A 57,671-nucleotide genomic window follows, 5' to 3' on the forward strand; every position below is an offset into this window, starting at 1 on the left:
CCGAGCTGAACCATGCTTTGGACGTAGGGATTCTGTAAATATCGCCCGCAAATACCCGCTCAAAATGCGCGAAAATAACACATACTGTTAAGATACTGGATGATTTACAAGATCTTAACCAGGCATATTGGTTGGATCTTCCTTTTGCCCAGGACGGTACGTGTCAAGGTACCTGTCGCCTTAGTACTGCTGTGGCTAACCCATTGCGTCCTTAACTTCAGGGCGTTCTGGGTTCAAATACACCGCATCTGCCAGCTTCCAGTTGCGTGTCCTGGTACTCCAGCGGCTCGGATTCGCTTCCTTGGCCTTTTCATAAAGCGCTGCTCTAGCTTGTAATAAAGCCGTCGCTTTGCCTTCGTGTCGCTCGTTTGGTGTCACGTATTTCAAGGCACTGTGGCGGTGATCTTCGTTGTACCACTCGATGAATTTCTGCACCCAGAGCCTTGCATCAGTGACCGTATCAAAAGGTTGATCCGGCCAGAGTGGGCAGTACTTGGCGGTGCGGAAAAGTGCCTCGGCATAGGCGTTATCGTTGCTCACCCTTGGCCGGCTCCCCCGGTGTCAGGATAGTTGTCGCCTCTCCGATTTTTCCTTAAAAAGCATATCGGGGGCGGAAAGAGACTGGTCGTGCCGTACTATTCACCTGAACGCAGAGCCGCATTACTCAAGATGCTGCTTCCCCCGCAGAACCTGTCGATGGCCGAGGTTTCCCGGCGCGAAGGGGTCAGCGAAATGTCTTTGTCCAACTGGCGCAAGCAGCTCAGTTCTGAAGGAAGTGCAGTGTCCGAAAACAAGTCGTTGGCCGAAAACTGGTCAGCCGAAACCAAGTTTGCTGTCGTGCTCGAAGCCGCCGGTTTATCCGAGATCGACCTGGGTGAATACTGCCGCCGCAAAGGCCTTTACCCTGAGCAAATTACGGCCTGGCGGCAGGCCTGCATCAACGGTCAGAAGGCAGATAAAGCCCAGCAAAAAGAAGATCGCGAGCAAGCTCGCAAAGACAAGAAACGCATCCAGGAACTTGAGCGCGAACTGCGCCGCAAAGACAAGGCGCTCGCTGAAACAGCCGCGTTGTTGGTGCTGCGAAAAAAGCTCAACGACTACTGGGGGACGAACGACAACGAGGACAACTAACGTCTTTGCCAGAGCGCCAGTTGCTCGTTGCCTGGCTGGGTAGCGCGGTCGCGGCAGGCGCCAGAAAAATCAGGGCCTGCCGGGAAGTCGGTCTATCGCTGCGAACCTTGCAGCGGTGGACTGAAACAGACGTTATCCCGGCAGATGCCCGAACGACTGTCACACGGCCAACACCGCGAAATGCACTGAGCGAAGTCGAGCGTCAGACCATCGTGACGCTGTGTAACAGCCCGGAGTACGTCCACTTGCCGCCGAGCCAGATCGTGCCACGACTGGCCGATCAAGCGTGTTATCTGGCGTCGGAGTCGACGTTTTATCGCGTTCTACGTGCGGCAGGCCAACAGCAACATCGAGGCCGCAGCCAGCGACCCAGAAGGCACGCAGCACCGACGACGCATGCGGCCAAAGCGCCCAATCAGGTGTGGTCATGGGACATCACGTATCTGCCCTCGCCGATACGCGGCAAGTATTACTACCTCTATCTGATCGAGGATATTTACAGCCGCAAGGCCGTGGGCTGGGAGGTCTACGACGCAGAAAGCGGGGAGAAAGCCGCCGCACTGCTGCAACGCAGCGTGATCGCAGAGCAGTGTTTGCACGAACCGCTGGTGCTGCACTCGGACAACGGCGCGCCGATGAAGTCGGTGACGCTGCTGAGCAAGATGTACGAACTGGGCATCACGCCCTCGCGGGGCCGGCCGCGTGTGAGCAACGACAATCCCTACTCGGAGTCGCTGTTTAGAACGCTGAAATACTGCCCGCAATGGCCGCAGGATGGCTTTGTCAGTTTGGACGCTTCACGCGCTTGGGTGAGGGACTTTATGCGCTGGTACAACAACGAGCACCGGCATAGTCGTATCCGGTTCGTCACACCGGCTGAGCGGCATCGGGGGCTGGATCATCAGGTCTTGGCCCGGCGACATGAGCTGTACGAACGAGCCAAGGAGAAAAAACCGGAACGATGGTCAGGCCAGACGCGTAACTGGGAGCCGATCGGCACCGTGCTGCTGAACCCGGATCGAGAGCAACAGATCGAGAAAATAGCGGCATAGTTAGACGGTTGACGCGACAACTACCTTGAAAAACGCCGCAGGCGCCATGTGCTGTATCAGCAAGCTCGTAATCAACACCCTCATCGCTGGTCAGGCGCGACGCGTAATTGGCAGCCCATTGGGGTTGTCACGCTTAACCCGGAAAGGGAGCTGCCGGTACTGAAAATAGCTGCATAAAAACACGGTTGACGCGACAACTACCTTGCAAAACGCCGTTACCTCGACCTTATTGAATAGACTCTATTGCGCTGACGATCTGGCGCTGTAGGAGAAACTCCTGATCCGTCCCGTTGACCAGATCAACTTGCAAGCCGTGATGAACTAGAAAGCCAACATCGACCAAACTGCCGCCATGCTGGACCTGAAAGAGATGACCCAGGGTGCGCTGATCGGCAAGCTATGCGCCTACACCACGTCAAACCCGACACAACGTGCGATCTTGGGGGGAGCAGGGCTGCCAATCTGACAGCCTGGTCAATTGCAGTTAATGTCACCGCCGCCAGGCTTGCCGATCCGCCCGACATCAGCTTGAGCCTTCGCCGAAGTCATAGGTCATAGGTCATAGGTCATAGGTCATAGGTCATAGGTCATCGCATGACTTAAAATATAGCCGTCAGCTGTATTTCATCGCCGTCGTCAGAAAGCGCGTAGGAAAATATGACTCCTTGACGTAGGAACATTCTCGACTTACTTTGTCTTAGCTGTATATATATACAGTTTATTAGGAGTCAACCTACGACATCTCAAGGAGCTAGGAATGTCAGGTCTACACAAGCAACTCAGGAACAACCGAAACAGGTCATTGCACGTTTCGATGATCTTTTTACTGAGCACGGTATCGCTATTACCGGGGACAACGATCATCTGGTGCTGCACATTGCTGAGCATCACAGTCATCCGCAGCCACCAACGTATCTCAAAACATTGAAAGGCAAGCCAGTGCTCAAGTTCGAAGCCGGCGAACACACTGCCATTGGCGACAACATCCTGCTGCGCTTTGTCGAAAACGCTGAGCCGATCCTCGCCCATAATGTTCAATTGCACCTGCCCAACGGGCTCGCACCAACCTACGGCCAGGTGATGGCATTGGGCGGTGATTACTATGGCATCCCGGATCGCCCGATCAGCGACGGCACCACCCCGGCGGATCGCTTGCAGCGCTTTATCGACGCTTTCAACACCTTGGCCGTGTTGTCCGCTTCCAAAGTCGAGGCGGTAGCAATCCTAGGGGGCGTTCTCATTTGAGCTAATTAGTGCCATTCGATACCCTTGAGCTATTTGGGGGTAACTGGTGAGCCGCTATAGGTTGCGTGACGATCAATGGGTGCGCATCAAGGAACTGCTGCCGGGCAAAGCCAGCGACCGTGGCGTGACCGCCCGCGATAACCGTCTATTTGTAGAGGCGGTACTCTGGATTGCCCGAACTGGCGCGCCCTGGCGGGATCTACCTGAAACCTACGGTCACTGGCATCGGGTCTATGTGCGTTATAACCGCTGGTCACGCAAAGGCGTCTGGTTACAGATCATGGCATCGCTTGCGACTGACGCTGACCTAGAACACCTGATGGTGGATGGCAGCATAGTGCGCGTTCGTCAGCATGGTGCGGCAAAAAAACATGGCAGGACGCCGAAGCCATGGGCAAGTCCAGAGGCGGACTGAGCACCAAGATTCATGCGGCCGTCGATGCCCTGGGGAACCCGGTACGCCTGCTGCTGACGCCCGGACAAAGCTCTGAATATGGCCAAGCCGAAGCGCTGATCGAAGGTTTTACGCCCGATGCGGTATTGGCAGACAAAGATTATGACTCAGATGCCTTCGTGGAGTTGATACAGCGCAATGGGGCTGAAGCCGTCATCCCCTCAAGAGGGAATCGTCTGACGCCCCGAAAGCTGGATCGACATACCTACAAGGCACGTAATCTGGTGGAGCGTTTTTTCCAGAAACTGAAGCAGTACCGCCGTATTGCAACCAGATATGAGCGACTGGCAAGAAACTACCAGTCGATGCTGAGTCTTGTATCAGTCGTCATATGGCTGGCCTGATTGAGAACACCCCCTAGTCAAGTTGGCCACCAAGCTGCGCACGCCACTGCAAATTCAACTGCACCTCAGCCTGGCCCTCGAAGCCGGTTACCTGACCGGCGAAAACCCGTCTCGGCGGAACTGATGGAAATCCGTACTGTCGCGACAACTGGATGACCTGGAGCCGACCCTGACGCGTCATGGCTACCGCATCAAGGATCTGGTCGAGCATTCGACGCTAGGCCTACCGAGATCAAGGCGCTGTTCAGCAACGCGCTCGATCCGGCCCGCGCTTCCGAGCTGCGCGACAAAATGCTCGCGGCGGGCTTGCCGATCTGACCCCAGTCATTTCATTCGCAGCTAATGTGAGTCGGAAGCGATGGAATGGAGGCCGACGCGGCTGAATGCAAGCTCGATCGCAATTAATGTGAGCCCGTGGCCTCCGTCAGTCGCAGATAATCTAAGCCGAAAGTGCGCTGATTGCGAGCCCGGCTGTTTTCGATTGCAAGCCGCTACACCTAACTGGTGCGAAAGCAGTTGTTGAGTGCAGGAGAGGGGCGCCTGTGATGCGGGTTAATCGCCCTGAAACAGCGCGATTAGAGAAAAAGCCATAAGTTAATAACAGAAAAGCTCTGGTTTTCGACCGAGTAAGCGTTTTTAACCTCAAGCAGAGAAGGCATAAAAAATCGGATGGTACTTCAGTACCCTCCCTAAGTAATTTCGAAAAAATTCCGTAAGAAAATGATTCTGCGGGCTTTGTCCAGAATCAGACTATATATTGACTAGAAGTTAATTTCAAAGAGAATGGGTTGCCAACGATGAGAGAGTTGTTACGCTGTTACGCTGTTACGCTGTTACGCTGTTACGCTGTTACGCTGTTACGCTGTTACGCTGTTACGCTGTTACGCTGTGTCATATTACTGTTGAAAACGAAGCGGTCAATACTTGCAAAGCAAAATAAACGTAACAAACGTTGGATTATATATTGGCTTTTTACGCATAATGGTATGAGCAAAAAAAGGCAAAAAAAGGCAAAAAAATGAATAGTTTTCATATGTCTGGGTTGAACTCTGGGAACGATGAAGTTGGCAATTCCAACATTCGATATCTGCATAATTGGATCAAGATGAATGGCGCTACAAAGATTGCCGAACCAGGTAGTGCACCTACAAGGAGTAGTGATAATTCAATACTTGCAATTGAAAGTGGCGTGTGGCGTTTGTTTGTAGGCGACCAAAAGGTCATAAGCATCGTAGGGCCAGGAGGTGTGCTTTGGATAAATAAACTAACGAAGACCTATGACGGCTTTCCAAATAAATGTGAAGTTGTGTCGCGTTCAGTTTATTACGAATTACCTGAGGAGCGCATTCACTTGGCCGTCACCGACAAGTTGTTGCTGAAAGGTATGTTTGATTTTATGAAATGGAGCACATACAATATTTCGAATAAATGGCTTAGTCAATTAGTAAACGATGGATACGCCGAGGTCAAGTGCGCATTAGAGTGGATTGATGTGCTGCCTGACGCAGTGAAAACCAAACTGACGGCTATATCATTTGTTACCGATACAACAGGTGTCTCTAGGTCTCACGCGCTTTCCATCATGAACTCGTTGAAAAAAGGAGGTTATATCGAGGTGGAAAGTGGGTATCTGATGAGTATCACTAGAAAGTTGCCGGATGGCTACTAGAAGCGAAGATTCGCTTGGTGCGTTCTATTTAACGCAGGATTAGTTAGCTGATGAAATAACATCTTGTCAAGTCCCATGCTGCATTTAAATAACAATTGCCTTGCGGCGAATAGCGAAACGCCTTTTGTGATCTGAATATGTTTTGCTGACTTCGCCATCGATTCCAATTTAAATAGAATGCATCGTGGAAGGTTCACCAGTTCAATCGTCAGGGGGCAGTCTGCTCTAAATATGACGCTCTCAAGAGTTAAAGATGGCTTGTTAAAATCTGCCGTGCTTACTGTAAATTTTTAAGACCATCTTGCGAGTTTTTCGCATCTATCGCTAATGGGTTGACAGTATTAGGTTTGTGGCTTTAAACGTTATATAACTTTAAACTTTGAATGGTTTTTAAGAATTAAATAAAGCTGCGAGAGTTGAGGTTGTGTGAAATACTACGTTTTTTAATGGGCTGATAATTATGAATGATTATGATCTGCTCTCCGATTTTTTTGAATCTTGGACATATGTTGCGATTTCTGCAATTGGTGGTGTGCTCGGTCACATGATGCGCAAAGTAGGAGCGAGGCAAACAATTTACATAGGCGAGACGACTTTACAAGGTGTTGGTGCAGCATTTGCTGGATATCTGGTTTTATTGGGTTGTCGCTCTGCTGGTATACCTCCAGAAGTTTCAGGAGTGGTAATTGGGCTATGTGGCTGGCTTGGTGCCGATGCTACATTAGTGCTGTTACAATCGTATATTTACAAAAAGCTTAAAATCAAGGTCCCTGGCAGGAAGTAACAGTGCCTTGTTTCATAACTGGCGTGTTGCCGCAGACCGAAAACTGCCCCCCAGGTGTTCTCCTGCTCAATTTTTGAGCAGGAGAACACAGGGTGATCAGCATGGACCGTTTGGCGCGTAACCTTGACGACTTACGCGGTATTGTCCAAGAGCTGGTTAAACGCGGTATTCGCCGAACACACTCGACCATTCCGAGAAGCTGAGGTTGGGGGCGGTTCCGGCTGCGGGCGAAATGACACCCTAAGCGGTTTTCGGCTCAGGCCACAGATATTCGCCTGTCAGTAATATATGAGCCCAGCCCAGCGGAGATGTGTGCGCGAGCAACTCTGGCGGCACATCAAGCCCTTCGTTCCTTCGCTCAATGACTGCACGACCGAGATGGACCGTATTCCAGTAGATGATGATCGCCGTCAGGAGGTTTAATCCTGCGATTCGGTAATGCTGACCCTCAGTGGTACGGTCACGGATTTCTCCCTGCCTACCGATGCGTAACGCATTCTTGAGCGCGTGGTGGGCCTCCCCCTTGTTGAGGCCAATCTGGGTACGGCGTTGCATGTCCGTATCGAGGATCCACTCGATAATAAAAAGCGTCCGCTCGACGCGACCAACCTCGCGTAGCGCAACCGCGAGATCATTTTGGCGCGGGTAGGAGGCAAGCTTGCGCAGTAACTGGCTGGGTTTGATCTTGCCGGCAGCCATGGTGGCGGCACAACGAAACAGGTCAGGCCAGTTCGCAACAATCAGTTCCTCGCGAATTTTTCCGCCGACCAGCTTGCGCAAATCTTTGGGCGTCTCGGCGGGGTTGAACACGTAAAAACGCTTCGAGGGCAAGTCTCGGATGCGCAGGACAAGCCGATAGCCAAGCATGGAACTGGTGCCAAATAGGTGATCGGTGAACCCGGCGGTATCGGCGTACTGTTCTCCCACCTTGCGGCCCGCCTCATTCATCAGCAAGCCATCCAGGATGTACGGGGCCTCGCTGACCGTCGAAGGAATGGTCTGTGAGGCAAACGGTGCGAACTGGTCGTTAACGTGGGTGTACGCCTTAAGGCCTGGTTCCGTGCCATATTTGGCGTTGATCAGATTCATGGCTTCGCCTTGGCGAGCAGAAGGAAAAAACTGGCCATCGCTTGAGGCGGTTGTGCCCATGCCCCAGACCTGGGACATCGGCAACTTTGCCTGCGCAGCTACCACTATCGCCAGTGCCTAGTTTATGGCTTCGCTCTCGACATGCCAGCGGGCAAGACGCGAGAGCTGCCAGTAATCATGTGTGTTGGTGGCCTCCGCCATCTTGCGTAGTCCCATGTTCAGCCCTTCAGCGAGTAGAACATTGAGCAGGCCGATCTGGTCGCCGCATGGCACACCCGTTCGTAAATGGGTGAAAGAGTCGGTGAGTCCGAGAGCCGCATCGACTTCAAGCAAGATATCGGTGATCCGAACAGGCGGCATCCGACGATAGAGATCAAGTATCAGTTCCTGTGCCGTGTCTGGTACGTCAGCGGTCAACCGATCAATTCGTAACGTTCCATCCTCGACGCTGCCGTGCGGGATGGTTCCGTTGCGGGCTGCACGTGCAAGTCGCTTCAGACCATCGGCAAGGCGCGCCTTTCGATCAGTCAGCCAGATCTGTGCATCAAGTGGGACGGCCAACCTTGCATCAGTCTGAGCGGTACTCATTGGCACCAGGACCTGCTTGAGATCGCCGTAGCGGCGCGAATGGTCGAGCCAGATGTCCCCGGACCGGAAAGCATCACGCAGGTGAAACAGGACCGCCACCTCCAAAAAATTGTTGTCACCCTGCTCTTGTGCTCGCAGATGGCGATGCCATTTCGAATTCGGTCGCAAGAAACTGTCGTCTGTCGAGGGTGACGCTAGCTTTTCTCCAATCGCTTTTGCCGCCGTAATCAAGGGCTGGGCTACGGAGGCGGCCTTGAGTTTCAGGCATCGCAACATACGGGGCGCATAGCGCCGGAAGCGATGATAGCCTTTCCCAACATAAGCCAATGGCTCGCCGGACAGTGTATTGCTGAGCTGGGGGAGCTAGCAGAATTCGGAAAAGATCGTACGCTAAGCATTCGCGCAGATTTGTGATAATATGAATACATTTATCACATAGGAGCCTTAGACATGGCCACTTCCATTCGCTTGGCACCCGAAACCGAGCAGCGCCTAGATTTTTTGGCGACAAGCACCGGGCGTACCAAGGCGTATTATCTGCGCGAAATCATCGATCATGGCCTGACTGACCTTGAGGATTACTACCTCGCGGCTGAAGTCCTGGAGCGTGTCCGTAAAAATACAGAGGTCGTTCACTCTGCTGCGGACGTGAGGAAAGACCTTGGCCTGGACGATTGATTACACCGACACGGCCAAAACACAGTTGCGGAAGCTCGACAAGCAGTCAGCGAAGCGCATTCTTGACTATATGGATGAGCGGGTGTCCAGCAGGGATGATCCGAGAACTGCTGGCAAGGCGCTTACAGGCCCATTGGGTGGCTTGTGGCTGTATCGCGTAGGAGACTTCCGGGTAATCTGCGAGATTCAGGACGGCGCCTTACGGATACTGGTTGTACAGCTTGGCAACCGTCGAGAAGTTTACCGCTGAAACCAACGTAACCCGCTGTCGCGTCCAGTTGAAGTACACCTCAACTGGGCGTCAGTCGGCTCACTGACATCACGTCAGACTAGGGCCGCCTTCTGCATTATCTGACGCCTAAACGTCAAACTCTATGGCCTCAACCTGACAGGCCGCATGCTTAGCGTACGATTTTGTCCGTTTCCTCTACCGTCCCCTATCTGACATGATGGTCAATGTCTGAGGAAATCCGCAATATACACCAGCCCGCACCACGCGGGACTTGGGTTCAGACAGAGCGCTCTGGCCATGAAGCTTGGGCACAACTGATAGCGCACGCTCCACGTGCAGCCCAGCTGCTGCACTTGCTCGTTGCCAACATGGACAAGAGCGGTGCCCTGATTGCCAGCCAGGCCACTTTGGCCAAGCTGATGCAAACCTCTACAGCGACGACAAAGCGAGCTTTGTCAGTCCTGATAGAATAGGCTTGGATTCAGGCAATCCGGCTGGGTAGTGATCGAGGCGGTGCGCTGGCCTACGTCGTGAACAGCAGGATCGCTTGGGCTGATAGCCGTGACAATATTCGTTTCGCACGCTTCAATGCGCGGGTGCTCGTATCGTCGGAAGATCAAGACGACCTAGGCACCGGCAAACTCTTGAAAGCGCCGGTCATGGCACCAGGTGATTTGCAATTACCAGCTGGTGATGGCATGGCCCCACCAGTACAAGAAACATTTGATAACATGCTGCCAGACTTGCCGTCGTTCACCGACGACTCAGAAGCCTAAAACGACGAAACCCGCAGCACGGCAATGCTTGCGGGTTTCTAGGTTTCTGCGAAGGAGCAAAAGACCATCCCGACATTCTACTCTGCCCCTCGCAATTTTCCCATCACTCGCACCACAGCTTTATATCGTACGATACATGGGAACCGCTGGTGGCCCGGCCCCGTCCGGGCGATGCAATGCCCCGCGTCCTGGATCTGGGGTTTGGGGGGCAGCGGAACAGTGCGACCTGAGGTCGTCTGAATTTCTGTTTTACTGGAGAGTTTTTCTCTTGATGAAACCGGTTGTTCCATCAACCGTTTCCTACCTGGACATGCGGGGCCGGTAACAGCCCGGTGTGAAGCTCCGGGGACAATGTACCCGCCGATTTTCGGTACGCCTATCCGTGAGGGGAAGCGGAATCTACCAGCACAACGGTGGTGAGGGGCTAGGAACGAGCGGCTACGACCAACACATGTGAACCTCTGTTAAACGTCGTCATGCTCAACAAGCCAAATGTGCTGACAGGCTTGAACCAAAACGGTACGCGGCCAGGTATGACCCCTTTATTCCTGGGGCATCATGGACAGTAGGCCGCCGGCGAACAGGAGGGGTCCGCCCCGCTCAGAAATTCAGGCGGAACAGGGTAAGCCCGTAGTGCCGCCGGAAACGGCAGGCGAACCGCAAGGAACGCTGTGGGTGCTGCGGGTAAAGGAATGCGGAAAAAGCGAAGGCCCGCCTGTAATGGGCGGGATACGGGCTGAAACATTGCTCGACTCGAAAGTGGGCAGACTTCCGTAGGGTCATTCATGGCGAGAGAACTTGATTAATCGTTACTCGAAGGAAAGCAGATGACGGTTATTGGTAGCGCTGGGAAAACAGATGCGATCGGTACTGGTGCGCCTTCGCACGCTGAAAGGATGTGGCTTCAGGCTAACTGGGGCCTCATCAAAGAAGACGTGAAACGACTCCAGGCGCGTATCGCTAAGGCAACAATGGAAGGCCGGTGGGGCAAGGTGAAAGCCCTGCAACACCTGCTGACCCGCTCGCACAGCGGCAAGATGTTAGCTGTCAAACGAGTGACAGAAAATCGTGGCAAGAGAACGCCGGGCGTCGATGGCAAAATCTGGGCGATCCCGGCGGCCAAGTGGAGCGGGATGGAGTCAATGCGGCATCGCAGCTACCGTGCGTTGCCGCTGCGACGTATCTACATCCCCAAGAGCAATGGCCAGAAGCGTCCGCTGGGAATTCCCCGCATGCTCTGCAGATCAATGCAGGCACTGTGGAAGCTGGCTCTGGAACCTGTTTCAGAAAGCTTGGCGGATCCAAACTCGTATGGGTTTCGGCCCAACCGCTCGACCGCCGACGCCATCGAATATTGTTTCATCACGCTGGCCAAACGTAGGTCGCCAGTGTGGGTACTTGAGGGTGATATCCGTGGCTGTTTCGATAACTTTAGCCACGAATGGATGCTCAAGAATATACCGATGGATAAGACGATCCTGCGGCGATGGCTTCAGGCTGGGTTTATCGATGAAGGAACTCTGTTTGCGACACAGGCCGGTACCCCGCAGGGGGGAATCATTTCGCCGGTGATCGCAAACATGGCGTTAGACGGACTGGAAGCGGCAGTGCATGCCAGCGTGGGACCGACGAAACGCGCGCGCGAAAGGTCCAAGATTAACGTCGTCAGATATGCGGATGATTTTGTTGTGACTGGAATCTCGAAAGAAATTCTAGAGCACAGCGTCCTCCCGGCGGTCAGGCAGTTCATGGCCATCCGGGGACTGGAACTCTCGGAAGAGAAAACCAAGATCACCCACATTGCTGAGGGTTTTGATTTCCTTGGGCAGAACGTACGCAAGTACCAAGGTAAGCTGCTCATCAAACCGGCCAACAAGAGCGTGAAGGCGCTGCTGGGCAAGGTTAGGGAAATCGTAAAGAACAACAAGAGTGCCACACAGGCGAATCTGATCCTACAGCTCAACCCGATCATTCGCGGTTGGGCGATGTATCACCGCCATGTGGTATCCAAGTCTCTATTCTCATCGATAGATGCTCAAATTTGGCGTCTCTTATGGACATGGGCCCTGCGCCGGCATCCCAATAAAGGCGCAGGCTGGGTAAGACAGAGATACTTCCACACAGTGAGGTACCAAAACTGGGTATTTGCTGCGCAAACCAAAGTCGGAGGTATTGTCCAACGATGGTGGCTTTTTCGCGCGTCGACGATTCCAATCGTTCGGCATGTCAAAATACGTGGCTTGGCTAATCCCTTTGACCCTGCGTGGTCGTCTTACTTTGCCCGACGTCGAGCCGCGATGGACGTTGATTAATTGCCCGGTACCAGACGACGGTGCTGTTGAACGGCTTGAGCCGGATGAGGGGCGACTCTCATGTCCGGTTCTTAGGGGACGGCGGCGCAGTAATGCGCTGCTGTTACCCGACGCAAACCGACTTAAGGCCGATGGTCGCCGGCTTCGCGCTGAACCCTATGCCGAGAACTTGGGGGGGCCACGAGCGGCAGCGGGGCCTTCCCCCTCATCGCCTGCTGGAGCGTTTCCGGTCGATGGCCGAGCATTCAGGAATCGGGTTTTTCCTACATTTAGGCGATGCATCCAATTGGTGGGGGACGCCAGAATCCCAGAAAACTCCGTCGGAAAACGCCTGTCGCTATGTTTTCGGCTGATTGGCCTATTCCTTAGGGCGACCGTAGTGCTGCTCACCATGGTGAGTAACGACCCTGCCCCGGCATTCGATCAAGGAAGTGTCCATAATCGTTTTACACACTCTGGACCATTAGCTGCCACACCGATTTATCGAGGCCAGAAAAACTCAGGTGGGGCGCTGAGCAGTGCCCCACTCGGGTTATGCCGAATGACCAGCAAATTTCTGGATCAGATGGGTCGGGCCGGACACGATTAGCAGATCACCCGGCAGGATGAGGGTGCTAGGGGTTGCATGCTGGAAGTCTTGATTGGTGCGCTTCAACCCTAGGACCGTCACACCAAATTTTTCACGGACATTGCCGTCGGCCAGCGTGATGTTGTGGGTAGTCAGGGGGGAGTGAATCTTGGCGATAGCGAAGCCGTCGTCGAACTCTATGAAATCAATTATCCGCCCGCTAATGAGCTGGGCGACACGCTCCCCCATATCCTTCTCCGGGTAGATGACGTGATGGGCGCCAATCCGCTGGGCTATCGTTCCATGTTCGGTATTCAGGGCTTTGACCCAGATATCCTGGATACCCAATTCGGTCAGCACCATGATGGTCATCAGGCTCGCAGCCAGGTCGGTGCCTATCCCCACAATGGCGTGGGAGAAGTCGGCAACGCCCAGTTGACGCAAGACCGCCAGGTTGGTGGAGTCGGCCTGGACCGCATGAGTCAAGAGATCGGCCCAGTTATGGACAGGTTCCGCATCCCGGTCGATGCCCATCACATCGTGACCGAGTCGCATCAGCGATTGGGCCACGGAGCCGCCGAAGCGGCCGAGTCCGATCACCACCACGCTATCGCCCTTGGAAAATGAAAACGTCTGGGTAAACAGTAACTTAGCCAACAATTGGATGTTCCTCTGGGTAGCGGTAGGGCATGCGGTGCTCGCCCAAGGCCAGAGACGCCGCAAGCGTGATAGTGCCGACCCGCCCGATATACATCAGCAGCGTCAACATCAGTTGCCCCGACTCGGGGAGTGCGGCGGTGATGCCGGTGGACAACCCGACTGTGCCGAACGCCGAGACAACCTCGAATATGATCTGGTCGGTGGGGAAATCTGTTTCACGCAAGATAAAGAGCGTCCCAAACACGATAATGGTGCTGCCCAGCACAAGCACCGTGATGGCTTGACGTTGGGCCGGGGCGCCGATTCGCCGGCCAAATGCCTCGCTGTCACTGTGTCCACGAATTTCGGCGATGATCAGCAAGGCCAGGATGGCGACAGTACCGACTTTGACGCCACCTGCTGTTCCTGCGCTGCCACCCCCGACGAACATCAGGAAGTAGTGCATTGCCCAGCTTTCTTGGGTCAACGCGCCAATATCGATGGAGTTGAACCCGGCGGTACGCGCAGAAACGGAAGCAAATGCCGCCGAGAGCATTGTATCAGTCACTGGCATGGGGCCGAGGGTTGCCGAGTTGGACCACTCGAACAGCAGCAGCGTGAAAAAACCGCCGAGCAGCAGGATTGCCGTTCCAGACAGGGTGAGCTTGGTATGCAGCGACCAATGGCGGGGGTCGTTGAACCGGCTGCGCAAGTCATTCAGTACGGGAAAGCCGATGCCGCCAATAATGATCGCAGCCATGACTGGCAGCAGGATCGAAGCATCCGAGGCGTAGCGCATCAGGCTGTCGGGATGAATGGAGAAACCCGCGTTATTGAATGCCGATACCGCATGAAACAGGCCGTTCCACGCCGCATCCGTCCATGGCAGGTCATAGGCCAAGTGTAATCTGAGTGTGAGCCACAGGGTCAGGATGAGTTCCAAGGTGAACGTCACCACCAGCACCAGCTTGGCCACGCTGGCGATGTCGCCCAAGCCCAATGAACGTGACTCGAACTGTGCGACCATTTTGGTGCGTAGACGAAAGCCGCGGTTGACCATCAAGCCCAGCAAGGTCGCCACCGTCATGATGCCGAAGCCGCCGAGCTGGACCAGGAGCAAAATCACCGCTTGGCCGAAGGTCGACCAGTACGTACCGGTGTCCACCACTGCCAGCCCGGTAACGCAGACGGCCGATACTGCAGTGAAGAATGCAGTCACCCAAGGGGCGGCGATACCCTCGGCGTGGGATATCGGCAGCATCAGAATGGCGGTGCCGGCCAGTATCGCGGCCAGGAAAACTAGGGCGACAACCCTGGCTGGATGAAGCAGTAATTTCATTTGGCATCAAGACTCATGTCGTGAAAAGGAAAAGGGGTTTGCGGAGCAATGGACCCAAAAATCAAAGTAGGCCCTAATCTAGGTTAGGTCACAGATCGTCATGGGGGTTACGCAGTGGCCGCAGCTCACCTCGGGCGACCTCTTCCGGTACCGCGAAGGAGTACCGCCCCAGCATATTGATGTGCTCGAAGATCAGCGGCGACAACCGAGCCAGGTCCTCGTCCTGCACCAGGTAGCCGTGCTGCCTTAGCCGTTCTACGGCCACCGTCATATAGAGGGTGTTCCACAGCACAATGATGTTCACAACCAGTCCCAAGGCGCCGAGCTGGTCTTCCTGGCCTTCGCCGCGATTCAGCTGAGTCAGGGTGGCGCGGCGCTTGGACTCATCATCGATGTATGTCAGCGTGTGCAACGTTTTCTCGATCCGCCCAAACTCTGCCAGTGCTTGGGCCAGGCGAGTCGGACGATCCCCCGTTTGCAGAGTGCGCATGATGCCGGTCGCCGGCACCCGACCGAGCTTGAGTGACCCCGCCAAACGCAGTAAGTCGTCCCAGTGCTCGGCGATCAGGTCGAGTTTGACCGACTGGCGCGCCAGGCCGTTGAGCTTGCCGTAATCCGCTTCTGGGCGGGTACGCCAAAAGCGGGTGCCACCGACATCGGCCAGACGCGGGCAGAAGTGATAACCGAGCAGGCGGAACAACCCGAACACCACATCGCTGTAGGCACCGGTATCGGTCATGATTTGTGTTGGCTGCAATTCGGTCTGTTGTTCAAGCACGACCGCAAGCAATACCAGGCTGTCGCGCAAGGTACCGGGCACCGTAATGGCGTTCAGACCGGAGAATTGGTCGGATATCAGGTTGTACCAAGTGACGCCCCGACCGGTACCAAAATACTTCGGATTAGGGCCCGCATGCACGGTGCGCACCGGTACGACGAAACGCATGCCATCGGCGGAGGCCACTTCGCCGCCACCCCAGACCTGAGCCAGCTCCAGTTGGCTTTGCGCAGCCACCAAAATGGCATTAGCTGCTGACAAAGTGTCGTCACGAAGATAGTTCTGGCTCACCCAGGACAGCCGGTCACGGCGAAGTGCTTGGTTATCATTGCGGATCAATGGTTCTAGGCCGGTGTTGCAGGCTCCCCCTAGAAGCACCGCACACAGGCTGGTTACCAGGTTATCGGCCCGTGCATTACGCTCCGACACATGAGTGAAGGCCTCCGCGAAGCCGGTACGGGCAGCAATTTCCAAGAGGATTTCCGGCAAATCGACACGCGGCATCAGGTCGGCTACAGCGGCACGCAGTTGCAGCAGCGAATTCGGTTCCTCCAGCTTGTCCAGAGCCCCAAGGGACAATTCGGTCCTGCCCTCAGCGTTCTCGCTCAGCTGAATGGCCGGGTTGTCGGGCAGGCGTGCGGCGACCGCCTGCCATGTTGCATCTAGTTCGACAGACAAGGCATCCAAGGTGGTTTTGGCATCGAGGGTCAGGCCCAGCGATCGGCAGATGATCGGTCGTGCCGTCAGCCATTCAGCACCATCGAGCAGGCCTATACGCGGGTCGGCATAACGCCAACTGGGTGAAACAAAGACATCGCGGCGACGTAGGGCGGTGCGCAGTGCATCAAGCGTACAGAATACATAGGCCCCCATGTCGAGGGAGCCATCTTCGCGGGTGATGTGCTGTTGCCAAGCTTTGGCTACGATCTCCTGCGGCGCATCATCTTCCGGTTTCCTACGAGGTAGATTCAGTTGCAACCAGTCCAGACTGGCCGCCACTCCCTTACCAGCCGGGCTGAAGCCGAAGCGAATATGCTTCAGCAGGTCGGGCAGAAAACGGCGCACGCTGCGATAGCGCTCCCCCAGGGCGAGGTAATACACATCGTTGGCCGGACGGATCAACGCGGTGACCTCTTCGAGGGCTTTCTCCAGCGTGATACGTGGCAGGTCATTGAACAGCCGGGCACGGACGTTGTCATCGCTGATAGAGCTATCCAGCATGACCTTGCATGCGGCAGCTAGCAGTGCCGCCGAGCGATCCAAGTCTTTTAGACTACGCAACCGAGCTTTCTTGTCGGCCCTCTCTGCGTTGCTGAATAGGTCACGCAGTAAGGCTTCCAGAACCTCCAAGGCGTCGTCATGCGCAGTCGCCTCCAGACAAAGCGCAAACGCCACCAACGTTGCCATCCGCCGCGATGCCGGCAGCCGGTTGATCGCGGTGACCTTGGCCGTGTTAGCAAAGCGTGCCAGGGCCGCGATTCGGCTGGGTGGGATATGCGCCGCTGCGGGCAAGGTGATGCCGATGCCACGCACGTCATCGAGTCTGCGCAGCGCCCGGATCAGTGCGGGTCCGCTGATCATCACCGGGCCGGAGCGCAATTGATCCAAGCGGGAGTAGCGGTTGCCTTCGGCCACGACCAGCAATTCTTGCAGGTGCTGTCTCTGTTCATCGGTGACGCTGCGACCCAACGTGAGCCAGAGGCGCTGGCTGCGCAGTTGGGCGATAAACCGCTCCAGTACAGTGACGCCAGGCAGTAATACCTTGTGCGTCAGCAACCAGGTCGTCGCCCGGTTGAACAACTCACCAGGACGATCCGTTCCTGTTCAGCAGAGCGCATACAGCCAGCGAGCAAGTCGAAAGCCGACGCTGGAGTCAGCAAACACCCGATAACCATAACGCTCCTGAATCTCGCCGGCATGACGTTGGCGTTGACGGGTTTCGGCATAGGCCAAGATGCAAGTCGGATCATTAATTCCGATCTGACGACTGAGCGCTTGCAGCACCTCATCCGGAACGGCTGAAAAGTCTTCAGGGAAGGTCCCAAGATAGCGGACGCTGGTCAGTTGCGTGGCGTAGCCAAGACGGTTGTGTTCGCCGCGTAGCGGCAGCAGGGTTTTGTGGTCGTCATCACTCAGATGGAAATAGCGTTCGAGCTCTTCGCGGCTAGGAGGATCGACATAGCGACCAAAGTCGTCACGTTGCTCTTGAGTCAGAAAGCCAACCGGCATCTATTACAGTATCTCGGTGCAGAACACGGCGGGGGTGACAATCCGCGTGCGTTCGATATGCCCGAGTTGCAAAAGGCCTGCACGACGATCACCGGTTACCAGATAGTCCGCATTACCCGCCAAAGCCATGGCCAACAGAAAGGAGTCATCCGGATCATCGGCTACAACCTCAATGACCAACCGCTCCAGTACCATCGCCCGTTACAGGTTATTGATCATGGCACCCACTTTGGCCGGCTGCAGGATAGCCTGAAGCTTGGGGTAACGACTGGCACGACGAATTTCATCGAGCTGTGCCCGTGAGGTCACCACGTCGAAACGTGCCGCCCGCCAAGCCCGGTAGATGGCATCAGGCGCGCCATGCGGCGAGATCAGTGCGCTAAACAAGATGTTGGTATCCAATACGACCCGCATCAGCGCTTGCGTGCCCAGTCGAGCGCTTCATCAACCGCTTCGGTCAGTTCTGCCTCACTCAGATGGGCATTGGAAGCCTTGGCCTGTTCGGCGCTCAGTTCCAGGATGTGTGCCCGCACCGCTTCTTCGATGAAGCGCGACAGGTCACCCTTGCGGCCACCACCTTGGCTGGCCAGAAACATGCGGAGCGATTGGTCGGTGTCGGTAGAGACCGCGACGTTCCAGCGAGTGGTGTTCATGATTTCCCCAATATTCGGTGCATGTGTGTTTATACACCGTCGTCCTATCGCGTCGCAACGGTTCGATAAAACCTTCGTTTTGTCGAACTTTAACGAGGCATGACCATGTTCGTTAACCTGACCATGTTACGGTTCAAATAACTGGTACGCTTAATCAAAGTTCAATTATTACTAATGCAGTCGAGTAAACGGTACTTTTGATGAAAATCGGATATGCGCGGGTGAGCACTCGGGATCAGAAAGCCGACCTCCAGGTCGATGCCCTTAAACAGGCCGGGTGTGAACGAATCTATCAAGACATTGCCAGCGGCGCGAAAAGCGCTCGCCCGGAACTCGACAAGTTACTGGCCAACATACGAGCGGGCGATGCCGTGGTGATCTGGAAGCTGGATCGCCTCGGGCGCTCGCTCAAGCACCTGGTCGAACTGGTCGGTGAACTGGCGGCGCGCCAGGTCGGCTTGCAGAGCCTGAATGACCCCATCGATACCACACACGCCCAGGGTCGCTTGGTGTTCAACCTGTTTGCCTCGCTGGCCGAATTCGAACGCGAGTTGATCCGCGAGCGCACCCAAGCGGGTCTCTCGGCCGCACGGGCGCGTGGCCGCGTCGGTGGCCGTCCGAAAGGGTTGCCTGCCAAGGCCGAGGCCACGGCCATGGCAGCCGAAACCCTGTACCGCGAAGGACGCCTGAGCGTCAGCGCCATCGGTGAGATGGCTGCACATCTCCAAGAGCACACTGTACAGCTACTTGCGCCATCGTGGTGTTGATATCGGGACGTATCAGAAGAGCGCCGAACCGCGGGCTCAGCAGCGCAATGTCGTGTCGCCGGCAGAGTCGGCCGTTGAACGGGTTGCCACCGTTACGTTGCGTTTGGCGGTGGAGAACAACAGCAAGTTCGTGCGCGGTCGGAAGAGGGCCAAGGAGAACATTGAGCGCTATTGCCTGGAGCCATTCGGCGTGAAGCGCCTGGAGTCGGGAAACTATGAACTGACAGTTCCCTATCAGAGCGACGAGGAATTGGATAAGGCGGTGCATAACCTGCTGAGCGAGATCAGTCAGGAAGCCGAGATGCGCAACTGCTTTATCGAGGTAGATGCCTGGGAAGAAGGTACTGAACGACGCTGGTAGGGCTTAAGTGCACTTTCGTCGGGTAACAGCAGCGCATTACTGCGCCGCCGTCCCCTAAGAACCGGACATGAGAGTCGCCCCTCATCCGGCTCAAGCCGTTCAACAGCACCGTCGTCTGGTACCGGGCAATTAATCAACGTCCATCGCGGCTCGACGTCGGGCAAAGTAAGACGACCACGCAGGGTCAAAGGGATTAGCCAAGCCACGTATTTTGACATGCCGAACGATTGGAATCGTCGACGCGCGAAAAAGCCACCATCGTTGGACAATACCTCCGACTTTGGTTTGCGCAGCAAATACCCAGTTTTGGTACCTCACTGTGTGGAAGTATCTCTGTCTTACCCAGCCTGCGCCTTTATTGGGATGCCGGCGCAGGGCCCATGTCCATAAGAGACGCCAAATTTGAGCATCTATCGATGAGAATAGAGACTTGGATACCACATGGCGGTGATACATCGCCCAACCGCGAATGATCGGGTTGAGCTGTAGGATCAGATTCGCCTGTGTGGCACTCTTGTTGTTCTTTACGATTTCCCTAACCTTCCCCCGGTGTCAGGATAGTTGTCGCCTCTCCGGTTTTTCCTGAAAAAGCATATCGGGGGCGGAAAGAGACTGGTCGTGCCGTACTATTCACCTGAACGCAGAGCCGCATTACTTAAGATGCTGCTTCCCCCGCTGAACCTGTCGATGGCCGAGGTTTCCCGGCGCGAAGGGGTCAGCGAAATGTCTTTGTCCAACTGGCGCAAGCAGCTCAGTTCTGAAGGAAATGCAGTGTCCGAAAACAAGCCGTTGACCGAGAACTGGTCAGCCGAAACCAAGTTTGCTGTCGTGCTTGAAGCCGCCGGTTTGTCCGAGATCGACTTGGGCGAATATTGCCGCCGCAAAGGCCTTTACCCCGAGCAGATCACGGCCTGGCGACAAGCGTTTATCGCTGGCCAGAAGTCGGAAAAAGCCCAGCAAATAGAAGACCGCGAACAGTCTCGTAAAGATAAGAAACGCATCCAGGAACTTGAGCGCGAACTGCGCCGCAAAGACAAGGCGCTGGCTGAAACAGCCGCGTTATTGGTGCTGCGGAAAAAGCTCAACGACTACTGGGGGACCGACAACGAGGACAACTGACGTCTTTGCCAGAACGGCACTTACTGGTTGACTGGCTGAGCGAAGCGGTCGCGGCGGGAGCCAGAAAAATCAAGGCCTGCCGGGAAATCGGTCTATCGCTGCGGACCTTGCAACGGTGGACTGAAACAGACGTTATCCAGGCCGATGCCCGAACGACTGTCACACGGTCAACGCCGCGAAATGCACTGAACGAGGCGGAGCGACAGACCCTTGTGACGCTGTGCAACAGCCCGGAGTACGCTCATCTGCCGCCGAGCCAGATCGTGCCGCGCCTGGCCGATCAAGGGCGCTATCTGGCGTCGGAGGCGACGTTTTATCGGGTCTTGCGGGCGGCGGGTCAACAGCAACATCGAGGCCGTAGTCAGCGCCCCAGGCGGTACGCCGCACCGACGACGCATGCGGCCAAAGGGCCCAATCAGGTGTGGTCGTGGGACATCACGTATCTGCCGTCGCCGATACGCGGCCAGTATTACTACCTCTACCTGATCGAGGATATTTACAGCCGCAAGGCCGTGGGCTGGGAAGTCTACGACGCGGAAAGCGGCGAGAAAGCCGCCGCGTTGCTGCAACGCAGCGTGATCGGCGAGCAGTGTTTACGCGAGCCGCTGGTGCTGCACTCGGACAACGGCGCGCCGATGAAGTCGGTGACGCTGTTGAGCAAGATGTACGAACTGGGAATCACGCCCTCGCGGGGCCGACCGCGGGTGAGCAACGATAATCCGTACTCGGAGTCGTTGTTTAGAACGCTGAAATACTGCCCGCAATGGCCGCAGGACGGCTTTGCCAGTTTGGACGCCGCACGAGCTTGGGTGAGGGATTTCATGCGTTGGTACAACAACGAACACCGGCATAGCCGTATCCGCTTCGTCACACCGGCTGAGCGGCATCGAGGACTGGACCATCAGGTCCTGGCCCGGCGACATGAGCTGTACGAACGAGCTAAAGAGAAAAAGCCGGAACGGTGGTCGGGTCGAACACGTAACTGGGAGCCGATCGGAACCGTGTTGTTGAACCCGGATCGAGAGCAACAGGTTGAGAAAAGAGCGGCATAGTTAGACGGTTGACGCGACAACTACCTTGAAAAACGCCGCCTTGCCCAGCAGCGCCTTCACGCTCTTGTTGGCCGGTTTGATGAGCAGCTTACCTTGGTACTTGCGTACGTTCTGCCCAAGGAAATCAAAACCCTCAGCAATGTGGGTGATCTTGGTTTTCTCTTCCGAGAGTTCCAGTCCCCGGATGGCCATGAACTGCCTGACCGCCGGGAGGACGCTGTGCTCTAGAATTTCTTTCGAGATTCCAGTCACAACAAAATCATCCGCATATCTGACGACGTTAATCTTGGACCTTTCGCGCGCGCGTTTCGTCGGTCCCACGCTGGCATGCACTGCCGCTTCCAGTCCGTCTAACGCCATGTTTGCGATCACCGGCGAAATGATTCCCCCCTGCGGGGTACCGGCCTGTGTCGCAAACAGAGTTCCTTCATCGATAAACCCAGCCTGAAGCCATCGCCGCAGGATCGTCTTATCCATCGGTATATTCTTGAGCATCCATTCGTGGCTAAAGTTATCGAAACAGCCACGGATATCACCCTCAAGTACCCACACTGGCGACCTACGTTTGGCCAGCGTGATGAAACAATATTCGATGGCGTCGGCGGTCGAGCGGTTGGGCCGAAACCCATACGAGTTTGGATCCGCCAAGCTTTCTGAAACAGGTTCCAGAGCCAGCTTCCACAGTGCCTGCATTGATCTGCAGAGCATGCGGGGAATTCCCAGCGGACGCTTCTGGCCATTGCTCTTGGGGATGTAGATACGTCGCAGCGGCAACGCACGGTAGCTGCGATGCCGCATTGACTCCATCCCGCTCCACTTGGCCGCCGGGATCGCCCAGATTTTGCCATCGACGCCCGGCGTTCTCTTGCCACGATTTTCTGTCACTCGTTTGACAGCTAACATCTTGCCGCTGTGCGAGCGGGTCAGCAGGTGTTGCAGGGCTTTCACCTTGCCCCACCGGCCTTCCATTGTTGCCTTAGCGATACGCGCCTGGAGTCGTTTCACGTCTTCTTTGATGAGGCCCCAGTTAGCCTGAAGCCACATCCTTTCAGCGTGCGAAGGCGCACCAGTACCGATCGCATCTGTTTTCCCAGCGCTACCAATAACCGTCATCTGCTTTCCTTCGAGTAACGATTAATCAAGTTCTCTCGCCATGAATGACCCTACGGAAGTCTGCCCACTTTCGAGTCGAGCAATGTTTCAGCCCGTATCCCGCCCATTACAGGCGGGCCTTCGCTTTTTCCGCATTCCTTTACCCGCAGCACCCACAGCGTTCCTTGCGGTTCGCCTGCCGTTTCCGGCGGCACTACGGGCTTACCCTGTTCCGCCTGAATTTCTGAGCGGGGCGGACCCCTCCTGTTCGCCGGCGGCCTACTGTCCATGATGCCCCAGGAATAAAGGGGTCATACCTGGCCGCGTACCGTTTTGGTTCAAGCCTGTCAGCACATTTGGCTTGTTGAGCATGACGACGTTTAACAGAGGTTCACATGTGTTGGTCGTAGCCGCTCGTTCCTAGCCCCTCACCACCGTTGTGCTGGTAGATTCCGCTTCCCCTCACGGATAGGCGTACCGAAAATCGGCGGGTACATTGTCCCCGGAGCTTCACACCGGGCTGTTACCGGCCCCGCATGTCCAGGTAGGAAACGGTTGATGGAACAACCGGTTTCATCAAGAGAAAAACTCTCCAGTAAAACAGAAATTCAGACGACCTCAGGTCGCACTGTTCCATTGCTCCCCGAACCCCCCACCACCAATAAAAACCCCGCTCGAGGGGGGATTCAATTAAAGGGGCCGCGTTGGATCTATTGCCGTTCCCGGTAGGTGCCTCCAAACGACTGCTCAGAGGCTTAAGGGTTCAGGAAACAGCTTTCTGCGCTTTAGCAATGGAACGGCTGCGTAGCCAGTTGAAGCAAATAGCGAGAATCAAGGCGAAACCGACATAGCCCAACAGCGGATAGACAGTGCCAACTAACTTGCTGAAACCGCCTAGGCTCAAGCCCAGGCCTATGCATACCGTGACCGCGCTAATCAACTTGAAGCGGCTAGTTTCAGGCCTGGCGAAGCGGGCGCTGAATGCAAAGAACATCCCCACTGCCGTGCTATAGACCATGCAAACCAGTGCCACCGACATCACCACCGAGAGAATTGGCGAGATACGCCCTGCGAGTGCCAGGGAAGGCATTTCGATGCCTTGCAACTGGTTGATGTTAGCAAACAGGCCGATGTTCAATAGCAGGATCAACGCGCCTAGACCGAGACCACCGAGTACGCCACCGAATGCGGCAGCCTTAGGTTGTTTGGTCATGCCACCAATGACAGCTAGCATCGGGAAGCCTACGGCGATGTTGAAAGATGCGTAAAGCAAGGCGCCCACAAACCAGTTGCCAGTGACCGTTTCGTTTTTCTCACGAGCAATCGCGTCGAGGGTCTCGAGCGGGGCGTTGTAACTGAAGATCGAGTAAATGGTGATGATAAGCACCATCGCCAACAGGAAAGGCATTACCGCGCTGATCAAGTCGATAATGCGCTTCACGTTCATGCACAGCGTGACGATCACCAATACCGTCATCAGTACGCCACCGAACAAGGGAGGCAGATCGTACTGCTGGGCAAAGATCGAACCGCTGCCGGCCAGCATCACTACGCCGACACCGTACAGGAAGAAGGACAGCACCACGTCGACGACCAAGCCGATGTGTACGCCGAACAGAATGTAGAGAACTGCCTTGTGCGAGCTCGCTTGCATCCTCGAACTCATTCGGGCGATCTGCATGCCGAGGAAGGCAAACATCAAACCGCTTACCAAAGTGCCGACAATACCTATGAGCCCATAGCCGGTGAAAAACTGAATTACCTCCTGCCCGGAGGCAAAGCCACCACCAATAACGATGGACATGTAGGCAAGGGCAATCTGGATCGATTTTTTATTCATTAAGCTACGTCCCTGAATTCAAAGAATAAATGCAACGCTTGAAACGAGAGGCAGAGAGCCAGCCACCGGTAGAATCCAGGCTCTCAAAGCGCAGATGACCACGCCTTACCGGCAGCTGACTCAGGGCCATCCTGCGGTATATGACGGCCCAGAATTTGTCCTAATTTTGCCCTAAACCTCTTTACCACTACTGCCATGTTAGGGGGGGCTAGATGGCTATGGGCAATAAAGCAGGAGGTTAGAACCCCTGGCCAACTCAGTTTTCCGTGCTGAATCCAACACAGTGATACGGAAACTGGTACGGTATTCTGCCTCTGCACTGAGAAGGAGGTTGGCGCTCGAACCTACCCTGGAACACCACCGCAAAAGTACGCACATCACCAACATGCAAGCTTTCCCAAAAGCACAACAGCCACTTCCACTATTTGCGCCACAAAGCAATAAAATCATCAATATAAATAAACGCATGTAGTGGTACTGCTGCGACGGCAGGAATCAAAACTAGGCATCTCAACGCTAAAAGAGACCGACCAAACATCTTTTCATTCTTTGTTATCGATCGACTCACCCAGCAGACAGAGAATTAGCAGCAGGAGTTTCAAGTATCAAACACCCTCCCATCAAATCGACTCATGACATCAGAAATAATCACATCAAAAAGCGAATGAAATTGATCTTCAATAGGGTCGATTGGGCAATACACTGAGACGGGGGTACGCAGATCCACGCTCACTTGCAATTTTTTTTCGTCGTACCGCATCCGAATATCGTAGCCAACATGGTATTTTGGAAGGCTATTTTGGTTGCGATCTATGGTGAATCTCAGAACGAAACATAATTCGAGCTGGTCGTTTCCACACAACAAGTTAGGCGTGAGCTCCTTAAAGAGTTCGTCTTCCCAGATACCAAGAGCAATGTAGTCATGGGCTACACCGTCACTATCTTTCCAGGTAGACGGTTCCAAACCCAAATAACCAGGAAACTCAAATGCCAATTTTCCTGCCAGACGCTGTAGCTCCTGCCAATATTTTGAACGCTGCCCGCAAAACTCTGAGTATCGCTCTCTGATCTGATCGTACTTAGCCACTCGGCAAATCCCTCTACTAGGTAAGGTTAGATTATTCTATTCGTTAACTCCTCTTTTCCAATTCATGGAAGTGTGTCCGCATGTATCAACACCCAAGGGTTATTTGAGAGATCATAGCTTGAAACGAACCACCGGATCATCAGCATGTGGCTGACGAGAGTTTCAAGAGCGTTTCCGACACTGTCTTCATGGGAAGGCTGTGGAAATCCAAAGAAAAACACCATTACCACGCCAAATATATTGAGCGTCAATCCAATCAGATTTAAGTATTGTGCGGTCATCGTCTACACCTAGGAAACGTCAGATCAAGACTATAGTCGGAAGCCCGCGCTCATCTTCAGTGGACACTGGGCCAGGTACTGGACATCGCCTGTCACTCGCCCACTTTAAGCACATACTCCAGCCCAACCCCCGCTTCCTTTAACACCCCAGTGGCGCGGTCAAAGAAGAGCTCACCTTGCTCTGATAGCTCATGCTTGCCCAGCACACTGATGACAGGGGACTTGCCAAGCGCCCCCGGAATCTCAGTGTAAATTTCGCCGCTTTCGATGAAGGCTACGTACGTGTTGATTTTGTCTTGAAGCAGTTGCAGGTGTTCGCCCTGCTCGATTTTGTCAGCCCATCCAAGGTGGTCAGAGATACCGAGAACAATCTTGCTGTGATCCCATTTCGGGATGCCCCACATGTCGATGATATTAGTTTCTGTTACGGACATTGCAGCTCCTTAAATTCTGTTGGTTACTTCGGTCGCAAGATGTCTACACGGGCAGGCGGGAGAACTGTGCCACCGGGAAAGCCAAGTTTACCCTTGCCGACAATGACCCCACCGCTCTGTTCGAGCTCTGGAAACGCCTGCTTCTGATTGCGTGTCAGTGGTGCTGTGTGGGAGGCCTTGCATTCGACACAGGCGATATCCCCGTTCGAATCTCTACCAATCATATCGAGACGGGTTCTGGTGCCGCTTTCAGTTTTGATTGTGACCTGTTGAGCTGACTCGTCCATTTCTTCCGAAAAACCACCATAGGCTTTGTCTTCGAATTCAACTCCAGCAACCTTGTTCTTCTCCAACTGCCTCCTGAGCACAATGTAGATTGGCTGAATGCCCGAGTCAGGAAACCAGATAATTGCATCTTGGAATTTTGGTGGGTGTGCAGGATTCGCCAGCAATGTGTCTGATTGAGCTGTCGGCGGATACACCCATACAGGAGGTAACTGTGGGCCGCCTTCCAGTGCAGGAATACTCAGTACACCATCAGGTATTGCCGCTGGTATCCAAGTGAGGCCAATGCCGTTACCGATGTCAGCAACGAAATTATTGCCCTCTTTCTTGCCCTCAATGACGCGGACGTTTTCCCAATCCGTTTTGCCGCATGTGTAGTATCCGTATGCGTTTACAGAGCCGTCAGGCAAGGTCTTCACATTGAAACGAACACGAGTGCGGCCAACATCAAGGGCGGCGTACTGATCGTCTTTATAGAAGGCACTGTCAGGCGAAATGCTGGCGATCGGTATCAGTAACCCGACAATGCCCGTTACAAAGCCAGCAGCAACGCCTGATCCTTCCAGCAGACCCAGTGACAGCGATCCGCCAAGACGTTGAGCGATCGCACTGCCAGTAGCAGACCCACCAACCATTTGAAGGGGTGTCCCTTGAGCGGTAATCGCTGCTCCAGTTCCCAGGACTGCCCATAGGTCATAGGCGGACAGTTTCTCAACCGGGACAAATCCCCCCGAGGTGTTGTGATTGATTTCACCATGAGGGAGATTGCAACTCTTGGCGAACAAATAACCTTTCGTCTCGGGCTTGGCTTCTACATCACTAGGTTGTTTGACGTAGCAATCTTCATACGCCTGTTGCCGGGCAGCATTTCCTCATACGGCAGTTGTCTGGCATCACGCTCGGCAATTTCGGTTGGTGTCATGTCACGTAGATAACGGACACCATTACCACCGCCACCACCTCCACCTCCACCTCCACCTCCACCTCCACCTCCACCAGCATGTTGCCATACCTGTGGCATGTCCTTATTACTCGCCATTGAGCGTCCTGTTTCGCCGTTTAAGTGCGTCAGGACGCTATCCCATGCTGGCTTGGCGTGTCTGTAGGACGATTCTGAAGAATTGTGAAAAGCCCTCTGTTACTTCAATAGATTTTGGGAGGCGGGGAAATAAGCACTTTAATGCGGCGGATGAATCGAATGAATGGTCGCGGTAGGGATGGCAGTTACCTGCCACCCCCCGCACAGATCCGTACGTGCGGAACTACCGCATACGGCTCCTGCCTTGGGTACGTGACGCGAAGCGATCCTCAGGGTAAGGATGTGCATTTCTGGGTCTAGGTATATAGAGGTCGGCAAGCCGTCCGTAGCGTGACCACTGGAGTCGGTTACGCTGGCTGCGTCGCTTGAGGGCTTGCCGCCATAGACGGCATACCGCCAACCGAAAACCGCCAAGGCGTATCAGATTTCCCGGCACCGCGTGGTAATTGAAGTATCCACTGACAACTCGGTTAAGCCACTGACCCACGACTCGAACAGGCTCATGACGTCGGCGTTTCAGCTCATCCCGAATAGCCAGCAGCGTTGCACGCATTCGCTTCTTTACCGTCAGTCGCAGAATTTGAAAACCACCGCTTCTGTTGGTACTACAGCAGTGCGTGAATCCCAGGAAATCAAACGTCTCCGGTTTACCTAACCCTCGCTTCCTACGATTTCTCGCAGCAAAACGACCAAACTCAATAAGCCGTGTCTTCGAGGCGTTGAGGGATAAACCGAACCTGGCCAAGCGTTCCTGCAACTGTACCAGAAACTGCTGAGCCTGCCATTGCGTCCTGAAACCCACCACGCTGTCGTCTGCGTAGCGCACAACAATCATATCGCCACGGGCGTGGCGCTGGCGCCACTGCCTTGTCCACAGATCCAGCACGTAGTGAAGATAGATATTCGCCAGCAACGGCGATATCACTGCGCCTTGGGGCGTCCCCTTGGTCGCAGCCACCCTACGGCCATCCTCTATTATTCCCGCCTGAAGCCATTTGCAGATGAGTCCGAGCATGCGTCGGTCTGCAATCCGGTGTCCTAGAAACATCAGCATCCATTCATGGTCGATCTCATCAAAGAACGACGTGATATCCGCATCCAATATCCAGTTCACCTTCTGACCCTTGAGCGCGACCGTTAACGCATCCAGCGCATCGTGCTGGCTACGTCCCGGCCGAAATCCATACGAGAATCCTAGAAAGTCTTCTTCATAGATCGCATTCAGAACAGTAACAACTGCCTGCTGTACAACCTTATCCTCCAACGAGGCAATACCCAGCGGACGCTGCCTGCCGTCAGCTTTGGGTATATAGACCCAAAGCGACGGCGTTGCCCGATAGGCTCCACTGTGAAGCCTTGCGTGCAAATCGGTCACCCGCTGGAGAAGACCTTCCTCATATTCTCGCCACGACATACCGTCCACGCCCACCGCCACATCGCGGCGAAGCGCATAAAAGCTCTGCGCCAATAATTGCGGTGTAACGTGGTGCAGCAATGCCGTGAACTGCATGCCCTTATTCCTTCGGGCTGCTTTCACGTACACCTTCAAGCCCCATCGACGCGCAACTGATCCGGCTCTGTGTCCGGGGCACGGGGGAAGTGTCGGTGTTTCCCTTGGCTACGTCCCTTTCCTCCACCCTCTCCGCAGGGCTTGACCCCTTGTTCGACGGTTTCTCAGGTACTACGGACGTATCCGACTTCTCAGCAACGTAGACAGCAGGGTTACGGCTTTTGGCCTTTCCTGCTCCGCCCGGTGCTTGCGCACTGGGCATTGCCGAGATCTCCCAGTTTCTGTGCGAAGGACTTCCCGACGTGCACAGGGTCTCCGACCGCGCGGGATCAGAGCATGACTGGCGTATAACGCCATGCTCCGTATTACCTTCTGCTTCGCATAACAGCATCGGCATCCCGGATTCCTGATTACGCGGCTCAATGGCTGGCCCATCGGCTTCCCCTGTCAACGCTTCACCCTGCACCTCGCGGCGCAGCATGCATGACTCGGGGTCTGGTTGATTCGCCATTTCTTACCAGTATCGAACTTTCATCGACTATCCTCCGCCAGCTTTAACTGGCGCACTAAGCGTCCGGCCAACGCACCTTTCTGACACTTTCGCTTGAGGCGATGGTGTCCACCAAAACGTGGACACCATCGCCCTTATCGTCAGGATCGCCATGCGCCAAAGAACTTCTTATCCAAAACCTTTTAAAGCCCAAGTCGTCCAGAAATGCCTGCAACCCGGCGTGTCCATGGCCAGTGTAGCCCTGCGCCATGGCATCAACGCCAACCTCGTTCGAAAGTGGATACCCACTTATCGTGATCGTCAGGCGCCAGCGTTGCCCGCTTTCGTTCCGCTGAAACTAGAGCCCGCGACGCGGCCCGATCAGCAAATGCTTGTCAGCATCGAAATTCCTTTCAGGCAGCAAAAACTTACCGTGAACTGGCCATCCTCCGACCCTGAAGGGTGCGCTCGTTTTATCCGTGAGCTTGCCCAGTGATCCGCGTGGACGCCATTTGGCTTGCCACCGAGCCCATGGATATGCGCGCCGGTACCGAGACTGCATTGGCCAGGGTGATCGCGGTATTCGGTGCGGCGAAGCCGCACTGCGCTTATCTCTTTGCCAATTGCCGCGCCAACCGGATGAAAGTTCTGGTGCACGACGGTGTAGGGATCTGGCTTGCAGTGCGACGACTAAACCAAGGCTAGTTTCACAGGCCCGGCATCCGTCGCGGATCGGAAGTTGAACTCGATAACGAGCAACTTCAGGCCTTGGTGCTGGGTTTACCTTGGCCGCGGGTCGGCGCGGGCGGCTCGATCACAGTGCTTTAGCACCGGCTATTAGCCTATCGGTTTATCGCCGCTGACGGCCCGCTCTGGCACAATCAGCGGCATGACTTTCACGCCCAATCTCGACCAGATGACACCGGAACAGCTACGCACCTTGGCCCAACAGGCCATGCAGCTAATGTCCCAGGTCGACTCCATGGGCCAGAAAATCCACCGCCTTGAAACGGTCAACGAGCAACTCGCTCATGAGATCGCCATCCTCAAGCGACACAAATTTGCCAAACGTAGCGAGCAGTTGAGTCCTGACCAAGGCAGCTTGCTCGACGACCTGCTCGATACTGATATCGCGGCCATCGAAGCCGAGCTGAACGCGGTCAATCCGCCACCTGCACCGGCCGAGCCACGCCAGAAACCCAGGCGTGCGCCGCTGCCGCCGCAGTTTCCACGCACCGTGATCCGTCACGAGCCCGAGAACACCCAGTGCGCCTGCGGCTGCCAGCTTCAACGCATCGGCGAAGACGTCAGCGAGAAGCTCGAATACACGCCCGGCGTGTTCACCGTCGAACAGCATGTGCGCGGGAAATGGGTCTGCCGCCAGTGCGAAACGCTGATCCAGGCCCCGGTGCCGGCTCAGGTAATCGACAAGGGCATCCCGACCGCAGGCCTGCAGGCTCATGTAATGGTGGCGAAGTTCGCTGACCACTTGCCGCTGTACCGGCAAGAGAAAATCTTTGGCCGAGCCGGCTTGATGATCGCCCGCTCGACGCTCGCGCAATGGGTTGGACAAACTGGCGTGCAGCTCCAGCCTTTGGTCGATGCGTTGCGTGAAGCGGTGCTGGCCGAGGGTGTAATCCACGCCGATGAGACCCCGGTTCAAATGCTCGCGCCAGGCAAGAAAACCCACCGCGCGTATGTTTCGGCCTACAGCACCACGCCGTTCTCGGCACTCAAAGCCGTTGTTTACGACTTCAGCCCAAGTCGGGCGGGCGAGCATGCGCGCAACTTCCTCGGCTCTTGGAACGGCAAGTTGGTGTGTGACGACTTTGCCGGCTACAAAGCAGGCTTCGAGAAAGGCATGACCGAAATCGGCTGCATGGCTCATGCCCGCCGCAAGTTTTTTGATCTGCACGTCGCGAATAAAAGCCAGTTGGCCGAACAGGCACTTCACTCGATTGGCGGCTTGTACGAAATTGAACGGCAAGCGCGGGACATGAGCGATGAAGATCGCTGGCGAATACGGCAAGAAAAGGCAGCAACGATCCTTGAAACGCTGCACAACTGGATGCTGGCCCAGCGTGATCTTGTGCCCAACGGATCAGCAACGGCCAAGGCTCTGGATTACAGCCTTAAACGCTGGGTAGCGCTGACTCGATATCTCGAGGACGGCGCTGTGCCCATAGATAATAACGCAGTCGAAAATCAGATAAGACCGTGGGCACTTGGACGCTCGAACTGGTTGTTCGCTGGTTCGCTACGCAGTGGTAAGCGAGCAGCGGCAATTATGAGTCTGATCGGGGAGCTAGCAGAATTCGGAAAAGATCGTACGCTAAGCATTCGCGCAGATTTGTGATAATATGAATACATTTATCACATAGGAGCCTTAGACATGGCCACTTCCATTCGCTTGGCACCCGAAACCGAGCAGCGCCTAGATTTTTTGGCGACAAGCACCGGGCGTACCAAGGCGTATTATCTGCGCGAAATCATCGATCATGGCCTGACTGACCTTGAGGATTACTACCTCGCGGCTGAAGTCCTGGAGCGTGTCCGTAAAAATACAGAGGTCGTTCACTCTGCTGCGGACGTGAGGAAAGACCTTGGCCTGGACGATTGATTACACCGACACGGCCAAAACACAGTTGCGGAAGCTCGACAAGCAGTCAGCGAAGCGCATTCTTGACTATATGGATGAGCGGGTGTCCAGCAGGGATGATCCGAGAACTGCTGGCAAGGCGCTTACAGGCCCATTGGGTGGCTTGTGGCTGTATCGCGTAGGAGACTTCCGGGTAATCTGCGAGATTCAGGACGGCGCCTTACGGATACTGGTTGTACAGCTTGGCAACCGTCGAGAAGTTTACCGCTGAAACCAACGTAACCCGCTGTCGCGTCCAGTTGAAGTACACCTCAACTGGGCGTCAGTCGGCTCACTGACATCACGTCAGACTAGGGCCGCCTTCTGCATTATCTGACGCCTAAACGTCAAACTCTATGGCCTCAACCTGACAGGCCGCATGCTTAGCGTACGATTTTGTCCGTTTCCTCTACCGTCCCCTGATCCAGTCAGCACGTATGAATGGGCATGATCCGTATGCCTATCTCAAAGATGTGCTGATGCGGCTGCCGACGCAGCGTGGCAGTGAGATCGGCCAACTGCTACCGCATCAATGGATGCCCGTCTGAGTCACGCAAGGTGACTTCGGCGAGCGCTTATCACCAATGTCGTCTTGACCCACGATCTCGGAGCCGACCTCAAAACTAGAACGCTATCGGCCAAGCACGCTCTCGAACCAATTGCAGTCCTGAAACTGGGCAGTAAACTCAAGCAGCTCTCGGTTGATCTGGTCAACTGTTCCAACTATCCCGCTCTCAGCCAATGAATAGGCATCTTCGAAATAGCCGCACAGGCTAAGAGCGTCAGGAAAGTCGTAATTCGACCGAAACCAGGATTGGTACAGTCCTTCTGCTAAGACCTTTCCAAAATCAGGATCTACAAGGAGTTATTCATGTGCCTTGGCGAGCACATAGGGCAATACCTCCGCGCGGCTCAAGGAGGGCGTCCCGACTCGAAGTAACTGACTTGCAACGTCGTACCGATTCGAGTCTCTCATCAGTGCAAGCTCTATCAGTTCGTAGGCCGGATTTTCTCGTGCAATGATCTGATCATCCGCCCATTGCACAATGTCCGAGACCTCAAGGACACGTAGCTCTAACGCTTCTCTTAGGTAAGCGATCTGGTCATCAACGCTGGGGCTGTAAATGTTCCTTGTCATGCTGCCTTCCCGATTTTCCTACCGGTAACTCTATCCTAATTCAGCGATGAAACCTTGTTGTCTGCTCCGAGAAAACGCAGGTGGTAGAGATTCTAGAAACCGTGCCAACTGGAAGGTCGGGGGTGCAACCTGGTTCATTCCGATATACGTCGTCCTGTCGATCAGGTCGCCAAAAGACGAGTCCATGAGTAGCCTTCCGGGCAACATAACTTCCTGATGGTCTCCTGAGGATACGGCTCGGGAAGGTGTATTGGCCAGACGGTTACTGCAGTACTGCTCATATTTACGACCGACGCATGACCCAAGGCCAGGCAGTCCCTAAGCTCAAAGCTTGAGTTAGCACCGACACGAGACGTGCAACTGGGTTCGACAAGACCGCCTTGAAATTTGATGGTGCCTTGTGCCAGAGGCACGGCGGCTGTAGTGGTCAACTAATCCCGGACAGTGGACTGGCGGAAAGGCTTCAGCCATGCCAAGCTTCTTTTACCCTGATCGTGGCGCCCGCACATGGATAGAGCAGCACAGGCAGCCAGAAAATAATTTTCTAGTCATCACTATGCACGGCGACAGCAACTTTCAGACGACTTACTGACGAGTTTTTTTGTATTGCCGCAGCCAATCCATGAAGGCTGCGCCCGAGAGAGGACCGGAAAATAGGTAGCCCTGGCCAATGGCGCAACCCAAGCGCTGCAACAACGCCAATTGCTCCTGCGTTTCGATGCCCTCGGCAACCAGCTCGATACCCAGCTGGCGAGCCAGGTGCAAAAGACTCTCCACTGCCGCCAATGTCCGAGGATTGTGCGGCATGCTGCGGATGAAACTGGCGTCCAGCTTCAGCTCGGTACAAGGCATTTCACAGACGCGCTGCAAGGAAGAAAATCCGGCGCCAAAGTCATCGATCGAAATCCCACAACCGAGCAAGCGCAGGCGCACCAGGTTCTCGATACTGGTAATAGGTGCCTGCATCAATCCACCTTCGGTCATTTCCAGGATCAGGCTCGCGGCGGGTATCCGCTGCACATCGAGCTCTTTACGAACAGCTTCGACAAGACCGGGCAACGCCAATTGGCTCGCCTCCAGGTTGATCGACAGGCGCATCCCACCGACCAGATGTTGCTCTCGAAAAAATTGCAGGGCTTGTTTGGCCAAAATCCGTGTCATGGAGTTTAGGGCGCCTGCACGCTCCACCGCCTCCAGGAACAGACCGGGAGCCAGGAGCCCATGCTGCGGATGTTGCCAACGTACGAGCACTTCCGCTCCAACCACGTCCAGGGACTGCAGATCGATTTTGGGTTGGTAGAACGGAACGAACTCTGCGCCCAGCACTCCGGTATGCACCTCAACATTCGAGAATGACATTTCAACGGGAGAAGACGAAGGACGCTCTACGACCGGACGATAGCGCTGCATCAGCACTTTCAGTTCGTCAGTGGAGAAGGGTTTGCCTAGGTCACCCAATACCTGATAACCAGAAAGTCGAGCAAGCTGTTGAATGGCCAAGCGCAGGTCAGCTGCAATCGCGCTAGAAATAATCAATGCGGTGATATGGCCAACTTCGTAGGCCTCACGTAAAAAAGCCAAGCCATCGATACCGGGCATCTTAATATCACAGACCAGCACATCAAAATGGCCTTGAGCCCTGAGCATTGTGAAGGCTTGTTCCCCGCTTTCTGCGGCGTACACATGAGTGTAACCGAGCTCTCGAAGCGCCAAAACGAGCATGTGGCGAGTCAGGGCATGATCTTCAAGAATCAGGATCTTGATATCGTTCATAAGTCAGGGCTCTGCACGTATAAGCTGCACTTCCTGAACTCTAGCAACTAAGCCATGGAAGCGAGGCGGTATTTTATCGCGACCCAGAGGCGCGACAGGTGACCAACAAGCCAAAAGGAATCTAACAATAGCGGCCACGCCAAATTCAAGGTGAAAAACGAACACCCCTGAAAAGACAGTCGCACCGAAAAATGTTGTCGTAAGCGTTTCCTGGTGAGGAGGACTGCGAGTGGGCAGCAAGAAACCATGAATGCTGGTGAGCTTCTCTGCTGGCTATGTCCCAATAGGGCCCAAGGGAGGATTTAATGCTGTTTCGCAAGGCGTTACTGTAGGAAAATTCTGAATGAGTATTTTGTCGGGAAGCCTTCAATACAAGCTAGTGAAATGCGCATCCTTCAACCCTCACGCTGCCACCAGTACACCCCGGCGTCTTATAGCGCTCCGGGGGGGGCTTCAATGACGCACGCCGTCGCCGCGCAGCTGCAAGAATGGCTGCTTTATCCAGACCCCATAGGTAGGCATTAAGATCGTCCGAGTGCTAGACCTCGATCCCTCAAGGGGCGAGCGCCGCTTTGGGGGAAACCTTGAGATTGAAAGTAGCAATAGCGGAGGAATTGCACTCGATTGCGACGGCAAGACGTGCCGATCATCAACATCCCGGCACCTCAAGTCCAGCAACAATGGATTCTAGTCAGTAATCAACGCGTCGGGGATGGCCCTATCCTTGTGAGTGGAAGTACGGTCCAGTTGCTCTGCCGTAAGCGAATGGAACGTAATCTTTTGCGGAACCGCGCGACAATGACTTTACCATCTTCGCTACGTGGACCGCTGCTGCGCTCCCACGGCGTCCATTGCTGAATCATCGAGGCTTGCCGTGTTCTGCGTTCGGGTGTCCAACCGCGGGCCATCCCACAGCAGTGAGAGCGAAGAGGCGTAGCTACTCGACAGTTACCTTGAAAAAAACGCCGTTGGAGCGCACGACAGTGTTGTCCGAGCCAGTCATTCAATTCGTCGGAGGGAACATGCCGTTTTGAGCATCGAGCACAGAGGTGCCGTAGGTTGCCTTGAACGTTCTTTTCAAAGCCCGCCCCGCAAGTCACATTCAATTGCACGGATGTGCGTACGGAAGTCACAGATCCGTTGGCCTGATTTGTTGGTACTCGACGTTATAGGTCACGGCACCCCACACTCTCCCTGGAGTGGCGGCGCCAGTAGCTAGGTACTACATGGACGAGCCCCATGAAAGACAGGACACCGTTTCCCCCTTAAGATAAGGGATAGGCAAACGGTTATGTATATGACTAATAGTAGTGATAAGGGTGGGGAGCTGCTGGGCCAGGAGCGTCGTCGCCGTTGGAGCCCAGAGCAAAAGCTGGCGATGGTTCGCGAGAGTCTGCAACCAGGACAAAGTGTTTCGGTCGTGGCCCGGCGCCATGGCGTGAATGCCAACCAACTCTTCCAATGGCGCAAGCTTTATCAGAATGGCAGCCTCTCGGCGGTCAGTGCCGGAGAGACCGTAGTGCCGGCTTCTGAATTGGCCGACGCACTCAAACAGATCCGTGAGTTACAACGGATGCTGGGCAAGAAAACCATGCAAGTCGAGATCCTTCAGGAAGCCGTGGAGATTGCTCGGTCGCGAAAATGGATTGCGCACTCACCCTTGTTGCCGGGGGACGACCTGTGAAGCTGATCAGTGAAAGTCTCGGTGTAGCGCGCTCGCAATTAACGGTTCGACTCAAGCCAGCTGCACGGCCCGCAAGGCGTCGTCCAAGAATGGACGATGCCGCTTTGGTCAAAGAGATTCAGTCTGAAGTCAGTGAGTTGCCCAGCTATGGCTACCGCCGTGTGTGGGGTTTGCTCCGTCGTCGGCGCGAACAACAAAGTCAGGCGCCAATCAACGTCAAACGGGTCTATCGCGTGATGCGCGATCATCAGTTACTGCTGGAGCGTCGAATTAAACAGCCCGGAGTGGCGCGCCGCCATGAAGGCCGCATCGCAGTGGCCACCAGCGATACCCGCTGGTGCTCTGACGGGTTTGAGTTTCGCTGTGAAGACGGCGACAAGCTGAGCGTGACCTTCGCCCTGGACTGCTGCGACCGCGAAGCCATCGGCTGGGTGGCCAGCCCGACGGGGTACAGCGGCGACGATATCCGCGATCTGATGCTGGAAGCGGTGGAAACACGCTTCGGTGAAGAACCGCCTGCCACCCCGGTGCAATGGCTGAGCGATAACGGCTCGGCCTACATCGCTGAACAGACACGCCAGTTTGCCCGACAGATCGGTTTACAGCCGGTGACGACACCGGTGCGCAGCCCGCAGAGCAACGGCATGGCCGAGAGCTTCGTTAAAACGATGAAGCGCGACTACGTCGCGCACATGCCCAAACCTGACCGGGAAACCGCCTTGCGCAACCTGACGGTTGCCTTTGAGCATTACAACGAGGAGCATCCGCACAGCGCTCTAAAATACCGTTCACCGCGGGAGTTTAGGCGTTTGGCAGCGGCATCAATTTAACGGGGTATTGGTGTCCGGTTTAGCAGGGGCCAGTCCAGTTCAGTACATCCTCCTCCCCGCTCTCGAGCTCATCTACATTCCTGTCGAGCACCATTCGATAGCCCACACGACCGATCCTCTCGCGGTACCCAGGCGCCTTGAGCATTCGTCAACGCCCTTGCCTTATTTCGTGCATTTACGGCTGCGCTGCCGGTATCGTGTTCAGCTCAATGCCAAGACTTCTGGACCGGCCGTATGCACAACTACCCCGCTGAATCACTCGACATCCAAGCTCGCTTGTACGGGTTAGACCTGTTGCCGACCCACCTGATGCTGATTGGATCTTTTGTCGTTGCCTACGGCCTCTTCGAGACAACGCTCGAACACGCACTCTGGACACTCTCCGAAACAGATGTGGCGGGTACGCGGCCTTTTACTGAAAGGTTGAAGTCTGAAGACCAATTCAAGATGCTTGGTGGTGGGAACCCCAAACTTAGTGATAAGTGCAACGCAGTGCTGAAGGTAGCTGCGAAAGCCGCGGAAGATTTGAACGACTACCGCAACAGCCTTGTTCACGGCTACTTGCTAGCTGTGGGCGGTACACCGATGTTCATGAAGAATCCAGCTTGGCACGACGTCAAGCGGAACAAGCCCGTAGGCGACGCCTACATTGATAAGCCATTTCAGGATCTTGTCCTTATCGCAGCTTGGACGCTCTTCAAGGTCGTACAACTTGCAGAGAAATCGCTCGCGGATCCAGCCGCGGAGCGTGCCATTGAAGCCCTAGCAAACGACGTGAACCGGGCGAGAAGCTACGCCAACGAAACACGACATTTGTGCCAGCTCATGAATTCGGAAAAGTACTAAGGCAAAATCCCAACCTGGTTCGGGTCGTCTCCGGACTACTCAAACGGCGCCAGTCTCTCGCTCTCGCTGCCGCCGGCACATCACGATGTTCCTCCCCTCTGGATCATACCCTCGACACTATGTGTCCAAAGCGTTGAGCATCCCGGGCGTGATCTAGAGCCCCTAATTTTAAGCCCTATAATGCTCCCAACCTGTTGATTTTTAACGGTTGGATTTCTGATCCTCCATTTTTTCACTGTGAAATATCGGTAGATCTAGGGGGTGTTCTCAATCAGGCCAGCCATATGACGACTGATACAAGACTCAGCATCGACTGGTAGTTTCTTGCCAGTCGCTCATATCTGGTTGCAATACGGCGGTACTGCTTCAGTTTCTGGAAACAACGCTCCACCAGATTACGTGCCTTGTAGGTATGTCGATCCAGCTTTCGGGGCGTCAGACGATTCCCTCTTGAGGGGATGACGGCTTCAGCCCCATTGCGCTGTATCAACTCCACGAAGGCATCTGAGTCATAACCTTTGTCTGCCAATACCGCATCGGGCGTAAAACCTTCGATCAGCGCTTCGGCTTGGCCATATTCAGAGCTTTGTCCGGGCGTCAGCAGCAGGCGTACCGGGTTCCCCAGGGCATCGACGGCCGCATGAATCTTGGTGCTCAGTCCGCCTCTGGACTTGCCCATGGCTTCGGCGTCCTGCCATGTTTTTTTGCCGCACCATGCTGACGAACGCGCACTATGCTGCCATCCACCATCAGGTGTTCTAGGTCAGCGTCAGTCGCAAGCGATGCCATGATCTGTAACCAGACGCCTTTGCGTGACCAGCGGTTATAACGCACATAGACCCGATGCCAGTGACCGTAGGTTTCAGGTAGATCCCGCCAGGGCGCGCCAGTTCGGGCAATCCAGAGTACCGCCTCTACAAATAGACGGTTATCGCGGGCGGTCACGCCACGGTCGCTGGCTTTGCCCGGCAGCAGTTCCTTGATGCGCACCCATTGATCGTCACGCAACCTATAGCGGCTCACCAGTTACCCCCAAATAGCTCAAGGGTATCGAATGGCACTAATTAGCTCAAATGAGAACGCCCCCTAGTCATTTTCACTGTGAAAATCCTTCACAGCGCCGTCTGTTTTTCACTGTGAAAAACTCCCTTTCTTCATATCCAACTGTCCTCCCTTTCGGCTATTCAACCTCGCCGGCGCAGACACCCGCGGCCCCTTACGATAGAAGCCTTTGACCCACAAGCTGTACCAAAATACCTATAGCAGTTGGAGCTATGCACAAGACACTATGCGTTGCGCATTATGTAGTGCGCATAGCGCACTGCGCAGTGTGAACTACCCACTGAGTGACTCATAATGAGGCGGTATTACAGGTTACTGTTCCAGGTATGGGTAAGTCTTCTTTCGGCAGCCTTGGGCGTCACCAGATTGAGCGCTCTTAGGGAACAGAGAAAAACAGTACGATGTCGACGCCAAAAGAGGCGCTGACAGCACCCCTGTTACTACCCCTTGTTTTTCACAGTGAAAACCTGCCCCTTGATTTGCGCAATCAGCGTCAGATCTGTTTCGAGCGAGTTTTTCACAGTAAAAATCCTCGCTTCTATTTTTCACCGTGAAAACAGAGCTGGGTCCCATTCAGCACTTAAGCTCAACCAGATTTCGCCAGCTCTCGTTTTCAAAGTGAAATTACCGACCATGCAGCCGTGCATATTGTTATGCGATCCATAGGCGCCGCCGACCGGTAAGCGCTGCTGATTAACGCTACCTGTTCACCACTGATTTTCACTGTGAAAACGTTATTCCCACTAACCATGCCCTTACACCAGGTCAGCCCCTGATTCGTCCATGCGAGCCTCCTGAAAAAGCAACACCAGTCTACTGCTCGTTTTCACTGTGAAAACCCTGCCGCGGCATGTTTGCTCGAGCCGTAGACCTTCTGGGTAACCTTATGAACTTCCCGAGGATTTAACGGGCTGAGCCACGACTCCGTTACCAGATCTTCGGGCAGAACCTTTTCTCTATGAAAACAGGCAGATAGTGGAGTCTGGCGTTACGCGAGCAGATACTGGTTTTCACTGTGAAAGACTCACGCGACTTAACTCGGGCCATCTGTCCGCCGGCGTCGCCCAAACGACAGGCGCACAGACTGAACGCCAGCAGAGCCCGTGAGGCCGTCGCCGGCCTATCGACCAGAATGTTTTCACAGTGAAAACCCGCTCTACGGCGATGGCAGGACTTTTTCGGGTTCCGCATCAATGTCCAAATCGTGGAAAAGGCATCGATGAGAGGGCGCCGTAGTTTTCACTGTGAAATTTCGCGTACTTGAACCTGAAAGCCGAAGCCAGGGGGATGAGCAAGTTTCACAGTGAAAATCGTTAGACGCACCTGTTTCATGCCAGCGACAGGACAGGACAGGGTGGAGCGCCACCGCAACCCACACGGATTTATTTAATTCCAAATACATATAGCTACGTGTTAATGATCGATTATAATTCCGTGTGATTCATACCAAGTTACACCCAAAGGCTCAATTTAAGCCAACCCTAAATACCTCGGAGATGCACATGACTTCTATCGCACCGGTACTCGCTGAAGGCTCTGGAACAATTTTCGAAAATACCGATCGGTCCTCCGACCGCCCCCCGTTGATGATCGGGTATATTGAGTTCATGCTAAACAAAGAAAAAAGCCAAAAGCTCGAGCTCGACGTTGCCGTCTGGTTGAAGAAAAAGGCCAATTCGGAAGAGAAGTTTTACTCACTCTCAATCGGTGGCATCAATGCCAGCCTGTTCAAAGAGAGCGAAAAGGTGGGTGACGGCCCAGACTACACAGGTAGTTTTGGCTTCAACCATGAAATGCGCATCGCAGGCTGGAAGAAGCCTGGCGTCAACGGCGCCAAGGATTACATCAGCCTTTCAATTACACCCAAGGTGAAGAATGCTTCCCAAGCTGCACCACAGCAGAATACGGCATCAACTCCATCCCCAGCACAATCGCCGGTAAATGCACAAACCCCACAGCCTGTAGACACTGGTGATCCAGCGTTTCAGTTCTAGGATTCAGCTAAACCCCCCGACCCTGCACGCACGTGCGGGGGGTTTTTTGCCAGATTCCAGGCAGGTACTACTTCTATATATAGCTGGCAAGGAGCACATCACCGTCAACACCTCCTACAGCAACATCGGGCACTACGGCAAACCAAATGGACTGGCCCCTGCTAAACCGGACACCAATACCCCGTTAAATTGATGCCGCTGCCAAACGCCTAAACTCCCGCGGTGAACGGTATTTTAGAGCGCTGTGCGGATGCTCCTCGTTGTAATGCTCAAAGGCAACCGTCAGGTTGCGCAAGGCGGTTTCCCGGTCAGGTTTGGGCATGTGCGCGACGTAGTCGCGCTTCATCGTTTTAACGAAGCTCTCGGCCATGCCGTTGCTCTGCGGGCTGCGCACCGGTGTCGTCACCGGCTGTAAACCGATCTGTCGGGCAAACTGGCGTGTCTGTTCAGCGATGTAGGCCGAGCCGTTATCGCTCAGCCATTGCACCGGGGTGGCAGGCGGTTCTTCACCGAAGCGTGTTTCCACCGCTTCCAGCATCAGATCGCGGATATCGTCGCCGCTGTACCCCGTCGGGCTGGCCACCCAGCCGATGGCTTCGCGGTCGCAGCAGTCCAGGGCGAAGGTCACGCTCAGCTTGTCGCCGTCTTCACAGCGAAACTCAAACCCGTCAGAGCACCAGCGGGTATCGCTGGTGGCCACTGCGATGCGGCCTTCATGGCGGCGCGCCACTCCGGGCTGTTTAATTCGACGCTCCAGCAGTAACTGATGATCGCGCATCACGCGATAGACCCGTTTGACGTTGATTGGCGCCTGACTTTGTTGTTCGCGCCGACGACGGAGCAAACCCCACACACGGCGGTAGCCATAGCTGGGCAACTCACTGACTTCAGACTGAATCTCTTTGACCAAAGCGGCATCGTCCATTCTTGGACGACGCCTTGCGGGCCGTGCAGCTGGCTTGAGTCGAACCGTTAATTGCGAGCGCGCTACACCGAGACTTTCACTGATCAGCTTCACAGGTCGTCCCCCGGCAACAAGGGTGAGTGCGCAATCCATTTTCGCGACCGAGCAATCTCCACGGCTTCCTGAAGGATCTCGACTTGCATGGTTTTCTTGCCCAGCATCCGTTGTAACTCACGGATCTGTTTGAGTGCGTCGGCCAATTCAGAAGCCGGCACTACGGTCTCTCCGGCACTGACCGCCGAGAGGCTGCCATTCTGATAAAGCTTGCGCCATTGGAAGAGTTGGTTGGCATTCACGCCATGGCGCCGGGCCACGACCGAAACACTTTGTCCTGGTTGCAGACTCTCGCGAACCATCGCCAGCTTTTGCTCTGGGCTCCAACGGCGACGACGCTCCTGGCCCAGCAGCTCCCCACCCTTATCACTACTATTAGTCATATACATAACCGTTTGCCTATCCCTTATCTTAAGGGGGAAACGGTGTCCTGTCTTTCATGGGGCTCGTCCACCAAAGGAATCCACTCTTAGTTACGCTGATCCTTGGCTGACGTACATGCCCAGCCCCACAATGAAGTGAAGGCGGATCCTTCAACCAGGCACACGCACAATTTGCCTATACCTGCACGCCGGCGCCCTCTGGCCGTGTTCACACGGTTGCGCGAGCGTCCCAGACGGACAAGTACACACCCCATGGAGAGGTCTTTTCCGTGGCACAATTGGCTATCCACCATGCTAAGCCTGGTGCGAACGCGTTTTCACAATCTCCGGCGGAGTCGTCGGCCTCAAATGTGCCACGGTTAGTTGAGATCCATTCGGGAATCGGCAGTATCACGAGAATTGACCTACAGCCCTAAAACACGGGGCCATACCGGCAAATGTGCCATCGCTAGAGACCATACACCTCGATCCATCCGGAAATATGCCAACGTTAGAGCCTGCAAAGAGTTCCTCTTTTCTGAAATGTGCCAGCGTTAGGGGTTATAGCCAGTCACGATTACAGACGCTTTTCACTGTGAAAACGGTTGCTGACGTGAGCGATTCAGAGCGCAGGCACAGCGTTGCTACAGGGCCTAATCGGGGGGATCCGAAGGGAGTTCAGGGACTAAGGGACGATGAGCCTACATAATGTGCCATCGTTAAGGGGCCGTCGATGCTCATAGCTCCTTGATCTACTTAGCAAAACCAAAATGTGCCACCGCTAGAGCATTGCTAAAATAAACCGCCAGAAATGGCCCCCAGCTGTTCCATCGTTCAGGCTGTAAGGTGCCACGGTTAGATGGGCACATGTGGAAATCATCTCACCCCAATTTGATGGAGTCCTTTAAATACAAGGGCTACAGATGATGTGCCATCTTTAGTGGGCAATTCCACTAAGCGGGGCACAATTCGAGGAGGGATCTAACGATGCCACATGAATGCCCTAATGGAGGCACATTTCACTAAACCTGGCACAGCACTGCTCTAACGAGGGCACAAATGGCCCGAGCGCTGGCACTATTGGCCCTAACGATGGCACACAAAAAGCGCTGGATGCCTTATAAACCGTGGCTTTAGCGGGTCCACTAACAAAGCTTCTAAAAAACAGTTAAAACAGAAACAAGCTGTTGTTAGTTTTTTTGGACTGACCAGGCGAGAAGTAAAAGCGTAAAAGCAGACCGTTCAACCTGAACACTAACCATGGAACAATTCGACCCTGAAGATGGCACCGAGAAAAGATTGACCCCATCTCGAACGTTCGGGTAATGTGCCAACACAGACACCCAATGGCACATTTGAGATGGACACCTCTTCAACACGACCACGAACTAAACGGACACCTGATGCGCCGACTGGTGAGGACCAAACTCCCACGAAGCGAAAGCGTGCCCCGAAAATTCTGGTGGTCAGGGAGATTGAGCCCTCAAAAGCTGTTGAGCTGAAGAAAGCTGTTGAAGCCCTCGCGATGCGAAACGTTTCAACGACCAGTGATTTCACATTCCTGCAACGCAAGCTGTACAACACACTAACTCAGTTCGCCCAACAGAGGCCAGACACTGAGATGGTCCACGATATCCCAATCAAGTTGGTTGAGGAACACGTGGGTCATACGACCTCGAATAGCAGGGACCACCTGAAAAAAGTACTGAAGGGCATGACCCAGGTACAAGTGGAGTTCGATTACAAAGGCGAAAGCCCAGGTCGAAAAAGTGGATGGGGCGTCGCAAACTTGATCGCTGAAGCCTATATCCTCGACGATAATCAGACAATCCGCTACTCATTCCCCGCCGAATTGAAACGCCGGCTACTCGATCCGACAATTTTCAATCTGATTGATCTGCGAATGCAGTATCACTTCACAAGCTACTCCGCGCTCTCTCTTCACGAGCTCGTATCCCGATACTACGGGTTCTCTCAGAAAGAAACCTTTCGCGAGCATTGGACCGCCTGGAGCGTCCTGCTCTCAGGTTCAGCAACCCCGCATGAGGAATTCCGAGACTTCAATAAAATGCTTGGCCGTGCAGTCGACCAGGTCAACAGTATTGAAGGGCGTTTCAAAATCGAAGTCGTCATGACCAAAAACAACCGCAAGTACGACAAGCTATGGTTCAAGCTTGAGCCCCTGATGCAACCTGAGCTCGGGCTATCGCCCGCACCAGAGATCGTAGGCGCTGAGGTTTCTAAGCGGCTGAAGGCTCTGTCCTTGAGTGCCAAGGACATCGAAGAGCTGGGAATGAGTCACGATGAGGAGTACCTGCTGGCACAAGCGGACTACACCGAAGCGCAGATGAAGAAAAAGGACTCTGTCGCCAGCCCTGCTGCTTACTTCAAAGCAGCCGTAACCAACAACTACGCTAAGGCGCCAAGCAAGCAGAAACCGCCAGCCTCAACAGATGCCCCGGTTCCTGCACCGAAACCGCCAAAGACTGTTAAAAAGGCTGCGTCCGCTACACAGACGGCACCGGCGAATCAAATGAATATCCTTCTCGAGCAATGGGGTGCTGCACAGCGCACAACGATCCGTGACGAGATTAATGCCCAGAGCCCGGAAGAGCAGCAATTGCTGTTGGCGAAGTACGAACCTCAGCTGAAGAAGGACGATCTGGCTTACAAGCAATACAAGTCGAAGGGCTTGAGTCCAATGGTGCTGAATTGCCTAGTGGCGATCATTTTTGAAGATCGCTTCAAGGAAGCCCCGACATCAGACCAGCTGTTGCAATTCCTGCTATCCGCGAATGCCCGCGTCCAAGCATAGAAGGTGAGGGGATCAACCCTGCGAGGATGCCATGAGGCTGCTTCGTTTGATTAGGGCCAGCAGTGATTCAGCAGTGAGGAAAGGGGCATTTTTCAACATTTGCTCCATCACCAACGTGATAACCGAATAGCAATCACCTGGTCCGATCGGTAACGACCTCGAGGCCAGACCCTTAGCATTCACCGATAAAAACACTTTGCCTGGCTGGTTTTCCAGCGAGAACCATTTTTCGTTCTGCGCACCGTGGCCTTTGCCCTCGAACTTGCTCTGGAGTTGAAGCAACGTTGCCAGCACCGAGGGTAGCTCCCGTGTCGACAGCTGAATCGCGATCTTGTCTTCCCAATTGTAGGTGCGGGTACCAAACGCCAAAGCCGCTTCAATCCTAATGTTGTGCTCTTCGGTCCGCGTCTGATCGGCTGAGAAGCAAACTGCAACCTTCCCGCCATACACGTGCCGGTTCACGTAGTTTTTACCAGATTGCTGCTTCAGCGCCTCATCAGGTTGGCCTACCGGTACACCAACATCGACAGAGCCATTGGAAACGTCATTGGCTGCTTCGGCCACATCTGTGCCCGCAGGCCTATTGAAATCGGCATGTAATGCTTTGGCGTAGGTCCTACGCAGGTACCCGCCGTCGCCGTTTTCTGGGCAACCGCTGTCAACCCAGCGTTTCAGTGCCTTTGCAAATACAGGCCCCTCTTCACGGCCGATAGCAACAAGCAAAGGAATGCTTGGTGGATCTAATTTCGCGGTGGCCAGGCGGTCGGTAACCACCGGGAGAACTGAGAAAAAGATGCCTTGGAGATAAACAATGGATTGAGCGTCGCCAGCGTTTGCTCGTTCAATCGAGGAGGTGAGGGTGCTGCCCTCGAGAGTGTGTATCTCCTCCAGCACCTCTATCGAGGGGGCCGGTATTTTTAGGCAGAGGAGATCAGAGGTGGTAAAGCGTGCATTGAACATTTTTCAAGTCCTCCCTCCGTGTCAGGCTACCTGTCGCCCTTGTTGATTGACTCATTCATTCAAGAGGGCGAAGGTGCATAACAATGTCCAACCTTGGCAAACGCTACGACAACGACTTCAAAGACTGGGTCGTCCTGCAAATGATGCCGCCCCTCAATCGCTCAGTGGCGGAACTCGCCGTTGCGCTTAATCTCACGCCTCAGTCACTGCGAAACTGGAGACAAATGGCTAGAGATAAAGGTTTGATCGTGCCAGGAAACGGCAAGACCAGTGATCAATGGTCCAGCGCCGATAAATTCAACGCTGTGATGGAAACCGCACCGTTGAGTGAGGTGGAAACTTCTCAATACTGCCGGATCAAGGGCATCTACCCGGAGCAAATCCGTCAATGGCGCGAGACCTGCCAAAACGCCAATATTCTTGCTGATCTGAAACCCAATGTAGGGAAAACTGCCGAGCAACGGCGGATTAAAGAGTTGGAACGTCAGTTGATCCGATCAGACGCTGGACGTGCTGAGGCGGAGGCTTTGCTGGAACTCAGAAAAAAAGCCAATGCGATCTGGGGCAAGGACAAGGAAGACTGATCGACGCCTCTGATCGTAAGCAAGCCATGAAGTTGATTGCAGACGCGGTGCTGAATGGCGCTCGTCGATATCGAGCCTGCAATGAGCTGGGGCTGAGCCTGCGCACAGTTCAACGCTGGCGACACGCTGGCTGTGATCGACGACGACTGGCTCAACGGGCAGCTCCGGCTAATAAGCTCAGTGTGACGGAACGCCAAGCGGTGCTTGATGCCGCCAATCAGGCTGGCTACGCCAGCCTCACCCCGCACCAAATCGTTCCTAAGCTGGCCGATGAAGGCATCTACCTGGCTTCGGAGTCGACGTTTTATCGTGTGTTAAAAACCGCCAACCAAAACGTGCGTCGTGGCAGAACCAAAGCCCCGAAACGCAGGGTGCTGACGACGCATCGCGCTGACAGCCCCAATCAGGTGTGGTGCTGGGATATCACCTGGTTGCCTAGTACCGTTAGAGGTCGTTTTTTCTACTGGTACATGGTCAAGGATGTCTACAGCCGCAAGCTGGTCGCCAATGAAGTACATGAGGTGGAGTGCGCCGAACACGCGTGCGAACTGCTCAGAAAGGGGTGCTTACGTGAACACACAGCGGGTCGTCCGCTGGTGCTGCACTCGGATAACGGGCACGTGATGAGAGGTTCTTTGTTGCGTGAAAGTATGGTTGCGCTGGGCGTCGAGCCATCCTTTAGCCCGGCGTTTTTCAAGGTAGTTGTCGCGTCAACCGTCTAACTATGCCGCTATTTTCTCGATCTGTTGCTCTCGATCCGGGTTCAGCAGCACGGTGCCGATCGGCTCCCAGTTACGCGTCTGGCCTGACCATCGTTCCGGTTTTTTCTCCTTGGCTCGTTCGTACAGCTCATGTCGCCGGGCCAAGACCTGATGATCCAGCCCCCGATGCCGCTCAGCCGGTGTGACGAACCGGATACGACTATGCCGGTGCTCGTTGTTGTACCAGCGCATAAAGTCCCTCACCCAAGCGCGTGAAGCGTCCAAACTGACAAAGCCATCCTGCGGCCATTGCGGGCAGTATTTCAGCGTTCTAAACAGCGACTCCGAGTAGGGATTGTCGTTGCTCACACGCGGCCGGCCCCGCGAGGGCGTGATGCCCAGTTCGTACATCTTGCTCAGCAGCGTCACCGACTTCATCGGCGCGCCGTTGTCCGAGTGCAGCACCAGCGGTTCGTGCAAACACTGCTCTGCGATCACGCTGCGTTGCAGCAGTGCGGCGGCTTTCTCCCCGCTTTCTGCGTCGTAGACCTCCCAGCCCACGGCCTTGCGGCTGTAAATATCCTCGATCAGATAGAGGTAGTAATACTTGCCGCGTATCGGCGAGGGCAGATACGTGATGTCCCATGACCACACCTGATTGGGCGCTTTGGCCGCATGCGTCGTCGGTGCTGCGTGCCTTCTGGGTCGCTGGCTGCGGCCTCGATGTTGCTGTTGGCCTGCCGCACGTAGAACGCGATAAAACGTCGACTCCGACGCCAGATAACACGCTTGATCGGCCAGTCGTGGCACGATCTGGCTCGGCGGCAAGTGGACGTACTCCGGGCTGTTACACAGCGTCACGATGGTCTGACGCTCGACTTCGCTCAGTGCATTTCGCGGTGTTGGCCGTGTGACAGTCGTTCGGGCATCTGCCGGGATAACGTCTGTTTCAGTCCACCGCTGCAAGGTTCGCAGCGATAGACCGACTTCCCGGCAGGCCCTGATTTTTCTGGCGCCTGCCGCGACCGCGCTACCCAGCCAGGCAACGAGCAACTGGCGCTCTGGCAAAGACGTTAGTTGTCCTCGTTGTCGTTCGTCCCCCAGTAGTCGTTGAGCTTTTTTCGCAGCACCAACAACGCGGCTGTTTCAGCGAGCGCCTTGTCTTTGCGGCGCAGTTCGCGCTCAAGTTCCTGGATGCGTTTCTTGTCTTTGCGAGCTTGCTCGCGATCTTCTTTTTGCTGGGCTTTATCTGCCTTCTGACCGTTGATGCAGGCCTGCCGCCAGGCCGTAATTTGCTCAGGGTAAAGGCCTTTGCGGCGGCAGTATTCACCCAGGTCGATCTCGGATAAACCGGCGGCTTCGAGCACGACAGCAAACTTGGTTTCGGCTGACCAGTTTTCGGCCAACGACTTGTTTTCGGACACTGCACTTCCTTCAGAACTGAGCTGCTTGCGCCAGTTGGACAAAGACATTTCGCTGACCCCTTCGCGCCGGGAAACCTCGGCCATCGACAGGTTCTGCGGGGGAAGCAGCATCTTGAGTAATGCGGCTCTGCGTTCAGGTGAATAGTACGGCACGACCAGTCTCTTTCCGCCCCCGATATGCTTTTTAAGGAAAAATCGGAGAGGCGACAACTATCCTGACACCGGGGGCCTGGCCAAGACCTCTTTATCTTCACCGCGATGACGTTGTGCCGGGGTCACGAAGCGGATACGACTGTGGCGGTGTTGATGGTTGTACCAGCGAATAAAATCGCGAACCCAACTGCGGGCTGCGTCCAGATTTGCAAAGCCATCCGCAGGCCATTGCGAGCAGTATTTCAGGGTTCTAAACAGTGACTCCGAGTAGGTGTAGCGGCTCGATAACATCGACGGCCCGACCCGATTACATCGCTCGATTCGGGACCACATTAGCTGAGAATATCGGGCAGCTCCGGCTCACAATAAGTTAGAATGAGCCCACATTGCGTGAGAACAACCCGATTACATCAGTCTCGGCCCACATTAGTTGAGAATGAACATCGCATCACAGCGGTACGCCGGCAGCCAATAGCCGATCATGCAGTTCTTGTGTCCGTTCTGCTGCGAGCTGACCGCATAGGGTGCCATTTCGCCCCCAGCCGGAACCGACCCGGACAACTGGCCGGTGATGCAGGCTTGACGCCAAGCGGCTATTTGTTCGGGATACAGCCCCTTGCTGCGACAGTATTCGCTGAGCTCGATTTCGCTCAGCGTGGCTGTATGCAACACCGCTGCGAACTTGGCTTCGCCCGACCAGTTATCGGCACTGCTTTTATCTCCGGGCACCACCGCGCCTCCTGCTTTGAACTTGGAGCGCCAAGCATACAGCGTGGCTGGGGCGATGCCTTCCTGACGCGACAACTTGGTCACGGACATGTTTTGAGGAGGCAGTAACTTGTTGATAAGGGCAGCTTTACGCTCGGGTGAATAGCTCGACATGACAACTCTCTTTGACGCCCCCGATTTATCGTTTTGATAGATCAACTGAGGCGACAACTAGCCTGACACCGGGGGACGGTCTGAAATCGTATTTGATGTTGCTCCGCATACAGACTGTCTCTACTGTTGAAAGTGCCAGGCAGATAGTGCTAGCGATGGTAGCGCAACTCGAGATTGAATTTCTCCATTGTACTACCAGCACGAATACCTTGGCGGGCACAAGATAGCCCTAGATATTTCGTGGTCTATAGCAGCGCTTCAACACCATCGATAGATGTCAACATTATATGGCTGCGAAGCAGACCAAATAAAATCTATTTAGATATTGATAACTAACATACCGAGGTGAGCAATATGGCTGTTAATATGCAGATGTCAGAACTGAGCAACGATCTTCCCCGAGAAGTCATGGGTTTGATTGCGGGTTCATATCCCGGCGTGGAACGCGCTGCTGGGTTGTTTACCAAAGAAGATGTAATCAAAATTAAGCAGTACGTGAAAAAAAGTCTCGCACTCCCAAGTGAGTTGCCAGAGGTCAAGGAGTTTTTGGGGTACGATGAACTGGACATTGCTGGACTTGAACCCAGTGATATTCAGTTGTTATTCAAAAACGTAAAATTTCATGCGTCAGGCTGGGATGATGTAGAAAGTAAAATAATCGAGCAAAGTATTAACTTGGGTTCTGCTGCTCAAAATATTCTCAGCAGTGGCAACGGTCTTATTAACCTTATTAATGAAATGCCTATTATGGAGCGCGTTAGGAATACGCTTGGGGACTTAACTGATAGTGCGCTTGGAGGGATTAAGTACACGACGGAGGATGGCGAGGTTGCCTCTGCTGTAGGTGAGATAATTACATTCATGAAAGTAGATATTAATAGACAGCAAAGCGCTACGCTCGAGCTCAAAGATAGTATTTCTAATTTCAAAATTGAACTGTCAGGCGGAGAGCTCTCGAACGGAAATCGTGTTGCTGGATTACAGGCCGATTTGAGCGGTAAGTACGATCTGATGGAGCGAAACAACTTTATCGAGTCGATTGCCGAAAACAAAGCAACTATCATTGAAAAAAATAAAAGAATCGTTCAGCTGGATAAGGATATCGACCAATATGTAAAAAATGCGATAGCCGGGATCGCTGGAGGACTTATTGGCTTGGCCATTACCGGTGGGGTCTTCGGTGCGAAAGCAGAAAGCGCAAAAAAAGAACGCAATGTACTAAAAGAAGAGGTAGATGCACTAAAGGCCCTGGTCACCACTCAAGAAAATTTGCAGCGCACTCTAGATCGCAATATGTCGGACTTTTTGGATCTCAATAATCGCATGCTAGGTGCTGAAGCAGCGCTTAATATCCTGAATACGATGTGGCAAACCATTCTGACGAAAATCGATGGGTCAGCTGCACAGTTCGAGCTTATTAACGATGCGTTAAAACTAACTTCATTTGTTGCAAAGTTCACACTCGTGATTGAACCATGGCTTGATGTAAAAGACACCTCAGGTACCTTGGTGAAGGTCTTCAATGAAGCACTGGAAGAATACGAAAAGAACTATAACTAATTTCTTGCTAACAGACGGATTATTTTTATGAGCAATGTCACTCCAATCACCGGTATTATTCCGGATGTTGATGTAAAGAAAATTATTCAAACCAGTCGTGATATTTTAAGATTGGCTAACTTCAATAACGATCTAGCTGACGACATCTTGCAAGAGAGGGCACGGCAAGTAGCAGCATATTTAAATAATATCGATACAGCCATGAGGGAGTCTTTCCCATTCTTGTTAACCTCGCTAAGCAATTCCTACGGCCAGAACTATTTTGATGTTCTAGGCGAGCTGAAGGGTGCCTTGGAGAAACCTGACTTGAGCGATAGTGATCGAACCTTGCTCACGGAAGAGTTTATTAATATTGAAGGAGCTCTTGAGTTGATGCTGGACGGGGTTTCGAAAAAATTTGCCGATCGTTCTAGTCTCCTCGATAAGGAAGTTACGAGCATCTATAAAGTAGAGATTGATGATCGTACAGATCAGCCCCTCAAGCTTGCGCGCGACGTGCTGGCAAGAATCACGGCTCAGTTAGATCAGCAAAGCCTCAACAAAGCAACTTTCGAGCAGCAGCGTGATTTGCTCATTAAAGCGCAAGATGTTATTCGTCAAACCAACTTGGCCGACATCTTTAAAACGTACCTGCCGGACGGTGACGCTCTAAACGGTTTGGATTTGGCTGCTCCTGAAAAAGAAGCCATCAAGCAGGCGATTGCTTTGCTCAGGAAGATTCTTGGTGTTGTATCCGATGGGATTAAATACATTGAGTTGGCGACCGCTCGGACTAATCTAGACAAAGAAATTGACACACTTATTCGGTCGATCGCGAAACTAAATAATGATATTAAAGGCGCCGATGATACATTGGCAGACCTGATTTCTGTCGTAGAAATTGGACTTAAGCGCTTGGTGGCCTGTAAGGAGATCGAAACAGTAGTCGGTATCTGGAACCAGTTTTCAATAGGCCTGCAATCGCTAAAAAGCAGTGAATACAGCGAAGCTGATTTGTCCACGTTCCTGAATCAATACAAAACTCACTTGGATGTGCTGATCAAGGATTACAACAGCATTATTATCAACTAAAGAGAAGGTAAGATAGATCTGGTAGTCACCAAGCCTCAGATATTTAGATCCGAATGCCCCATGCCTCGCATGGGGCATTTTATATGTGCGCCAGGCATGGCGCGTTGCGCGTAAGCGCAACCAGCTTGGCTGTGGTGGCCACGCTGGTGACTTGGAGGTGCAAGTCCTCTACACACCCGGCAAGGGGAAGTGTTAGCCAGAGGCAAGGGTGTCGCGGGTGACTGCGAATCTGAAGGAAGCCCGAGGCAAAATGCTGGCCTGACGAACAGGAAGCGGATAGAGGCGGCGCAGCGGGGTAAGGGGGCATGTTTCCTCAAAGCCCAATACTTGCACGGGACGCTGCGACGTAGATCCGACAGGCATAAGCAGGAAGGTCGCGCGAATTACCCTGGGAGATCTGCACGCTTGCCATTGTGCTACCGAGCGTCGAGAGGCGACGGGATGAGCGTGCAGAAGTCAGCCGAAGCCGTAGTAAGTGACGAATAACCCCGTCACCAAGGGCCGAACAGGTTATGCCGCCAGTAGGCGTCGAAGTCTCGTTGAATACCGAAATGCAGAAATTTCTCCCAGAGAAGACTGTTACTCCAAGTCCCGGACAGAATCCGAGGATGACGGCTGACAGCGCACAGGTATCAGCGGCGTCTGTGACGTGGACGAACGCGGAGCCGGACACGCTGATGGAGCGGGTGCTTGCACCGACCAACCTCAAGCGTGCGTATCACCGCGTGGTCAGCAACAAGGGTGCGCCGGGTGCCGATGGCATGACGGTCGACGAATTGGCAGGCTACGTTAAACAGTATTGGCCGATCCTCAAGACTCGGCTGCTGGCTGGCGAGTATCACCCGCAAGGTGTGCGCGCCGTCAACATCCCCAAACCCAAAGGCGGTACAAGGCAGCTGGGCATTCCCTGCGTCGTGGACCGCCTGATCCAGCAGGCTTTGCTGCAACAGCTCACGCCGATCTTCGATCCTCTGTTTTCGGACTACAGCTACGGTTTTCGTCCGGGCAGAAGCGCTCATCAAGCCATCGAAACCGCTCGCGGCCATGTGGCGGCGGGACACCGCTGGTGTGTGGAACTTGATCTTGAAAAGTTCTTTGATCGAGTTAACCACGACGTTTTGATGGCCCATATAGAGCGTCAAGTCGACGACAAACGAGTGCTCAGGCTGATCCGCCGTTACCTCGAGGCCGGGATCATGTCGGGAGGTATCGCTAGCCGACGGCAAGAAGGGACGCCGCAAGGCGGCCCGCTCTCGCCGTTGCTGTCGAATATCCTGCTCAATGAACTTGATCGTGAATTGGAACGGCGGGGTCATCGCTTCGTACGCTATGCCGACGATGCGAACATCTATGTGCGTAGTTGCCGTGCGGGCGAACGAGTGATGGCTAGAGCTGAGCGCTTCCTGAGCCAGCGTCTGAAACTGACGCTGAACCGGGAAAAGAGCCGCGTGGCGCGGCCTTGGATCTGTGACTATCTGGGCTATGGGATGAGCTGGCATCAGAAGCCGAGACTGAGGGTGGCGACGATGAGCCTGGGTCGCTTGCGCGACAGGATCAGAGACCTGCTGCGCAGCGCGCGGGGCCACAAGATGGCAAATGTCATTGAGCGGATCAACCCTGTGCTACGTGGCTGGGCAGGCTACTTCAAGCTAAGTCAGAGCAAACGGCCACTTGAGGAAATTGATGGCTGGGTGCGTCGCAAGCTTCGCTGCTTGTTCTGGCGTCAATGGAAGCAGCCCTCAACGAGGGCGCGCAACTTGATGCGCTTGGTGCTTAGCGAACCACGCGCCTGCAAATCAGCCTTCAATGGTCGCGGCCCATGGTGGAGTTCGGGGGCGTCTCATATGAATCAGGCGTTGCCGAAGAAGCTGTGGGACGAACTTGGGCTAGTCTCGGTACTGGACACGATGAACCGACTTAACCGCATAGCTTGAACCGCCGTATACGGATCCGTACGTACGGTGGTGTGAGAGGACGGCGGATGTAAATCTGCCTCCTACTCGATTTCGGCACTCTGGCTATAGTCCATGCATTCTATCGCTTCACCGACCTCATTTACTGTTCTCCAAATCTCCAAATCTCCAAACCTCCAAACCTCCAAACCTCCAAACCTCCAAACCTCCAAACCTCCAAACCTGCTATTTCTAATGCAGATTCTCCTTGTTGAATATATCGTTAGCCGTAACCTTGCGTGCAGCGAGCGCCCACGTATTTAAGAAAGCAAATTTGCTCACTGCAGCGGTACCCACCCTCACTGTTTATGCCTCCGTGCAATTACTTTGCACCGCATAAAAAGCCCCCCGTACATGTCTGGACCGATGATCCTAACCCTTCTGCTCTATGGCTTCAGCCCACCCACGCTGCAAAGGCCTATCGTAATGTAGAGAGAGAGGCTATGCGAACTCTCGACTTATATCAAACACAAGTAGATTCTGTTCAGCGATCGGTGGCTCATACGCGGACGATCTTGAATTATATCAATGCACTAAAGCGCTTTGCCGTGTTCAGGTCCATGATGATTCCAGCGATCTTTTCAGCACTCGGTTCGATGGCAAATTGATCTGGAATACTTTGCGAAATGATTCGACTGCTCCAGTTACCACCGCAATATCTTGTTTGGTGGCGCCTAGTACGTCGAGCGTTATGTATAATAGTGAGTCGCACCTGGCACGTGAAATATTGGTAGGTGCGCCATCAACGGTGATTGAAAGATACTCACACAGTTGGTCGTGCATCACGTAGGCTTGCCCAAGTTTGCCCCACGGGGAAACAAGGCTCAGTGCAATCCTGGGGATGGTTCCGCCGTCAGTTAGAATCCCCGCCGGTACAAACACCCACTGCCGTTCACTGAGCATTAACCGAAAAGGCCGAAGCACCCGCCAGTGATCCATGCCTAGTGAGTAACTGGCTTCTGCGTCATAGCGTGTATCCAATGGAGCATCGAGATATGGATATGTCCGGTTCATTTGATATTTGTTCCTTAGTTATTGTGATAAAAGAGCACCTTGTTTCAGGTGCTTGCATGAGACGAAGGCCCCTCGCATATAGCGCAATTTGACTATGACTGCATTAGTTACTTGATTTTCTGGATAATATCGTGGCTGTCCTCAGCGTAATTCGGGTGATTCGCTCTGGTATCAGACGTATAAATTATGTTGCGTCAACTTTTATTGCGGATTTCTGGAGTGTGTACAACATTGAGTCTTAAATCAGATTCTGGATCGAACATTCAAGTCGCTTCTGTTAATCTCAGTTGAGATACCAAATAATATATATGGGGAAAGCCTTCGAAGGTAGAGCAAGATAAGGCTTCGAGGTCAAGCCAAAGCTGATTTACCTATATCTCTGTTTAAAACATGTATCCTGTAAATAGTTTTTCAGCTATTCGGATCTGTATTTCACGAAAGCCTAACTAATAAAGGTAAACAACTTGTGTGTTTCTCTGCAGGAGTCAGAAGCTAGCAACAGTCTTCCGCTGGATGTGATGTGTATTATTGCTGGTGAGTACGCCGGAGTTGTACGTAGCGCTGGATTGTTTACCAAGGAAGACCTGATAAAAATCAAGAAATATGTAAAGAAAGGTCTCTCTCTTCCATCGGTATTGTCAGCTGTCGAGACATTTCTAAAATATCAAAAGGTAGATATTGCTGGTTTGGAGCCCATCGATATCATGGTTCTGTTCAGGGACATTAAATTTCACGCCTCAGGCTGGGATCTGATAGAAAACAGAATAGCCGCGCAAAGCGATGATTTGAATTTTACCGCCGATAACGTTCTCAATAGCGGATACGACATCATTTCAAAAATCAACAAAATGCCCATCATGGATCGCGTAAGAAATACGCTTGGGGATTTGAGCGATACTGAGCTTGAGGAAATGACATTCACTTCTTATGATGTCGCGGCAGCGACTACTGTGACCAGTGTTATAGAGATGTTGAAGGAGGATATTGAAGCACAGCAATACTTAACTAAATATTTAAAAGATCATATATTGAACTTTAAAGTGAGACTGGCAGGCGGCGAATTGTCGGATGGCGACCACGTTTTTGGGTTGGAGTCTGAGGTGCACTCAAAGTATGATCTGATGCAGCGAAACAATCTTCTCAAATCCATCGATGAATATAAAGATAGTATTCTCACGAAAAAAGAACGAATTATTCAGTTGGACAAGGACTACAAATATTTCGTTGGCATGGCGTTCTCCGGAGGGCTGCCGATCTTCTGGCCCATTTCAGCCTCGATATATGGTCCAAAAG

At 54.0% G+C, this 57,671-nt stretch carries 37 protein-coding genes and 16 pseudogenes (2 of these 53 cut by a window edge); 30 read left to right on the plus strand and 23 right to left on the minus strand.

Annotated features, from left to right (window positions below):
- Positions 1 to 38, plus strand: the final stretch of a protein-coding gene (locus ACA068_RS30275) for an XRE family transcriptional regulator (protein WP_497310839.1). It extends 622 nt beyond the left edge of the window; 38 of the gene's 660 nt are visible here — the last part of the coding sequence; its start codon lies off the left edge, out of view; its stop codon occupies positions 36 to 38.
- 157 nt (positions 39 to 195) lie between these two features.
- Here ACA068_RS30275 and ACA068_RS30280 read toward each other — a convergent pair whose 3' ends face one another.
- On the minus strand, positions 196 to 540 hold the full coding sequence (locus ACA068_RS30280) for an integrase core domain-containing protein (RefSeq protein ID WP_497310840.1): 345 nt from the start codon (positions 538 to 540) through the stop codon (positions 196 to 198).
- 87 nt (positions 541 to 627) lie between these two features.
- On the opposite strand from ACA068_RS30280, the gene ACA068_RS30285 reads away from it, so the two are divergent.
- The 7 genes and pseudogenes from ACA068_RS30285 to ACA068_RS30315 form a co-directional block, all read left to right on the plus strand.
- A protein-coding gene (locus tag ACA068_RS30285) for an IS3 family transposase (RefSeq protein ID WP_497303394.1) occupies positions 628 to 2,183 on the plus strand; the annotation gives its coding sequence in 2 pieces (ribosomal slippage) (positions 628 to 1,092 and positions 1,095 to 2,183; 1,554 coding nt in all).
- Positions 2,184 to 2,940: 757 nt separating this feature from the next.
- Positions 2,941 to 3,413 (plus strand): annotated as a pseudogene (locus ACA068_RS30290) (phospholipase); the annotation flags it as partial.
- Positions 3,414 to 3,507: 94 nt separating this feature from the next.
- A pseudogene (locus ACA068_RS30295) lies at positions 3,508 to 4,226 on the plus strand (IS5 family transposase).
- A 22-nt stretch (positions 4,227 to 4,248) separates the two neighbouring features.
- Positions 4,249 to 4,544, plus strand: a pseudogene (locus ACA068_RS30300) (ExeA family protein); the annotation flags it as partial.
- A gap of 700 nt (positions 4,545 to 5,244) precedes the next feature.
- The gene (locus tag ACA068_RS30305) at positions 5,245 to 5,895 is read left to right on the plus strand and encodes a helix-turn-helix domain-containing protein (RefSeq protein WP_497310841.1); all 651 of its coding nucleotides are present in this window, start codon (positions 5,245 to 5,247) and stop codon (positions 5,893 to 5,895) included.
- A gap of 460 nt (positions 5,896 to 6,355) precedes the next feature.
- A complete protein-coding gene (locus ACA068_RS30310) occupies positions 6,356 to 6,679 on the plus strand; it encodes a phage holin family protein (RefSeq protein WP_497310842.1) in 324 nt (107 codons plus the stop codon).
- A gap of 92 nt (positions 6,680 to 6,771) precedes the next feature.
- Positions 6,772 to 6,852 (plus strand): annotated as a pseudogene (locus ACA068_RS30315) (recombinase family protein); the annotation flags it as partial.
- A 67-nt stretch (positions 6,853 to 6,919) separates the two neighbouring features.
- Here ACA068_RS30315 and ACA068_RS30320 read toward each other — a convergent pair.
- A pseudogene (locus ACA068_RS30320) lies at positions 6,920 to 8,713 on the minus strand (Tn3 family transposase); the annotation flags it as partial.
- Between the two features lie 93 nt (positions 8,714 to 8,806).
- Here ACA068_RS30320 and relB (ACA068_RS30325) point away from each other — a divergent pair.
- From relB (ACA068_RS30325) to ltrA (ACA068_RS30340), 4 genes are all read left to right on the plus strand, one after another.
- Positions 8,807 to 9,034, plus strand: a complete 228-nt coding sequence (gene relB, locus ACA068_RS30325; protein WP_005730594.1) for a type II toxin-antitoxin system RelB family antitoxin — start codon at positions 8,807 to 8,809, stop codon at positions 9,032 to 9,034.
- Positions 9,018 to 9,284 carry a type II toxin-antitoxin system RelE family toxin gene (locus ACA068_RS30330; RefSeq protein WP_497310843.1) on the plus strand — a complete coding sequence of 89 codons (267 nt, stop codon included), beginning with the start codon at positions 9,018 to 9,020 and terminating at the stop codon, positions 9,282 to 9,284. The genes relB (ACA068_RS30325) and ACA068_RS30330 overlap by 17 nt, the downstream gene beginning before the upstream one ends.
- Positions 9,285 to 9,796: 512 nt before the next feature.
- Positions 9,797 to 10,042: a hypothetical protein gene (locus ACA068_RS30335; RefSeq protein WP_497310844.1), complete on the plus strand. Its 246-nt coding sequence runs from the start codon at positions 9,797 to 9,799 to the stop codon at positions 10,040 to 10,042.
- 827 nt (positions 10,043 to 10,869) lie between these two features.
- Positions 10,870 to 12,354, plus strand: a complete 1,485-nt coding sequence (ltrA, locus tag ACA068_RS30340; RefSeq protein ID WP_497310730.1) for a group II intron reverse transcriptase/maturase — start codon at positions 10,870 to 10,872, stop codon at positions 12,352 to 12,354.
- Positions 12,355 to 12,886: 532 nt separating this feature from the next.
- Here ltrA (ACA068_RS30340) and ACA068_RS30345 read toward each other — a convergent pair.
- The 5 genes and pseudogenes from ACA068_RS30345 to ACA068_RS30365 form a co-directional block, all read right to left on the minus strand.
- The gene (locus ACA068_RS30345; RefSeq protein ID WP_497310845.1) at positions 12,887 to 13,582 is read right to left on the minus strand and encodes a potassium channel family protein; all 696 of its coding nucleotides are present in this window, start codon (positions 13,580 to 13,582) and stop codon (positions 12,887 to 12,889) included.
- On the minus strand, positions 13,572 to 14,900 hold the full coding sequence (locus ACA068_RS30350; RefSeq protein WP_497310846.1) for a TrkH family potassium uptake protein: 1,329 nt from the start codon (positions 14,898 to 14,900) through the stop codon (positions 13,572 to 13,574). The genes ACA068_RS30345 and ACA068_RS30350 overlap by 11 nt, the downstream gene beginning before the upstream one ends.
- A gap of 88 nt (positions 14,901 to 14,988) precedes the next feature.
- A pseudogene (locus tag ACA068_RS30355) lies at positions 14,989 to 17,907 on the minus strand (Tn3 family transposase).
- A 3-nt stretch (positions 17,908 to 17,910) separates the two neighbouring features.
- Positions 17,911 to 18,321, minus strand: a pseudogene (locus tag ACA068_RS30360) (putative toxin-antitoxin system toxin component, PIN family).
- Positions 18,321 to 18,560, minus strand: coding sequence for a ribbon-helix-helix domain-containing protein (locus ACA068_RS30365; RefSeq protein ID WP_310272209.1), 240 nt, complete (start codon positions 18,558 to 18,560; stop codon positions 18,321 to 18,323). The pseudogene ACA068_RS30360 and the gene ACA068_RS30365 overlap by 1 nt, the downstream one beginning before the upstream one ends.
- A gap of 200 nt (positions 18,561 to 18,760) precedes the next feature.
- Between ACA068_RS30365 and ACA068_RS30370 the strand changes: the two are divergent.
- Positions 18,761 to 19,688 (plus strand): annotated as a pseudogene (locus ACA068_RS30370) (recombinase family protein).
- 129 nt (positions 19,689 to 19,817) lie between these two features.
- Here ACA068_RS30370 and ACA068_RS30375 read toward each other — a convergent pair.
- Positions 19,818 to 20,231, minus strand: a pseudogene (locus tag ACA068_RS30375) (group II intron maturase-specific domain-containing protein); the annotation flags it as partial.
- A gap of 75 nt (positions 20,232 to 20,306) precedes the next feature.
- Here ACA068_RS30375 and ACA068_RS30380 point away from each other — a divergent pair.
- A protein-coding gene (locus tag ACA068_RS30380) for an IS3 family transposase (RefSeq protein ID WP_497310847.1) occupies positions 20,307 to 21,859 on the plus strand; the annotation gives its coding sequence in 2 pieces (ribosomal slippage) (positions 20,307 to 20,769 and positions 20,769 to 21,859; 1,554 coding nt in all).
- Between the two features lie 39 nt (positions 21,860 to 21,898).
- Here ACA068_RS30380 and ACA068_RS30385 read toward each other — a convergent pair.
- The 7 genes and pseudogenes from ACA068_RS30385 to ltrA (ACA068_RS30415) form a co-directional block, all read right to left on the minus strand.
- Positions 21,899 to 22,972 (minus strand): annotated as a pseudogene (locus ACA068_RS30385) (reverse transcriptase domain-containing protein); the annotation flags it as partial.
- Positions 22,973 to 23,714: 742 nt separating this feature from the next.
- The gene (locus ACA068_RS30390; protein ID WP_497310848.1) at positions 23,715 to 24,791 is read right to left on the minus strand and encodes a YkvI family membrane protein; all 1,077 of its coding nucleotides are present in this window, start codon (positions 24,789 to 24,791) and stop codon (positions 23,715 to 23,717) included.
- Between the two features lie 598 nt (positions 24,792 to 25,389).
- Positions 25,390 to 25,878 carry a hypothetical protein gene (locus ACA068_RS30395; protein ID WP_497310849.1) on the minus strand — a complete coding sequence of 163 codons (489 nt, stop codon included), beginning with the start codon at positions 25,876 to 25,878 and terminating at the stop codon, positions 25,390 to 25,392.
- A 62-nt stretch (positions 25,879 to 25,940) separates the two neighbouring features.
- Positions 25,941 to 26,159 carry a hypothetical protein gene (locus ACA068_RS30400; RefSeq protein WP_497310850.1) on the minus strand — a complete coding sequence of 73 codons (219 nt, stop codon included), beginning with the start codon at positions 26,157 to 26,159 and terminating at the stop codon, positions 25,941 to 25,943.
- Positions 26,160 to 26,251: 92 nt separating this feature from the next.
- A complete protein-coding gene (locus tag ACA068_RS30405; protein WP_497310851.1) occupies positions 26,252 to 26,593 on the minus strand; it encodes a DUF6572 domain-containing protein in 342 nt (113 codons plus the stop codon).
- Positions 26,594 to 26,616: 23 nt separating this feature from the next.
- Positions 26,617 to 27,690 (minus strand): annotated as a pseudogene (locus tag ACA068_RS30410) (S-type pyocin domain-containing protein); the annotation flags it as partial.
- 412 nt (positions 27,691 to 28,102) lie between these two features.
- Positions 28,103 to 29,689, minus strand: a pseudogene (gene ltrA / locus ACA068_RS30415) (group II intron reverse transcriptase/maturase).
- A 367-nt stretch (positions 29,690 to 30,056) separates the two neighbouring features.
- Here ltrA (ACA068_RS30415) and tnpA point away from each other — a divergent pair.
- The 6 genes and pseudogenes from tnpA to ACA068_RS30445 form a co-directional block, all read left to right on the plus strand.
- Positions 30,057 to 30,413 carry an IS66-like element accessory protein TnpA gene (gene tnpA / locus ACA068_RS30420; RefSeq protein ID WP_497310852.1) on the plus strand — a complete coding sequence of 119 codons (357 nt, stop codon included), beginning with the start codon at positions 30,057 to 30,059 and terminating at the stop codon, positions 30,411 to 30,413.
- 5 nt (positions 30,414 to 30,418) lie between these two features.
- Entirely contained in the window at positions 30,419 to 30,622 is a 204-nt protein-coding gene (tnpB, locus tag ACA068_RS30425; protein WP_497310853.1) for an IS66 family insertion sequence element accessory protein TnpB, read from the plus strand.
- A 184-nt stretch (positions 30,623 to 30,806) separates the two neighbouring features.
- Positions 30,807 to 32,243, plus strand: a pseudogene (gene tnpC / locus ACA068_RS30430) (IS66 family transposase); the annotation flags it as partial.
- Positions 32,244 to 32,309: 66 nt separating this feature from the next.
- Positions 32,310 to 32,537, plus strand: a complete 228-nt coding sequence (relB, locus tag ACA068_RS30435; RefSeq protein ID WP_005730594.1) for a type II toxin-antitoxin system RelB family antitoxin — start codon at positions 32,310 to 32,312, stop codon at positions 32,535 to 32,537.
- Entirely contained in the window at positions 32,521 to 32,787 is a 267-nt protein-coding gene (locus ACA068_RS30440) for a type II toxin-antitoxin system RelE family toxin (RefSeq protein WP_497310843.1), read from the plus strand. The genes relB (ACA068_RS30435) and ACA068_RS30440 overlap by 17 nt, the downstream gene beginning before the upstream one ends.
- 187 nt (positions 32,788 to 32,974) lie before the next feature.
- Positions 32,975 to 33,103: pseudogene (locus ACA068_RS30445) on the plus strand (transposase domain-containing protein); the annotation flags it as partial.
- A 1,175-nt stretch (positions 33,104 to 34,278) separates the two neighbouring features.
- Here ACA068_RS30445 and ACA068_RS30450 read toward each other — a convergent pair.
- Positions 34,279 to 35,466, minus strand: coding sequence for an EAL domain-containing response regulator (locus ACA068_RS30450; protein ID WP_497310854.1), 1,188 nt, complete (start codon positions 35,464 to 35,466; stop codon positions 34,279 to 34,281).
- Between the two features lie 1,297 nt (positions 35,467 to 36,763).
- Between ACA068_RS30450 and ACA068_RS30455 the strand changes: the two genes are divergently transcribed.
- Positions 36,764 to 37,980 (plus strand): IS3 family transposase gene (locus ACA068_RS30455; protein WP_497304932.1). Its coding sequence is split into 2 segments (ribosomal slippage): positions 36,764 to 37,109 and positions 37,109 to 37,980, totalling 1,218 coding nucleotides; the frame shifts between segments, so codons are not numbered across the junction.
- A gap of 234 nt (positions 37,981 to 38,214) precedes the next feature.
- A complete protein-coding gene (locus ACA068_RS30460) occupies positions 38,215 to 38,826 on the plus strand; it encodes a hypothetical protein (RefSeq protein WP_497310855.1) in 612 nt (203 codons plus the stop codon).
- 271 nt (positions 38,827 to 39,097) lie between these two features.
- On the opposite strand, the gene ACA068_RS30465 is transcribed toward ACA068_RS30460, so the two are convergent.
- A protein-coding gene (locus tag ACA068_RS30465) for an IS5 family transposase (protein WP_497310856.1) occupies positions 39,098 to 39,849 on the minus strand; the annotation gives its coding sequence in 2 pieces (ribosomal slippage) (positions 39,098 to 39,514 and positions 39,517 to 39,849; 750 coding nt in all).
- Positions 39,850 to 41,390: 1,541 nt separating this feature from the next.
- Between ACA068_RS30465 and ACA068_RS30470 the strand changes: the two genes are divergently transcribed.
- Positions 41,391 to 41,882 (plus strand): hypothetical protein, encoded by a 492-nt coding sequence (locus tag ACA068_RS30470; RefSeq protein ID WP_497310857.1) that lies wholly within the window; start codon positions 41,391 to 41,393, stop codon positions 41,880 to 41,882.
- Between the two features lie 184 nt (positions 41,883 to 42,066).
- Here ACA068_RS30470 and ACA068_RS30475 read toward each other — a convergent pair.
- Positions 42,067 to 43,283, minus strand: a protein-coding gene (locus ACA068_RS30475) for an IS3 family transposase (protein WP_497304932.1) whose coding sequence is annotated in 2 segments (ribosomal slippage) — positions 42,067 to 42,938 and positions 42,938 to 43,283 — 1,218 coding nt in all. Because the reading frame shifts where the segments join, the coding sequence is not laid out codon by codon here.
- Positions 43,284 to 44,622: 1,339 nt separating this feature from the next.
- Here ACA068_RS30475 and ACA068_RS30480 point away from each other — a divergent pair.
- Positions 44,623 to 46,077, plus strand: coding sequence for a RepB family plasmid replication initiator protein (locus ACA068_RS30480; protein ID WP_497310693.1), 1,455 nt, complete (start codon positions 44,623 to 44,625; stop codon positions 46,075 to 46,077).
- A gap of 12 nt (positions 46,078 to 46,089) precedes the next feature.
- Here the strand turns inward: ACA068_RS30480 and ACA068_RS30485 are convergent, their stop codons facing one another.
- Entirely contained in the window at positions 46,090 to 47,037 is a 948-nt protein-coding gene (locus tag ACA068_RS30485; protein WP_497310694.1) for a hypothetical protein, read from the minus strand.
- Positions 47,038 to 47,120: 83 nt separating this feature from the next.
- On the opposite strand from ACA068_RS30485, the gene ACA068_RS30490 reads away from it, so the two are divergent.
- Both ACA068_RS30490 and ACA068_RS30495 read left to right on the plus strand, forming a co-directional pair.
- Positions 47,121 to 47,621, plus strand: a complete 501-nt coding sequence (locus tag ACA068_RS30490) for a transposase (protein WP_497310695.1) — start codon at positions 47,121 to 47,123, stop codon at positions 47,619 to 47,621.
- A 200-nt stretch (positions 47,622 to 47,821) separates the two neighbouring features.
- Positions 47,822 to 48,343, plus strand: coding sequence for a DDE-type integrase/transposase/recombinase (locus ACA068_RS30495; protein ID WP_497310696.1), 522 nt, complete (start codon positions 47,822 to 47,824; stop codon positions 48,341 to 48,343).
- Here the strand turns inward: ACA068_RS30495 and ACA068_RS30500 are convergent.
- The 3 genes and pseudogenes from ACA068_RS30500 to ACA068_RS30510 all read right to left on the minus strand — a co-directional run.
- Positions 48,344 to 49,899, minus strand: a protein-coding gene (locus ACA068_RS30500; protein ID WP_497303394.1) for an IS3 family transposase whose coding sequence is annotated in 2 segments (ribosomal slippage) — positions 48,344 to 49,432 and positions 49,435 to 49,899 — 1,554 coding nt in all. Because the reading frame shifts where the segments join, the coding sequence is not laid out codon by codon here. It lies immediately after the preceding gene.
- A 75-nt stretch (positions 49,900 to 49,974) separates the two neighbouring features.
- Positions 49,975 to 50,175: pseudogene (locus tag ACA068_RS30505) on the minus strand (integrase core domain-containing protein); the annotation flags it as partial.
- Positions 50,176 to 50,430: 255 nt separating this feature from the next.
- A pseudogene (locus ACA068_RS30510) lies at positions 50,431 to 50,781 on the minus strand (transposase); the annotation flags it as partial.
- 354 nt (positions 50,782 to 51,135) lie between these two features.
- Between ACA068_RS30510 and ACA068_RS30515 the strand changes: the two are divergent.
- From ACA068_RS30515 to ltrA (ACA068_RS30525), 3 genes are all read left to right on the plus strand, one after another.
- Entirely contained in the window at positions 51,136 to 52,341 is a 1,206-nt protein-coding gene (locus ACA068_RS30515; RefSeq protein WP_497310697.1) for an alpha-xenorhabdolysin family binary toxin subunit A, read from the plus strand.
- Between the two features lie 27 nt (positions 52,342 to 52,368).
- Positions 52,369 to 53,412: an alpha-xenorhabdolysin family binary toxin subunit B gene (locus ACA068_RS30520; protein ID WP_497310698.1), complete on the plus strand. Its 1,044-nt coding sequence runs from the start codon at positions 52,369 to 52,371 to the stop codon at positions 53,410 to 53,412.
- A gap of 512 nt (positions 53,413 to 53,924) precedes the next feature.
- Positions 53,925 to 55,346, plus strand: coding sequence for a group II intron reverse transcriptase/maturase (ltrA, locus tag ACA068_RS30525; RefSeq protein WP_497310699.1), 1,422 nt, complete (start codon positions 53,925 to 53,927; stop codon positions 55,344 to 55,346).
- A 570-nt stretch (positions 55,347 to 55,916) separates the two neighbouring features.
- On the opposite strand, the gene ACA068_RS30530 is transcribed toward ltrA (ACA068_RS30525), so the two are convergent.
- Positions 55,917 to 56,378, minus strand: coding sequence for a DUF1353 domain-containing protein (locus ACA068_RS30530; RefSeq protein ID WP_497310700.1), 462 nt, complete (start codon positions 56,376 to 56,378; stop codon positions 55,917 to 55,919).
- Positions 56,379 to 56,842: 464 nt separating this feature from the next.
- On the opposite strand from ACA068_RS30530, the gene ACA068_RS30535 reads away from it, so the two are divergent.
- Positions 56,843 to 57,671: the 5' portion of an alpha-xenorhabdolysin family binary toxin subunit A gene (locus tag ACA068_RS30535; RefSeq protein ID WP_497310701.1), read on the plus strand. Its footprint extends 371 nt past the window's final position; only the first 829 of its 1,200 coding nucleotides appear in the window; the start codon lies at positions 56,843 to 56,845; its stop codon lies off the right edge, out of view.

This window comes from Pseudomonas sp. LBUM1660, from assembly GCF_059695935.1.

Coding starts and splice junctions, on each gene's coding strand:
- ACA068_RS30305 (WP_497310841.1), top strand. CDS start 5,245: ATGAATAGTTTTCATATGTCTGGGTTGAACTCTGGGAACGATGAAGTT.
- ACA068_RS30310 (WP_497310842.1), top strand. CDS start 6,356: ATGAATGATTATGATCTGCTCTCCGATTTTTTTGAATCTTGGACATAT.
- relB (WP_005730594.1), top strand. CDS start 8,807: ATGGCCACTTCCATTCGCTTGGCACCCGAAACCGAGCAGCGCCTAGAT.
- ltrA (WP_497310730.1), top strand. CDS start 10,870: ATGACGGTTATTGGTAGCGCTGGGAAAACAGATGCGATCGGTACTGGT.
- ACA068_RS30350 (WP_497310846.1), bottom strand. CDS start 14,900: ATGAAATTACTGCTTCATCCAGCCAGGGTTGTCGCCCTAGTTTTCCTG.
- ACA068_RS30365 (WP_310272209.1), bottom strand. CDS start 18,560: ATGAACACCACTCGCTGGAACGTCGCGGTCTCTACCGACACCGACCAA.
- ACA068_RS30390 (WP_497310848.1), bottom strand. CDS start 24,791: ATGAATAAAAAATCGATCCAGATTGCCCTTGCCTACATGTCCATCGTT.
- ACA068_RS30400 (WP_497310850.1), bottom strand. CDS start 26,159: ATGACCGCACAATACTTAAATCTGATTGGATTGACGCTCAATATATTT.
- ACA068_RS30405 (WP_497310851.1), bottom strand. CDS start 26,593: ATGTCCGTAACAGAAACTAATATCATCGACATGTGGGGCATCCCGAAA.
- relB (WP_005730594.1), top strand. CDS start 32,310: ATGGCCACTTCCATTCGCTTGGCACCCGAAACCGAGCAGCGCCTAGAT.
- ACA068_RS30450 (WP_497310854.1), bottom strand. CDS start 35,466: ATGAACGATATCAAGATCCTGATTCTTGAAGATCATGCCCTGACTCGC.
- ACA068_RS30460 (WP_497310855.1), top strand. CDS start 38,215: ATGCACAACTACCCCGCTGAATCACTCGACATCCAAGCTCGCTTGTAC.
- ACA068_RS30470 (WP_497310857.1), top strand. CDS start 41,391: ATGACTTCTATCGCACCGGTACTCGCTGAAGGCTCTGGAACAATTTTC.
- ACA068_RS30480 (WP_497310693.1), top strand. CDS start 44,623: ATGGACACCTCTTCAACACGACCACGAACTAAACGGACACCTGATGCG.
- ACA068_RS30485 (WP_497310694.1), bottom strand. CDS start 47,037: ATGTTCAATGCACGCTTTACCACCTCTGATCTCCTCTGCCTAAAAATA.
- ACA068_RS30490 (WP_497310695.1), top strand. CDS start 47,121: ATGTCCAACCTTGGCAAACGCTACGACAACGACTTCAAAGACTGGGTC.
- ACA068_RS30515 (WP_497310697.1), top strand. CDS start 51,136: ATGGCTGTTAATATGCAGATGTCAGAACTGAGCAACGATCTTCCCCGA.
- ACA068_RS30520 (WP_497310698.1), top strand. CDS start 52,369: ATGAGCAATGTCACTCCAATCACCGGTATTATTCCGGATGTTGATGTA.
- ltrA (WP_497310699.1), top strand. CDS start 53,925: ATGCCGCCAGTAGGCGTCGAAGTCTCGTTGAATACCGAAATGCAGAAA.
- ACA068_RS30530 (WP_497310700.1), bottom strand. CDS start 56,378: ATGAACCGGACATATCCATATCTCGATGCTCCATTGGATACACGCTAT.